The sequence below is a fragment of the Pseudomonas sp. PDM14 genome (assembly GCF_014851905.1).
Lineage (GTDB): Bacteria > Pseudomonadota > Gammaproteobacteria > Pseudomonadales > Pseudomonadaceae > Aquipseudomonas.
The window spans coordinates 840,263-896,406 of sequence record NZ_JACVAQ010000001.1 but is presented as its reverse complement, the minus strand read 5'-3'; the positions used below and the strand labels follow the sequence as shown (position 1 = coordinate 896,406).

Genomic DNA, 56,144 nt, shown 5'->3' with positions numbered 1-56,144 from the left:
ATATCCACCGTCTTGCTGTTCAGCGTTTCGATGTTGCGGCACGAGGCACTGATCTTGCCCGACAACTCGTTCATCGCCGAGATGGTCTTGGTCAGCACCTGGCTGCCGTCTTCGGCCAGACGGCGGGCGTCGGAGGCCTGGTGCGAGGCGTCGGCGGCATTGCGGGCGATCTCCTGGGCGGCGGCGCCGAGTTCGTTGATCGCTGCGGCAACGCTGTTGGTGCGCGCGGCCTGTTCGTCCGAGTTGACCATCGACGAGTTGGAGGCATTCACCACCAGCTTGGCCACTTCGTTGACCTGTTGTGTGGCCGAGGACACTTCGCGGATCGAGCCGTGGATGCGTTCGACGAACTGGTTGAACGAGCCGGCCAGCTCGCCGAATTCGTCCTGGCTGTGCACCGCCAGGCGGCGGGTCAGGTCGCCTTCACCCTGGGCGATGTCACGCATGGCACGGCCCATCACGTGCAGCGGTTGCATCAGCACGCGAATCAGCATGCCCAAGAGCAGCATGATGATCACCACGGCGATCACTGTGGCGATGATCGCCGAGGCGCGGAATTCGGTGAGCATGGAGTAGGCGTCAGCCTTGCTGACCGACAGGCCGATGTACCAGTTGACCGAAGGTAGGCCCTTGACCTGGGCGAAGGTGAGGATGCGTGTGTCGCCATCGAGCTCGGCCTCACTGAACTCGCTGCTGATGCGCGGGGTGTTCTTCGGGTAGACCTCGCTGAGGGTCTTCATCACCAGGTCCTTGTTCGGGTGAACGAGGATCTTGCCGTCGGCGCTGACCAGGAAGGCGTAGCCGATACCGTCGAAGTCCAGCGAGTTGATGATCTCGACCAGCGTGGTCAGGCTCAGGTCGCCGCCAACTACGCCGGCGTTGCTGGCCGGGGTGGCGATGGTAATGATCAGGTTGCCGGTGGCCGCGTCGACGTAGGGCTCGGTGAGGGTCGAGCCGCCGGCGCTGACGGCGTCCTTGTACCAGGGGCGCGTACGCGGGTCGTAGTCGGCCGGCATTTGGTCTTCCGGGCGCATGGTGAAGCTGCCGTCCTGGGCACCGAGGTAGGTGTAGGCGAAGGTCGACTTCAGCGCCGAGCGTTCGAGGTTGGCCGCCAGGTCTTCCGGCGTGGTGTCGCTGGAGATCGACTGCGCCACGCTTTCGACCAGCAGGATGCGTCCGGACAGCCAGTTCTGGATGTTGCTGGCGGTGACGTTACCCATTTCCTGCAGGTAGTTTTCCAGGTCATCGCGGATCGCGTTGCGCTGCAGATAGTCGTTGTACAGGGTGAAGAGGGAGAACGCGGCGATCACCACCAGCGAGGCGGCGATCAGGATTTTGTGGCTGAACTTGAGGTTCTGGGTCATGGTCGCTTGCGTCCGGTGAGTTCTGGCAGCAGTCTTCTAATTGTCCACGGCTGGGGTTGTCGCGCCCGCCATGCGTTATCACCATCTATAGCGACATAACTGCAGTAAAGCTTTAGCCCGAGGGATGGCAAGATGCCTGTAACGGATTCTTTTGTACTGGGAGCTGGCCCCGACGGGCAGCCCGTCGCCCAGGCGCTGCGCCTGAGCAACCGCCACGGCCTGGTAGCCGGTGCCACCGGAACCGGCAAGACGGTGACCCTGCAGCGACTCGCCGAAGCCTTCAGCGATGCCGGCGTGGCGGTGTTCGCCGCCGACATCAAGGGTGATCTCTGCGGCCTCGGCGCGCCGGGCAATCCGCAGGGCAAGATCGCCGAGCGCATCGCCGGCATGCCTTGGCTCAACCATCGCCCGCAGGGCTACCCGGTGACGCTGTGGGATGTCGCCGGCAAGAGCGGCCATCCGCTGCGCACCACCCTCAGCGAAATGGGCCCGCTGCTGCTGGGCAACCTGCTGGAGCTGACCGACAGCCAGCAGGCCGCGCTCTACGCCACGTTTCAGGTCGCCGACCGTGAAGGCCTGTTGCTGCTCGACCTGAAAGACCTCAAGGCGCTGCTCAATCACCTCAAGGATCACCCGGAGCTGCTCGGTGAGGATCGCGCGCTGTTCGCCGGCCCTTCCGCGCAGGCGCTGTTGCGCCGCCTGGCGACACTGGAGCAGCAGGGCGCCGAGGCGCTGTTCGGTGAGCCGGCCCTGCAGTTGGAAGACATTCTGCGTCCGGATGCCGATGGCCGTGGGCGTATCCACCTGATGGACGCCAGCCGCCTGGTGCACGAGGCGCCGAAGGTCTACGCGACCTTCCTGCTGTGGCTGTTGGCCGAGCTGTTCGAGCAGCTGCCGGAGCGTGGTGATGCCGACAAACCGGTGCTGGCGCTGTTCTTCGACGAGGCGCACCTGCTTTTCGCCGATACGCCGAAGGCGCTGCAGGATCGTCTGGAACAGGTGGTTCGCCTGATCCGTTCGAAAGGCGTCGGCGTGTACTTCGTCACCCAGTCGCCCAGCGACCTGCCGGACGACATCCTGGCCCAGCTGGGCCTGCGCATTCAGCATGGCCTGCGCGCGTTCACCGCCAAGGAGCAGAAATCGCTGCGGGCGGTGGCCGATGGCTTCCGCCCCAACCCGGCATTCGACTGCCTGAGCGTGCTCACCGAACTGGGTATCGGCGAAGCGCTGGTCGGCACCCTGGAAGATCGTGGCACGCCAGCGATGGTGCAGCGCGTGGCCATCGCGCCGCCGCAGTCGCGCATCGGGCCGCTGAACGAGGCGGAGCGGGCGCAGTTGCTGCGTGGTTCACCGCAGGCCGGGCGCTATGACCGCCCGGTGGACCGCGAGTCCGCCTACGAGATCCTGCAGGCACGTGCGGCGCAGAAGTCGGCCGACGATGCAGCGCAGAAAAATGCGCCAGGGCCGGTCAAGCAAGAGGGGCCGGGAATCGGCGGCATGGCCGGCGAGCTGCTCGGCAGCCTCGCCAGCCAGGTGATGAAGACTGCGGTGCGCCAGGCCGCGAACCAGATCGGCCGGCAACTGGTGCGTGGTCTGATGGGCTCGTTGCTCGGCGGCAAGCGCCGTTGAGGGTAGGCGTCAGGCATGAAAAAGGCGCCCGCAGGCGCCTTTTTCTTTGGCTGTGACCATCAGCCGAACAGGTAGCTCGCCAGGCAGAACAGGCCCGCGGCCAGACCCATCGAGGTTGGCAGGGTGAGGACCCAGGCCAGCAGGATGTTGCTGACGGTGCTGCGCTGCAGGCCGGTCTTGTTCGCCACCATGGTGCCGGCGACACCGGAAGACAACACGTGGGTGGTCGAGACCGGCAGGCTGAAGATATTGGCCATGCCGATGGCGCAGGCTGCGGTGATCTGCGCACTCATGCCCTGGGCGTAGGTCATGCCCTGCTTGCCGATCTTCTCACCGACGGTCAGGACCACGCGCTTCCAGCCGACCATGGTGCCGATACCCAGCGCCAGGGCCACGGCCAGGATCACCCAGAACGGCGAGTACTCGGTGGTGGCGGTGAGGTCCTTGCGCAGCTTGTCCAGGTCCGATTTCTCGCGTTGCGGCAGGTTCTGCAGCTTGCCGACCTTCTTCGCCGAATCGTCCAGGCAGAGCAGGTAGCGGCGCACGTCGATGCGCTTGTCTTCGCTGAGGTCGCGGTAGTCCTTGACGCCATCCAGGGTGCCGAGGAGGGCAGCGATGGTCGGCTCGGTCAGCTGCGGGTCGCAACGGAACTGCTTGGGCAGTTCGGTATTGCCCGGTTTGCCGAGGGCGAGGAACTCGGTCAGGGTCGGCGCGTTGCGCTGATAGAAGTCGCTGAGGTGGATGGCTGCATCACGGGTGCGGTCGATCTGGTAGGTGGTGCTGTTGAGGTCCAGCACGAATTTGGCCGGCACGATGCCGATCAGTACCAGCATGATCAGGCCGATGCCTTTCTGTCCGTCGTTGGAGCCGTGCACGAAGCTCACAGCCATAGCCGAAAGTACCAGTACCAGGCGATTCCAGAACGGCGGGTGCTTCTTGCCCTTGATCTCTTTGCGACTTTCCGGGGTGTTGTGCATCTTCGACTTCGGCAGCCAGCGCTTGAGCGCAAGCAGGATCAACGCTGCAACGAGGAAGCCCGCCAGCGGCGAGAGCACCAGGGAAATACCGATGTCGATGGCTTTCTGCCAGTTGACGCCGTCGCTCAGGGCGATGTCGGTCATCAGGGCATTGGCCAGGCCGACGCCGAGGATCGAGCCGATCAGGGTGTGTGAGCTGGAGGCCGGAATGCCGAAATACCAGGTGCCCAGGTTCCAGGTGATGGCTGCGGCGAGCAGCGAGAACACCATGATCAGGCCGTGAGCAGTATTCACGTTGATCAGCAGTTCCACCGGCAGCAGGTGGACGATGGCATACGCCACGCCGACGCCGCCCAGCAGTACGCCGAGGAAGTTGAAGATACCGGAGAGGACGACCGCCAGGTGCGGCGGCATGGCTTTGGTGTAAATCACCGTCGCCACGGCGTTGGCCGTGTCGTGGAAGCCGTTGATGAACTCGAAGAAAAGGACGAATGCCAGGGCGAGCACCAGGCTCACCACCAGCCAGGCATCAAGCCCGCTGAATAATTCGAACATGAAGGTTTAATGACCAGCTCATGAAGGGGCGGCGATTATGCCAGATAACACCAACCCTAGCATTGCCTTCACCGAGCACCCGGTCGGCCGTCGGCGAAACGCCTTCAATCGGCCTGTCGGGCCTGTTCGATCTTCTCCAGCTCGTGCTGGAAAGCTTGGTCGAGGAGGCTGGGTCTTTTGCGCCAAGGCTTGCGCTCAGGGTCCGGTTGAGCGGCGTAGGTAACGACTTCCCCGCCGTATACATCCTTGTAACGTTGTGCCTGGCGCTCCAATTCTGCGCGCAGTTCGTCTTTTGTCACGTGAGTACCTGTTATCGAAAATGGACTTTTGCAATGACCTGAAGCAAGCGCCGGCAAAAGTGTCGCGATTATATAGCCAGGTCGAATTGCGTGTACGACATCGTTTGAAATGTTTTTGCCCGCACAACTTATGACGTGTCGAAGACGCGGCGAGTTCAAGAAAAAGTTGTCTGCAGCGACAGACTTCCTGGCGCAGCACAAGGGCTACAGGCCAGGCGCGGCGCGAAGTGGGAAGTGTAGGAATTGGTACTTTTGTACCGGATTGCGGGTCGCGCTATTTATTGGTGACTAATGCGCTGATGTCGGGTGGGCAAATGCGGCGGGCGATTGGCTACTTCTAGAAGTATTCCGCCGGTAACAACTTCAACACAACGTTGCCTGGATAAACCCCGGGGAAATTCCCCGAGGTCGTTTATCCGAATAATCAGGCCGGCAATAGTTCTTTCAGGGGCTTGCTGTCATCGGCCAGTTGCTCGGCAGTGACCGGCAGGCTTTCGCCGATCAGGCGCTTGGCGGCGACGAAGTCCTGCGGGCGATTGACGGTATCGGCGGCCAGCACCTTTCCGTCCTTCAGGTAGAAGGCCGAGAAACTGTCGCTTTGCGGTTCGCCGCGCAGCACCAGCTGTTCGTAGCCCTGGGACAGGCCGACCATCTTCAGCTTCAGCTCGTACTGGTCGGACCAGAACCACGGCACCGAGGCGTAGGCCTTGAGGTTGCCGTTGATCGCCGCGGCCGCCGCGCGCGCCTGCTCCAGGGCGTTGGGTACGGACTCCAGGCGCAGGCGATAGCCGAGCAGCGCGTTGGGGTGGTTGGTGCAGTCACCGGCAGCGTAGATGTCCGGGTCGGACGTCTGCGCGTATTCGTTGACCAGGATGCCGTTGTCCACTTCCAGCCCGGCGGCTGCGGCCAGCTCGGTATTGGGGATCAGGCCGATGCCGACCACCACCAGGTCCGCCGGTACCCGCGTGCCGTCGTTGCACAGTACGGCGGTAACGGTGTTGTTCGCTGCATCCACCTCGAGATCGGCCACCTGCACGCCGGTGCGGATCTCCACGCCGGCTTCGCGGTGCTTGCGTTCGTAGTAGGCCGACAGCTCGGCGGCGGTCACCCGTTGCAGCACGCGCGGCAGCGCTTCCAGCACGGTGACCTGCATGCCCTGCTGGATCGCCGCGGCGGCGACTTCCAGGCCGATGTAGCCGCCACCGACCACCACCAGCTTGCGCCCGGCGGCGAACTGCGCGCGGATGCGTTCGCCGTGGTCGAGGGTGCGCATGTAGTGGAAGTTGTCGCAGCCCGCGGCTGCGCTGGCCTGCGGTACGTCCAGTGGGCGCGGGCGCCCGCCGGTAGCGATCACCAGCTTGGCGTATTCCAGTTCGCGACCATCGGCCAGCTGCACGCTGCGCCGGCTACGGTCGATGCTGGTGACGTGCACGCCGCTGAGGATTTCTACCTCGGCGCGGTCATAGGCGGCCTGCGGTTTGATCAGCATGGCGCCAGCGGCGGTGGTGCCGGCCAGGTAGGCCTTGGACAGCGGTGGGCGGTGGTAGGGCAGGTGCACCTCGTCGCCGATCAGCAGGATGCGCCCGCTCCAGCCTTCGTTGCGCAGGCTGGTGGCCAGTTCGCCGCCGGCATGGCCGGCGCCGATGATGATCGCGGTGGAGGATGCAGCGTCGGACATGTTCGCCTCGTGTCGGAGAAGAAGGAATGCCCGCTAGTGTATGCATCTGCGGCGTTGGCGTCCCGGCAGAAGATGCCATTCAGCATGCCGCAGAACACGCCGGCTCAGCTCTTCTTGCAGCTGGGCTTTTGCGTGAAGGTGCGCGAGACGTCGACCGGGCCTAGGTTTTCCAGGGTGCGCCGGCCGATCAGCACCGGGTAGATCATCTTGTCGCGGTCGTTGAGGGTGAACTCTTCCTTATAGAGGCGGTTGCCGATGCAGATCTGCATCTCCACCACCGGCCGGCGATCCGCGCCACCGGCGCCGCGTACCTTCACCGAGCGCTCGACCTTGCGCTCGAAGGTGCTGCTGACGCGCTTGCCGGAGTCGCTGTCCTTGAGCTCGACCTTGAAGCGCACCCACTTGTCGCCGTCCTTGTCGAAGCGCTCGATGTCTTCGGCATGCAGCGACGAGGTGCGCGCACCGGTATCCAGTTTCATCTTCACCGCGATGTTGTCCGGCTGGATCAGGCCTTCCTCGACCCAGCCGAAGACCTTCTTCTCGGCTGCCAGTAGGGGTGGCGCCGCGCACAGCAGGGCCAGGGACAGGGCGGATGTGAGGGCGGTGATCGGTTTCACGGTGAGGTCCTCTCGCGTGGGGAGCGGGCACTCTGTCCGCCGGGGTGTGAAGACTTTGTCAACGCAGGGCCGGCAATCGTTCGTCCTTTTGTGCGTGACCGCGCGCATCTCTGCTACCGTCGCAAAAGGCCGGACTGGCCCAAGGAACCATTGAGCCCGACGGATACTTCTCTATCATTCAGGCTTATCAGGACGAGGCGCAGGCTGCAGTAGCCCATGACCGAAAACAGGACCCAGGTGCCCGCGTGGCGCCGCTGGCTGCTCAAACCCACGGTATTGCCGCTGGCCCGTGCATTCGTGGTCCTGGTGTGCGTCTCGCTGGTCGCCACCGATGGCTGGCTGATGTGGAAGGCACGCAGCGTGCAACTGCGCGATGCCGAGGTGGAAACCACCAACCTGGCCTCGGCACTGGCGCGCCAGGCGTCCGACAGCCTGAAGAAGGCGGATACGGTGCTGATCGACATGGTCGAGCGCTTGCAGGTCGAGGGCCGTGGCCCGGTTCAGCTGAGGCGGTTGCAGGGTCTGATGAAGACTCACGTGTACGAGCAGTCCGAGCTGCATGGCTTGTTCGCCTACGACGCCGATGGCGAATGGATGGTGACCTCGTTCGACTCGATCCCGGCGGGCGCCAACAACGCCGACCGCGAGTACTTCATCTACCACCGCACCCATCCTGACGACCACGGCCCGCACATCGGCCTGCCGGTGCGCAGCCGCAGCACCAACGAGTGGATCATCCCGGTGTCGCGGCGCCTGGAGGATGCCCAGGGCAACTTCACCGGGGTGGCCCTGGCGACCCTGTCGATCGACTACTTCCGCCAGTTCTATTCCAGCTTCAACATTCGCCGCAACGGCACCATCAACCTGGTGCTCAACTCCGGCCAGGTGCTGGTGCACAGCCCGTTCGACGAACGCCTGATCGGCGCCAGCCTGAACCGCGGGGTGATCTTCGGCCAACTGCTGCCGCGCAGCCCGACCGGCACCATGATGCTGCCGTCGATCGTCGACGGCGTGCAGCGCCTGTACAGCTACCGCCAGGTGCAGCACTACCCGCTGGTGGTGATTGCCGCACTGGCCAAGGACGACATCCTCGCCGACTGGCGCAAGGACACCGCCGTGCAGTTGCTGGTGGTGTCCATGCTGGCGCTGCTGCTCGGCCTGTTCGGCTTCTACCTGATCCGCCTGATCAAGCGCGGCCAGCGTACCGAGTTCGAGCTGATCGCCACGCGCGACGCCCTGCGGGCCTTCAACCAGCGCCTGGAAAAACAGGCGCTGGAAGACGAGCTGACCCACCTGGCCAACCGCCGGCGCTTCATGCGCGCCCTGGAAGACGAGTTCGGCCGCTCGGTGCGCTACCAGCGGCCATTGGCGTTGATCCTCTTCGATGTCGACTACTTCAAGCAGTACAACGACATCTACGGCCATTCCGCCGGTGACCAGTGCCTGCGCGAGGTGGCGCGGGTGATTCGCGATGGCCAGCAGCGCTCGGCCGATCTGGCTGCGCGTTATGGCGGCGAGGAGTTCTGCCTGTTGCTGCCGGAAACCGACATCGCCGGCGCGCTGCAAGTGGCCGAGCAGGTGCGCGCGGCGGTGGAGGCGCTGAACATTCCCCACAGCGGTTGCCCCTGGCAGCGGGTCAGCCTCAGCGCCGGGGTGCGCGTGTGCGACCCGAGCGAGTGTGCCGGGCCGGAAGCGCTGGTGCAGGGTGCGGACAAGGCGCTCTACGCGGCCAAGGCGGCCGGGCGCAACCGCGTGCTGCTGTATGACGCCAAGGTCGATCAGTTGATCGGCTAGCCGGTCGCTGAACGCCTGGCGACGTTGCCAGCGCTGCGTTGCACCAGGTCGGCTACGAGGCTTCGGACTCGCCCAGCGCCCACTGCGCCGCGCTCAGCGCGTGCAGGTAGGTGGTGTCGAACAGCGGCACGCTGGCATCCTCGTCGCCCACCAGCAGGCCGATCTCGGTGCAGCCGAGGATCACCGCCTGCGCACCGCGCGCCACCAGGCTGGCGATGATCTCGCGGTAGACCGCTCGCGAACCGTCGAGCACCTGACCCAGACACAACTCTTCGTAGATGATCCGGTGCACGTCGGCGCGTTGTCTCTCGTCCGGGGTCAGCACCTCGATGCCGTGGCGCTGCTCCAGGCGCTCGCGGTAGAACGCCTGCTCCATGGTGAAGCGCGTGCCGAGCAGGGCGACGCGCTGCAGCCCCGCGGCCTTGATCGCCTGCGCCGTTGGGTCGGCGATGTGCAGCAGGGGAATCTGCACCGCTGCCTCGATGGCTGGTGCCACCTTGTGCATGGTGTTCGTGCACAGCACCAGGCAATCCGCGCCGGCCCGCTCCAGAGCCACGGCGGCTTTGGCCAGCTCGACCCCGGCGGAGTCCCAGGCGCCGGCCTGCTGCAGGCATTCGATCTCGTGGAAGTCCACGCTGAACAGCACCACCTTCGCCGAATGCAGCCCGCCCAGGCGTGCCTTCACCACCTCATTGAGGTGCCGGTAGTAGGGAATGGTCGACTCCCAGCTCATGCCGCCGATCAGGCCGATGGTTTTCACGTGATTCTCCGTTCAGACACCGTACAGCTCCTGCTGCAGGCGGCGAAATTCGTTCTGGAATTGTTGTTCTGCCGCGACCGGAAAGGGAAAGCCGCGTGCACCGGCGAAGACGAACTCCGTGTCGCTGGCCTGTTCGCTGTCGCCGCGCACCCGGTCGAACTCTTCCAGCCAGGCATCGTAATGCTCTACCAGCAGGCCGGCGGCGTCCATCAGTGCGGGCGGAATCAGGTGGCCCTGGTTGAGCAGCAGGTCGCGAATGGTCTGGTTGCCTTCGCGCACCACCTTGGCCTCCAGGTAGAGGTTGCGCGCCTTCCAGCGATGAAAGGCGCGGCGGGTGCGCTCGAGCTGCATGTGCGCCGGGCCGAACAGTTGCGCCAGGGCCTGCTGCTTCCAGAGGCGAGTCGACTCGAACACGCGCAGGCGCTCGTCGAAGTAGGCGGTGATCTCCGATTCGATGCGCCGGTTGCGGCGCAGGAACAGCGCACTGACGATGGCGCCGATCAGCGCAGTGGCCAGCGCACTGCCGAGGAAGCCGCCTGCCGAGTCGTGAAGGAAATCGAGAAAATCCATGAGCTGCGCTCCATGCCGTGGAAAGGCGAGCTCGACCGCTGCACTGATTCGCCGGTAGCGGCAAGCCTAGCGCGGATCGGCCAGCGCGCTTTGACGGCACGCCGACCGCTGCGGCCTAATACCCGCCCGCGCCATTCGACCCGAGCCACCCATGCCAGCCCCGTCCCCGAACGTTCGCCCGAGCATCCTGCACCTGCCGGCCGGCCCCTGGGCCACGGTGCTCGACTGCCTGTGCGCGCACTTCCCGGCGATCAGCCGCGATACCTGGCTCGACCGCATGGCCCGCAGCCGCGTGCTGGATGCCGCTGGCGCCGCCATCGGCCCGGCGCATGCCTATCGCGAAGGCTTGCGCGTGCAGTATTTCCGCGAGGTTGCGGTGGAAACGCCGATCCCCTTCGCGGAGCAGGTGCTGCACGCCGACGCCGACCTGGTGGTGGCAGACAAGCCGCACTTCCTCTCGGTGATGCCGGCCGGCGAGTACGTTGAGGAAACCCTGCAGGCGCGTCTGACCCGGCGCCTGGGCAATCCGCATCTGGTGCCGCTGCACCGCATCGACCGGCACACCGCCGGCCTGGTGCTGTTCTCCGCCAACCCGCAAACGCGTGGGCGCTACCAGGCGCTGTTCCGCGAGCGGCAGATCGACAAACGCTACGAGGCAATTGCCCCGGCGCTGCCCGAGCTGGAGTTTCCCTTACAGCGCGCCACACGTCTGGTCGCCAGTGAGCCGTTCTTTCGCATGCAGGAAGGGCCAGGCGAGCCGAACACCGAAACCCGAATCGAGGTCATCGAACGCAATGGCGCGCTATGGCGCTACCGGCTGTTCCCGGTCACCGGCAAGAAACACCAGCTGCGCGTGCACATGGCGGCGCTGGGTGCCGGCATCTGCAACGACACCTTCTACCCATCCCTGCGCGATGAGCGCGACGAGGCCGACGACTACAGCCGCCCGCTGAAGCTGCTGGCCCAAGCGCTGGACTTCGTCGACCCGCTGAGCGGCGAGCCGCGCCACTTCGAGAGCGGCCTGACACTGGACTGGCCGACGCTTTGAAAGCCAGAAACGGAGTGCCGCGAGCCCGCCTGCCCGCTAAATGAGTGACCGCCCAACCGATGCCCGTTGCCATGACCGACGCCTATCAGCAAGCCATCTACCACCTGAGCGCCGCCGACCCTGACCTGGCGCGGCTGATCGAACAGGTCGGCCCCTGCCTGCACGAGACCAAGGCTGCCCGCGAGCCCTACGAGGCACTGGTACGCGCGGTGGCCTATCAGCAGCTGCACGTGCGCGCCGGCGACGCGATGATCGCCCGGCTGCTGGCACTGTTTCCCGAGGCGGCGTTCCCGAGTGCCGAACAACTGTTGCTGACCGCGCCGGAAACCCTGCGCGCCTGCGGCTTCTCCGGGCGCAAGATCGAGACCATCCACGGCATCGCTGCCGGTGTGGCGAGCGGCCTGGTGCCGTCGTTGCAGGAGGCGATGACACTGAGCGACGCCGAGCTGATCGCGCGGCTGGTTTCGCTGCGCGGCATCGGCCGTTGGACCGTGGAGATGCTGCTGATCTACACCCTGGAGCGCATGGACATCCTGCCGGTGGATGACTTCGGCGTGCGCGAGGGCTACCGCTTCATCAAGGCGCTGCCCCGCGCACCGACCCCGCGCGAGCTGCTCGCCGCCACGCAGAGCTGGGGCCCGCACCGTACGGTCGCGGCCTGGTACCTGTGGCGCGTGCCGGCACTGCCCGACTACCGCAAGCTGGGGCGCTGAGTGGCCTGAAATCGCGCCCTACGGGAGGTCAGCCGCGGGTCTGATGCTCGTCAGCCCGCATTGCGCAACCGCGCCAGATCGCGCAGGGGGGGGGCGCCGAACAGGCGGCTGTACTCGCGGCTGAACTGCGACGGGCTTTCATACCCGACCCGGTAGCCGGCCGCTGCCACCTCAAGGTTCTCACAGACCATCAGGCGTCGTGCTTCCTGCAGGCGCAGCTGCTTCTGGTACTGCAGCGGGCTCATCGCCGTCATCGCCTTGAAGCGATGGTGCAGGGTCGACTGGCTGAGGTTGGCGACCTTGGCCAGGTCCTCGATGCGCAGCGGCTCGTTGAAGTTGCGGTTGAGCCAGTCGATGGCGCGGGTCACTCGGTGGGTCTGGCTGTCCGCGTTGGCGATGTCCCGCAGGATCTGCCCCTGCGGGCTGCACAGCAGGCGGTAGAGAATCTCGCGCTGGATCAGCGGTGCCAGCATGGGAATGTCACGCGGGTTGTCGAGCAGGCGGATCAGACGCATCACCGCGTCCTGCAGCGTGCCGTCCAGCTGCGCCACATACAATCCGCGACCACTGCCGGCTGCCGGCACACCGATGGGCCCGGCTTCGGCGATCAGCGTGCTGATGTCGTTGGGGTCGATGTCCAGGCGCAGGCTCAGGTATGGCTGCTCGGGCGAGGCCTGGGTCACCTGACCGGTGACGGGCAGGGTCACCGAGGCCACCAGGTAGTTCAGCGGGTCATAGATGTAGCGCTCGTCATCCAGCCCCACCACCTTCTGCCCCTGGGCAATGATGCACAGCGCCGGCAGATACAGGGCATGCACCATCGCCGACGGCGCCTCACAGCGGGCCAGGGCCAGGGCACTGATGGCCGTCTGGTGAATGCCTTCTTCCGGCGCGAATCGGGCAATTAGCTGCGCCAGCTCGTTGCTCTGCAGATCATCGTCTGACGTTTCGGGGGCAAGCTCGGAAGTGGCGTGCTGCATGGCATACGCGCTCCATGATGGACTTGGCGCAGCTTACCCCGCACGCGCGGGCAAATCCCGCCCGGTCAGCCAGGTCGGCAGGATTAGGCAAGAATTGCGTAGTTTTGTGCAGTGGAAGGATGGGGCGGAGTGATGAAGGGATAGGTTTGGGGAGGCGATTAAGCGAAAGGGCCGGCTTCGTCGGTCCCAGCGAACGAAGTGAGCGCTTGGAGTGCATTGTTAGCCGATTTTCTCAAAGTAATACCGACCTCTAGAGAGATGAGCCTCCAGATACCCTACGCCAATAAGTGTTATAGCGCCTAATGGGCCTAAAGATAGCAGAAGTATGACATATAAAGTTGGCTGATCTGGCTTTAAACCAAGAGTCATTATTTTGCTGGCTATTATGTAGCACCCTGGAACCACTATCAGTAGCGAGATTGCGTTGATTAAGACAAACATCCAAGCTGGGTATTTATATTTAATTTTACATTTGCAAAGGTTGCAGGTTATTCGATTGGGGATCATGGTGGGTTTTGCTACTGCCCACAGGGAAACTCTGCCATTGCAATTAGGGCAGTGACCAGGGTTTAGGTTTTCGGCTTGCACAGGGGTTTCCATAAATTGGCTAACGATTAAGCTAAGGGGCCGCGGAACGCGGTCCCGGCGAACGAAGTGAGCGTTTTGAGCGCATTGTTAGGGGACGCTTTTGGTGATGCCCTGAAGTCGCTCTAATTTATTAAGTTTATGAACTAGCAGTCTGGCCCCACTATCATCGATAAAGTTCTCATATAGGACAGTGTTGTCTCGGAAGTGATTGTCGAGGCGGTTCATTACGTCTCTTAGCGAGGCGAGCATATTCTCTACTGCGACTCTGCTGATGCCGCTGAGTGGATTAGAGTTTCGGTCGCTGAGGTAGTTGTGATCTTGATGTGCTATGCGTTTGTTGCGATGCTCGCGGGCAAACTCTGCTGCCGTTACTGCTTTGGTGCAGAGATCTTGAATCTCCGCTTTTAGCGAGGAATCAGTGATGAGTGGTGGAAGCGACTGCAGGGTGAGATTCTTGTTTTTCCTGTAACTGCTGGGTCCGTCATTCTTGAAATACCTAAGAGTACGCTATCCCAAAGCTCGTCCTGCACGATTTTAAAAAATAAACCAGCCGTTCTATTGAGTAGTTGAACTGTATCTGTCGTATCTCCGAAGAGCTGCCGATACTGCTGCCAAAGCACATGAAGCCCTACGAGCTCTCTATAGAGTTCGTAGAAATTAGCACCGAGCTCTTGTCCCATTGCGGAAATATAATCGGCACGTATTTCGTCCATGGATCGCGTGACCATCGAGTGTTCCCTAACGTTTGGTTAAGGGGCCGGCTATGCCGGTCCCGAGTGAGCGTAGCGAACGACTTGAACCAGTTGTTAGCAGGCAGCTGACTGTATGAGTTGAAATTAAAGCAGATGCTTTGATATGTGTTTTGATATTTCTACCATGGATGTTTTCCCGGTGAACTCGAACTTCACCTTGCCAACAGAAGATAGATATATTTCTAATTCTGAATCAAGGTCAAACGTACCTGACGTTTCCACCGAGTAAGCAACAATGTTTTTATAAGGAATTGACGTGAAGTCTTTTTTGCTACCGGTTAGACCTTGAACGTTTACGGCAATAATTCTCTTGTTGGTGAAAACCACGCCATCACGCATGGATTTATATGAATCAATGATTTCTTCATTATCTAGCAACAATGCAGTAATTTTCTCTGCATACTCACTATTCTGCTTGAGCTTAAAAAAGCCTTTATTGTTAAAGTCGATCATGACTATTCCTTGTTCTGCTAACGTTTGGTTAAGGGGCGGGCTTTAGCCCGTCCCAGTGAGCGAAGCGAACGGTTTGAACCACATGTTAGGAAACAACACTGCGTTTACTTTTGTAGCTAAGTACGCAGTAGATCAGGCACAAGCATAGCGCTGACAAAGGAAAGTAGAATATCCATGCTAAGCCGGATTCTCTCGGTGGCACAGCAAACCAAACCCATGCTTGGAAGAGAGAGAGCACTATGTTTAGTGCCACTAATGAAAGAATTAAGGTGTTGCGCTTTAGCGGGATAGCAAAAAAGGATACAAGAGTTAAGTAGTGTGGTGCGGCCATGTACATGAAATTGCCAACTAGCCATTTTTCTAGATAGGCAAGTGTAAGGTCGCCATGGCGAAAAATACTTATGCAATAAATGAGCGCAGGAAAAAGCATCAGCGCTGCGGTTTTGATTGTGAAGCTGACGGTGCCCATTCCTTGGTTCCTAACGATTAAGCTAAGGGGCGGGCTTTAGCCCGTCCCAGCGAACGAAGTGAGCGATTTGAGCGCATAGTTAGCCGCCAGTTGCACGTACCGCAGCAACCGTCGCAGTTGCAACACCGCCGCCACCAAAACCATCAATTACCAGAGCTGCAATTCCAGAAAGTTCGGAAGCTCTTGTTAGTGATTTACCCAGAGTCGATTCCTGTTTGTCTCCAGCCCGATATGCCTCAAACCGCTCGGGGCCGATGATTTCATTTCTTATTCTGCGGTATATGGCTTTGATCGGGGCATTTGCCTCTGCCTGCTTATCTTGGAGAATGCTCTCGTATGTGCGGTTAAGCATTTTATTGAATGTATCAAACTGCATAACAACTTGTTCTGATGAAGGAGAGTAAGTTGCTGTGCTTTCAAGTAAGCGAACTTGCTTTTGAAGGTATCTGAAGTGTGCGGGGTTCTCTAGCTTGAACCGGATTTGACCTTTTTCCAAACTCTCAAGCTCGACAGAGACTCGGGATAGAGAATTTATTATTTCTAGCCAAACCTCAGGTTCATCTTTGCCGGAGAATTTTAGCCAGCCGGTTTCAACAAGAGACTTTACACGGCTCTCTTTTATTTTGAATTTTTCAGAAAGCGAGAATACATCAACTTTTTGTGAGCCAGAGTATTTTAAGTATAGATGTATGATTAGCGCATCAAGGTCTGACTTAGGCATAGCCCCCAGACCTTGCTGGCCAACATAATTATCTATTAGTTCTTTGAGGAACTCTGCTTTGTTTGCTTCGTTAATATTGTCGAGCATGTTCTTCCTCTGGAGGCTAACGATTAAGCTAACGGGCGGCCAAAAGCGCAGCTTTTGGACGTCCAGCGAACGAAGTGAGCGATAGTTGAGCGCATTGTTAGCGCCCTACACCATAGCTTGCATTACACACTGGGCACTCCCACTTTCCTGCAAACAGAAAATCTCTTGGCATGTCTTTAAGGCGAATTTTCTTGTCTTTTGAGTCGAAGCAAGCTGTGCAGAATAAACCCTCTTCATGCTCAAACTCGTAAGCACCCTCTTTAACCTTCGGCTTTGACTCGCTTTTAGTGGAAAGCTGAGAGGAAAGCCTCGTGGATTTTTCTGTTTCCTGCGCTAGTGCGATTTTGAGATTTGCCATTTCAAGCTTGGCGTCGGCTAGCTCATTTGAAAGATCCGCAAGAAGCATTTTTATTTCTGCATCTTCGATTTTCTTTGACAGATTGCGGAGCTTGGTGGCGATTTCTATTGCGCTTTGAATTGCTGATAGGACTTCACTCATAAAGCCTCCATTGCGCTAACGTTTGGTTAAGGGGCCGGCTTTAGCCGGTCCCGAGTGAGCAGAGCGAACGGCTTGAACCAGTAGTTAGAGGTTTCTTGTGCGGACGTTTTACTGGCTTTTATTTGCTTTTAGTTTTGCATATTTTAGGGCGTCGCTACGCTTGGAAAATTGATGTTCAAGAAAAATATATTTCTCACCATCAAAGGTAATTCCATTAATTTTCATTATTTCTTGATCCGGATCTAACCCGCAATATCGGCAGACCTCGGCTTCAGATTTAATCGTTTCCGCGCAGTGGCAGCATTTTTTAACCTCATCCGTTTTGCTTTGCGCTGGGATTAATGAATTGCTGGCAAGGGTTTCATTATTGTTTGTTTTGATTTTTGGCAATAAATTTAGTATGTATTTTGAAATGAAGTACGACACGGTTAGCATTGCGATGAAGGCGAATGTCCCGTAATTGTGCATTCCGCCTTGTGTGACTATTGCAAACAGAGGAAGGAAAACTGCAAGAAAAATTAAAGTATGTTTCATTTGGTATCCTCTGTTTTTGTTAGGTGGCTATGCCCGGCGCAGCTCATGGAAACCTCTAACGTTTGGTTAAGGGGCCGGCTTTAGCCGGTCCCGAGTGAGCGAAGCGAACGACTTGAACCACTAGTTAGGTGATTATTGCGAGTGATAAGTATCCAAAACCTCACCAGTTGTAGCACATACTTTGCTTTCTGGCGTTCCTCCGAGCGTATCTGGCGGGAGGCTGCCATAAACATGCCAAATATTATTAGATTGTTCTGCCATAAATGGCTCAAAGCCCGCCAAGTAGTCGGCTTGGCTTATTTCAAGCATTGATATCTTGGCAATTTTAATAGCTTGAGAGGCTGATGTTACAAGCATTGTTTGATGGGGCTCAGTTTCAGGGCATGTACTGTCTGCATTTGCAGTCCCGATCATGGCAAGAATAATGAGCAGCGCTGACTTCGACATAATTACCTAACGTTTGGTTAAGGGGCCGGCTTTAGCCGGTCCCGCAGTGAGCGAAGCGAACGACTTGAACCAGATGTTATGTTTCACTGCCTCGTTTCCAAAGCTGGCCTTCGCGCACGACCTTGCAGTGGTAGCAACCACTCTCTTTGCCGTTGATGTTGTACCACTCATGGCTACCTCCTGCCTGCTCGCAGTCGAGCCCTTTGGTAGCAATGCCCATATCAATAAGGAGCCAGGGCAGATGGCCTCTGAGCCAGGTTCTAAAGCGATATGGCCCGCCGGAATGCTGGGGCATTGGCACACTTTCCTTGTGATACATAACGATTAAGCTAACGGGCAGACAAAAGCGTAGCTTTTGACTGTCCAGCGAACGAAGTGAGCGGCAGTTGAGCGCATTGTTAGCGGTTAATTGCAGGGGAAAAGCTTTTAATGTGAACCCCTAGCTGCGTTTGTTTGGTATGCAGTATGTACTCGCCAGTTCGTGGGAGGGTGTTGAACTCTTTTTCAGATATGCATATGTGGTCCGGTTGCGCCTTTTCGATGGCATAGCCTTCAAGACGGTAATTACAGCTTTTTCTGCTTTGACGCTGTTCTTTAGAAAGCTCAACCGTTAGCTCTGCTTCGTGACCAAATATTTGCGTTGCAATGTCGCCAAGGCCGTGGGTTATGGCAAGTAAGGGAAATATAAAAATTAAGGCAGGTAGTAAGAAGACTGCCAAGATCTTTACTGGTGTTGATGTTTTTGGTTGGAATTTTGTGCGGCCGGTTAAAAGTGCCAGGTAGTATATGGGCGTGAGTATTGCGGTTGCTGCGAGTGCCAGGTTAAAGCCGATTTCGGACCACTCTGACGATGGAACGAAGTCAGCCCACCAGCCGTAGCCTCCGAGGAGCATAGTCACGAAGATAGCGTTAATTACAATTATTTTAATCTTTGGTGCTTCTTCAGCGCCATATAAAGCAATCTTCCATGACACGACAGAACTCCTTTAACTGCTAACGATTAAGCTAACGGGCGGACAAAAGCGTAGCTTTTGGATGTCCAGCGAACGAAGTGAGCGAAGTTGAGCGTGTTGTTAGGGGCACAACACGCTCAACTTTATTTTCTTACCCTTTAGAGGGGGCATTGCCTCGGCCGACGCCCGACTGATTGCCTGTTGTGCTTGGCCAGTTACCGCCTGGGCCTGGGTGGCTGGACGGCCCGCGACCGCTTGAGTTACTACTGCTTTTGCCACCGGAGCTATTACCTTTGCCGCCACCGGAGCTACCACTGCTACCTTTTGCCATAACTATCTCCTTGTTTTTGCAGTGCCGTGATTAGGTATTGATATAGGGGCTATCACGGCGTTTATTTGAGCCCCTAACGTTTGGCTAAGGGGCCGGCTATGCCGGTCCCGAGTGAGCGAAGCGAACGACTTGAGCCAATTGTTAGATTGCCCCGACGAACGCCGGAAATGGTGCCAGCACCGAGCTTAACCGGCGGTGCGCACGGCGTGTCGGTTTTGGCCCGGAAGGTTATTTGTGCTGTGCACATTCTTTGAAAGCAACTCCTTTGCTGGCCACAAATAACGGCCTCTACTACCAGGCGCCCATTCGATTCAGGAACACCGCGCAGATGCGGTGATTGTGTTTCCTGGCTCGGTGTTGAAAACCAATAATGCCTTTGCGCCTAACGTTCAAGTTAAGGGGCTGCGGAACGCAGTCCCAACGAGCGAAGCGAGTGACTTGAACTTGTTGTTAGGCAGAGAGGCCAAGCCAAACGCTGATGTGTGTTGCGGCACGATGGCTGAGCCAGCGCGAACATTCAAGCCCGTACTGCGCAGCAGGAAAACGCCTGTGCACGGCGTGTGTGCGCCAGCCAGGGCGGCGATGGGGCGATAGCCAGCACGGACACCACGGCGAGTTTGCAGGCTGCGAAGTGGTGGCGGAATAGATACTGAGAGTGTGGTGACTAACCCAACTTCCATATTTTGCACCGAGTCCAAAAATTAATACCGCCTAACTATAAATAGACACCAAGTGGTGTCGTAATGCTTTTTCAGCCGTGGTGGATAACATTCCTTGTCCTCTTTGCTGTCCCTGTCTAGGCTGGAGCGGGTAGCGGTTAGGATGACCGCATAAGGGAGTTATGCACCATGGACGGAAAGCCCCGGTTGCTCGATCAAGTTCGCGAGCAGATTCGTTTGAAACACTACTCGATTCGCACTGAACGCGTCTATTGCGAATGGGTTCGTCGGTTTATTCGTTTCCATGCCTATCGTCACCCCGCAGAAATGGGGGCGGCCGAGGTAGAGGCGTTTTTATCTGATCTTGCAGTACGACGGGATGTATCGGCATCCACGCAGAATCAGGCGCTGGCCGCATTGCTGTTTCTTTATAAGCAGGTACTGAAGTTGGACTTGCCCTGGTTGGGTGAGGTGGTGCGCGCGAAGAAGCCGGTGCGTTTGCCGGTGGTACTAAGTGTGGAAGAAGTGCAGGCCGTACTGGCGAAGCTGGAAGGTGAGTTATGGCTGATTGCCAGTCTGCTGTACGGCTCGGGTATGCGCTTGATGGAGGTGATGCGCTTACGGGTAAAGGATGTGGATTTCACGGCGCAGCAGATAGTGGTGCGTGATGGTAAGGGCATGAAGGACCGCGTCACGGTGTTGCCGCAGCGGTTGCGTGAGCCTCTGCGTAAACACATGCAGGCGGTTAAGGCTGCGCATAACGCCGAACTGCTGGCCGAGCGTGGTGATGTGTATCTGCCGGACGCGCTGGCGCGCAAGTATCCGCGGGCGCCATGGGAATGGGCGTGGCAGTACGTGTTTCCGGCGCAGTCGTTGTCGACCGATCCACGCAGTGGCAAGCGTCGGCGTCATCACGTCGACGAGAAGCGCTTGCAGCGTGCGTTCAAGGTGGCGGTGCGCAGCGCAGGCATCGTGAAGCTGGCAACGCCGCACACGTTGCGCCATTCCTTTGCCACGCACCTATTGGAGGGTGGTCAGGACATTCGCACGGTGCAGGAGCTGCTCGGGCATGCGGATGTAAAGACCACACAGATCTATACGCATGTGCTCAATCGAGGCGGCCTTGTGGTGCTTAGTCCGTTGGACCGGCTGTGAGTATCCGGTCTGCGCTCGAGTGCAATTTGCCAACGGTGAAGCGGGGCGCAGGGCGCGCCCTAGGCTGAGTGCATATTCCCGATGGCAATAAAAAGCCCCGCATTGGCGGGGCTTTTAATTGCGGGGATCAGACCACTTCGGCCCAGAGGTCGTATTCGTCGGCATCTACCACGCGCACGCGGACCTTGTCGCCCGGTTTTACGGCGGTGCTGTCGATGAACACGCTGCCGTCGATTTCCGGGGCGTCGGCGTAGGAGCGGCCGACCGCGCCCTGGTCGTCGACTTCGTCGATCAGCACCTCGATTTCCTGGCCGATCTTCAGTTGCAGGCGCGCGGCACTGATCGCCTGCTGGTGGGCCATGAAGCGGTCCCAACGGTCTTGTTTGACGTCGTCGGGGACGATGTCCAGGTTCAGGTCATTGGCCGGTGCGCCGTCTACCGGGGAGTACTGGAAGCAGCCCACGCGGTCGAGTTGGGCTTCGGTCAGCCAGTTAAGCAGGTACTGGAAGTCTTCCTCGGTTTCGCCGGGGAAGCCGACGATGAAGGTGGAGCGGATGGTCAGCTCCGGGCAGATCTCGCGCCACTGCTTGATGCGCGCCAGGGTCTTGTCTTCGAAGGCCGGGCGTTTCATCGCCTTGAGCACGTTGGGGCTGGCGTGCTGGAAGGGGATGTCGAGGTACGGCAGCAGTTTGCCCTGGGCCATCAGCGGGATGACGTGGTCGACGTTGGGGTAGGGGTAGACGTAGTGCAGGCGCACCCACACGCCCATCGCCGACAGCGCTTCGCACAGCTCGAGCATGCGCGTCTTCACCGGCTGGCCGTTCCAGAAGTCGAGCTTGTACTTGAGGTCGACGCCGTAGGCGCTGGTGTCCTGGCTGATCACCAGCAGTTCCTTGACCCCGGCCTTGACCAGGCGCTCGGCCTCGCTGAGCACGTCGCCCACCGGGCGGCTGACCAGCTTGCCGCGCATCGAGGGGATGATGCAGAAGCTGCAGGTGTGGTTGCAGCCTTCGGAAATCTTCAGGTAGGCGTAGTGGCGCGGGGTGAGCTTGATGCCCTGCGGCGGCACCAGGTCGATCAGCGGGTTGTGCTCTTTCTTCGGCGGCACGACTTCGTGCACGGCATTGACCACCTGCTCGTACTGCTGCGGGCCGGTGACGGCGAGCACGCTCGGGTGCACGTCGCGAATGCTGTTCTCGGCCACGCCCATGCAGCCGGTGACGATGACCTTGCCGTTCTCGGCGATGGCTTCACCGATCACGTCCAACGATTCGGCCTTGGCGCTGTCGATGAAGCCACAGGTGTTGACCACCACGACGTCGGCATCCTCGTAGGTGGGCACGATCTGGTACCCCTCCATGCGCAGCTGGGTGAGGATGCGCTCGGAGTCGACAGTCGCTTTCGGGCAACCAAGACTGACGAAACCGACTTTGGGGGCGGCGGTGGACATGGGGGCTAACCTCGGAACGGGCGCTCAAGGGGCGCCTCTGATCAAAAAGTGCGCAATTCTAGCGGCAGGTCACGGGCTTTACCAGCCCGGAACGATGACCGCCAGGCAAGCCCTGGAAAACGGCTGCGCTCGGTTATGCCACATGTTTACGCACACCCCGTGCATGACGCGTTTCCGGCGGATTTCGCTCCCTCGCCAGCTTTTGCAGAGGTTCTTCAGGCGCTCTTCTACGCTTGTTTCGATGCCACTTCCGGCGCAGCATCTGCGCCACTTTCCGTTCGGAGTCAGGTATGAGTGAAGTCAGCGTAGACCGGCACGCGCCAGCCCAGGGGCTTTCGGCTTCGGTGGGCCTGCTGGTGGCGGCTGCCGGGGTGGTCTACGGCGATATCGGTACCAGCCCGTTGTACACGCTCAAGGAGGTGTTCTCCGGGCGCTACGGTGTGCAGACCAACCCCGAGGGCGTGCTCGGCGTGTTGTCGTTGATCTTCTGGTCGCTGATCTGGGTGGTGTCGATCAAGTACGTGTCGTTCATCCTGCGCGCCGACAACCAGGGCGAGGGCGGGGCGATGGCGGTGCTGGCGTTGGCGCGGCGGGCCACGACGGCCTACCCGCGGCTGAGCAAGGCGCTGGTGTTCTGCGGGTTGTTCGGCGCGGCGCTGTTCTACGGAGACAGCATGATCACCCCGGCGATCTCGGTGCTCTCGGCGGTCGAGGGGCTGCAGGTGGCGTTCGACGGCGTCGATCACTGGGTGGTGCCGCTGTCGCTGATCCTGCTGATCGGCCTGTTCCTGATCCAGAAGCACGGCACGGCGCGCATCGGCACGCTGTTCGGCCCGGTGATGGTGCTGTGGTTCGTGGTGCTCGGTGCGCTGGGCGTGCATGGCATCGTGCAGCGGCCGGAGGTGTTGCAGGCGCTCAATCCGTACTGGTGCGTACATTTCTTCATCGCCCATCCGGGCATTGGCGTGGCGATTCTCGGTGCGGTGGTGCTGGCGCTGACCGGTGCCGAGGCGTTGTACGCGGACATGGGCCACTTCGGCCGCAAGCCGATTGCCCGCGCCTGGTTCTTCCTAGTGCTGCCGGGGCTGGTGCTCAACTACTTCGGCCAGGGCGCGCTGCTGCTGGAAAACCCCGACGCGGCGCGCAACCCCTTCTATCTATTGGCGCCGTCCTGGGCGCTGCTGCCGCTGGTCGGGCTGGCAGCACTGGCGACCATCATCGCCTCGCAGGCGGTGATTTCCGGCGCCTTCTCGCTGACGCGTCAGGCCATCCAGCTCGGCTACATCCCGCGCATGCACATTCAGCACACCTCCAGCGAGGAGCAGGGGCAGATCTACATCGGCGCGGTGAACTGGGCACTGATGATCGCCGTGGTGCTGCTGGTGCTCGGCTTCGAGTCGTCCGGGGCGCTGGCCTCGGCCTACGGCGTGGCGGTTACCGGAACCATGCTGATCACCACCATCCTGGTCTCGGCGGTGATGCTGCTGCTGTGGAAAACCCCGCGCTGGCTGGCCATTCCGGTGCTGCTTGGCTTCCTTCTGGTGGACAGCCTGTTCTTCGCCGCCAACGTGCCGAAGATCTTCCAGGGCGGCGCCTTTCCGGTGATCGCCGGGATCGCGTTATTCATCCTCATGACCACCTGGAAGCGCGGTCGCCAGCTGTTGGTCGACCACCTCGACGAGCAGGCGCTGCCGTTGCCACTGTTCATCGCCAGCATCCGCAGCCAGCCGCCGCATCGGGTGCAGGGCACGGCGATCTTCCTCACCGCGCGCTCGGATGCGGTGCCGCATGCGCTGCTGCACAACCTGCTGCACAATCAGGTGCTGCACGAGCAGGTGGTGCTGCTCACGGTGGTCAGCGAGGACGAGCCGCGCGTCGACCCCGAGCGGCGTTTCGAGGTCGAGTCCTATGGCGACGGTTTCTTCCGCGTGGTCCTGCATTTCGGCTTCATCGACGAGCCGGACGTGCCGGCGGCGCTGCGCCTGTGCCACCTCAACGACCTGGATTTCAGCCCGATGCGCACCACCTGGTTCCTCAGCCGGGAAACGGTGATCAGCACCCGGCGCTTTGGCATGGCGCGCTGGCGCGAGTTGCTGTTCGCCCTGATGCTGCGCAACGCCAACGGCAACCTGCGTTTCTTCAAGCTGCCGCTGAACCGGGTGATCGAGCTGGGTACCCAGGTGGAAATCTAGGGGCTCGCCGAGCAACTTTACGATCGTAGTGGGGGCAGGTCGGCGGGCTTTTTCGTAGGGTGCGCCGTGCGCACCAGCGGTCATCGACGGGCTGCCGGTGCGCACGGCGCACCCTACGGAAAGCCGGCGCAGCGCGTCACTGTGCCTGGCGCTTGAGTATTCCTGCCTTGAGGCGTTCGGCCAGGGCCGGGTAGTCGCCGTCGTAATGGTGCCCGCCGGGCAGGCGGACGATTTCACCAGGCGCGCCGGGAAGGGTGCAGCCGCTTTCCGGGCCTTCTTCCTCGCCATAGATGCACAGCACCTTGGCTGCTGGCAGCTTGAGCAGTTCGGGGCCGATGGGCGCTTCCGCTCCCGCCTTGCCGAGCCAGCCTTGCACCTCGATCTCGAAACTGCCGCTGCGCGCCAGGGCCAGCAGGATGATGCTGTCGACCTGTTGCTGGTCGGAGGCCTGCAAGCGGTTGTAGAAGGCCGGCAGGGTATCGGCGCCGAACGAGAAGCCGATCAGCACGAAACGCTTGGCGCCCCATTTCTGCCGATAGCTCTGCATCAGGCGGCTGAGGTCGGCGGCGCCTTGCTCCGGGCTCTTGTGCTGCCAGAAGTAGCGCAGCGCATCGATGCCCACCACTGGCAGGCCGCGCTGGGCCAACTGCGCCGCTACGTCGCGGTCGAGATCGCGCCAGCCACCGTCGCCGGAATAGAACAGGGTGACGGTGTCGGCTGGCTGCGCGGCCGGTACTTCGATCAGCGGCATGGCGTCGTGCTCGCCCTGTAGCAGCCGTTGCAGCTGCTCGCTCAATAGCTGCTTGAGGCTCAGGTCGTAATCGCCGATACGGGTTTCGGCATTGGCCTGGCTGCGGGCGAAGCGCGCGCTGGCGTCGTCCGGGTTGTTGTTCCAGGCAGCGGTCCAGTGACCGTGCGGGGCCTGCGCCGGCAGTGCGTCGGGGCAGTCGAGCTGGTTCAGGTTGAAGCCGATCGACAGGGCTCTGGCTTGGTCATTCCCCTGCGTGGCCAGCCAGCGCCAGGCCAGTGCTGCGCCGGGACCGATGCCCGCAACTACGCCGGGCTCGCCGTCGAGGTAGCGGCTGGCGGCCTGCAGGCGTTGTTGCTGCGTCGCGCAATCGGTTGCGCTGATCACGATCTGCAGGATGCGCGCGTCACCGTGTTCGGCCAGCCCGAGCAGCTCGGTGCCGCTCAGGGCTTGATCTGCCGGCACCAGCAGTGCCACCCGCGTTGTTGCCTTGGCTGCTGGAATGGCCAGGATCACCGGACTGCCGTCGGCCAGCGCGGCCTGCTCCAGGCGCGGTTGCGCCGAGGAGCGGCTCCACAGCAGCAGGCCGATGCCGACCGCAGCCAGGACAATGAGCAGGAGCAGATGCCGCCAGGGATGTGTGCGCATGTCGACCTCAGCGTTTGACCAGGCCGGTCAGCCCGCCGGCAATCAGGGTGGCGGTATCGGCCAGCGCCACCAGCGGGTCCAGCCCGGCGGGCACCGCCATGTAACGCGGCTCCCAGTGAGGCTGGAACTTGTCCTTGAAGCGGCGCAGGCCCTGGAAGTTGTACAGCGCCTCGCCGCGCTGGAACACCAGGGCACCGAGGCGCTGGGTCAGCGGCGCGCCACGGCGTGGCTGCAGGCCGGACAACGGCACCATGCCCAGGCTGAAGTGATTGAAGCCGCGCTCCTTGAAGTGCAGCAGCAGGCCGAGCATGAGGAATTCCATGGTCAGCTTCGGCGCGTCGGGGCGCATGCGCATCAGGTCAAGGCTGGCCAGTTCAGCGCTGTCGGTTTCCAGCAGGTTGGCGAAGGCCACGGCGCGGCCTTCGACACGCACCACCACGATACGGAAATGGCGCAGGTAGGCTGGGTCGAAACGGCCGAGGGAGAAGCCTTTCTCGCGCACGTTCTTGCCGCTCAGCCAGCTATCGGAAATTTCCTGCAGCTCTGTCAGCGGCGCTTCGCCGGGGGCATGGAACTCCAGGCTGAGGCCGTCGCGCTGGCCGCGGTTCCAGGTGTAGCGCAGGTCCTTCATGGCCTTGCCGGTGCTATCGAGATCGAAACGTTGCAGGTCGACGCGGGCTTCTTCACCGAGTTTCACCGCGCTCAGGCCGATGTCCATGTAGAAGGGCAGGTTCTCCGCGCGCACTTGATAGAACACCGGGCGCGCATGGTGCAGGTCGCAGAGGTCACGGAACTGCCAGATCAGCTCGGCGCGCTGCTGCGCCGGGCCGATGGGGTCGAACAGGGCGATCATGCTGCGCGAGCGGCGTGCGTACATGAGGAAGGCGCTGCCGTCGGCGTGGAACAGCAGGGCCTTGTCGCCGGTCAGGGCGAGGCCGCCATCGGCCTGGTCGGAGCGCTGGATGATCTGCGCCGCCTGGTTCAGCTCCTGCTCGGTGGGCAGGTGGATCGCCGGTGGCGTGGCGCGCAGCAGCCAGGCCAGTACCGTACCGGCCAGCAGCGCGGCGCTGCCGAGTGCGGCACGCAGGCCGCGCGGGGCGTTGCCATCCAGGGCGAACTGCCACCAGAGCTCATGCTCGTAGGGCACATCCTGATAGGCGAACAGCAGCAGCCAGACCGAAGCGGCCAGCACGCAGAGGCTGGCGACCATGTACAGCGGCGAAACAGGCAGGTCGAGCAGGCGGCTGCGGCGGTAGAACGACGGCCGGAACAACGCCAGCAGCCCGGCGACCAGGCTCAGCAGGATGGCCTGTTCCCAGTCGAAGCCCTTGAGCAGCGACAGCACCACGCCGGCCAGCAGCAGGGTCAGGGTCAGCACCCAGGCGGCGGACAGGCGCCGACGCAGGCCCTGGGCCAGCAACAGGCAGAGCATGCCAATCAGGCTGGCGCCGAAGTGCGAGGCGTCGATCAGGCGGTGCGGGATCAGAAAGCCGAGGTGCGCCAGGCGCTGGTCGATCACCGGCGTCACCCCGGAGAACAGCAGCACCACGCCAGAGAAAAACACCAGCAGGGCCAGCACTGGCGCGGCCATGCCCGACGCCGTGCGCAAGGCCTGGCTACTCGGCAGCAGGCGCCGGGCCTCGATCAGCAACAGCAGCACGCATGCCAGCAGTAACGGCAGGACGATATAGATGAGGCGATAGAGCAGCAGTGCGGCGGCCAGGGGCGCGGCGCCGAGCGTGTCGGCAAAGGCGGCGAGCAGCACCGCTTCGAACACGCCGACCCCGCCAGGCACATGGCTGAGCACACCCGCGGCGAGGGCCAGCAGGTACACCAGCAGGAAGATGCCGAACGGCGGCGCTTCGGGCAGCAGCAGGTAGAGCACGCCGGCTGCGGCGCTGACATCCAGGGCGGTGATGAACAGCTGCAGCAGGGAGAGCCGCGCGCCGGGCAGGCGCAGGATGCGTTTGTGCACGCTGACCAGCAGGCTGTCCCGGTAGGGCTGCTCGGCCAGTCGGGCGCGCTGCAGGGTGAATGCCAGGGCGGCGGCGCCCAGCAGAACCAGGCCCGACAGCGTGGCCAGCACGGTTTCGGAGAGCCCCAGCGCTGTGGCGGCGCCCGGCAGGTCGCTGAGGCTGGCGAGCGCGGCGAGGATCGGCAGCGTGCAGCCCAGCGACAGGCTGGCGAACAGGGTCATCCGTGCGACTTCGGCGTAGCCGCTGCCGTGACGGGCGTAGAGGCGGTAGCGCACCGAGCCGCCGGAGAGCATCGACAGCCCCACCGCATTGCCGATGGCGAAGGCGCAGAAACCGCCGAGGGCGAGGATGCGACCGGGCAGTTGCACGTCGGCATAGCGGCTGGCCGACCATTCGTAGCCGAGCAGGGCGACGAAGCCGAGCGCCGTCAGCGCCAGTGCGCCGAACAGATCGACGCTCGGCACGGCCAGCAGCGACTGACGCAGGGCAGCGGGGTCGAGTTCATCGAGCAGGTGGTGGCAGGCGATCAGGGCGATGCCGAACAGCAGCAGGGCCAGCAGCAGGCCGAGCGGTTGGCGGTACTGGCTGATGCGTTGGCGCCAGAGCAGGAGTCTGGGGTTGAGGGCGGAGGCGGGCGGGTTGTGCGGTTGATCGGGGCTGGCGCGCATTGATCACCTCATGGGGCAGTGCGGCTCAGAGTATGGCGCAGGGGGCAAGTTCCAGCCTGGCCGATAAATCTTCGGCAGGCAGAAACGAAAAAGGCCACTCGTTTGAGTGGCCTTTCATCGAAACTGGTTGCGGGAGCAGGATTTGAACCTACGACCTTCGGGTTATGAGCCCGACGAGCTACCAGACTGCTCCATCCCGCGCCGGCAATTCTACAGCGGGAGAAGCTTCTGTCAATCGATTTATGCTTTTTAATCAATTACTTAAATAAAAAGCCGGAAACGAAAAAGGCCACTCGTTTGAGTGGCCTTTCATCGAAACTGGTTGCGGGAGCAGGATTTGAACCTACGACCTTCGGGTTATGAGCCCGACGAGCTACCAGACTGCTCCATCCCGCGGCGGCCATTCTACTGGCGAAAGCTCGGGTGTCAACCTCTAACCGCGAAAAACTGTTGTTCGCTCAGGTGCTTAGCGACGTACGGGTGTAGAATCCGAGCCTTCAGAGCATGCCCGGTGGGGCTTTCCGGACTTTCGTGCGCAAGATCATTCACGTCGACTGCGACTGCTTCTACGCCGCCATCGAGATGCGCGACGACCCCAGCCTGGCGGGCAAACCGCTGGCGGTGGGCGGCGCGGCGGACCGGCGTGGCGTGGTCGCGACCTGCAATTATGAGGCGCGGGCCTGGGGCATCCGTTCGGCGATGCCCATGGGGCAGGCGGTGAAGTTGTGCCCGGATCTGAAGATCGTGCGGCCGCGCATGGACGTGTACAAGGCGGTTTCGCGGGAGATCCACGGGATTTTCCGCGACTTCACCGAGGTCATCGAGCCGTTGTCGCTGGACGAAGCCTATCTGGACGTCACCGACAGCCCGCACTTTTCCGGCAGCGGCACGCGCATCGCCCAGGAAATCCGCCGCCGCGTCTGGCAGGACCTGCACATCACCGTGTCCGCCGGGGTGGCGCCGAACAAGTTTCTGGCCAAGATCGCCAGTGACTGGCGCAAGCCCGACGGGCTGTTCGTGATCACCCCGGATCAGGTCGATGCGTTCGTCGCCGCGCTGCCGGTGAGCAAACTACACGGCGTGGGCAAGGTCACCGCCGACAAGCTCGGACGGTTGGGCGTGCGCACCTGCGCCGATCTGCGCGAATGGGAGCGGCGTTCGCTGCTGCGCGAGTTCGGCAGTTTCGGCGAGCGCCTGTGGAACCTGTCGCGGGGCATCGACGAGCGTGCGCTGCAGGTGGACAGCCGCCGCCAGTCGGTGAGCGTGGAAAACACCTTTGATCAGGACCTGCCCGATCTCGCGGCCTGCCTGGCGCGTTTGCCCGAGCTGATCGAGCAGTTGAATACGCGGATGGCGCGCCTGGATGCCAGCTACAAGGCGGACAAACCGTTCGTGAAGATCAAGTTCCATGACTTCACTCAGACCACCCTGGAGCAGGCCGGTGCACGGCGCGATCTGGACAGCTACCAGCTGTTGCTCAGCGCGGCCTATGCCCGCGGCAACAAGCCGGTGCGGCTACTCGGGGTCGGGGTGCGCTTGCAGGATCTGCGCGGCAGGCTCGAGCAGTTGGAGCTGTTCGGGCCTTAGGTTGCGTCGCAAGGCGCTTCACCGGCTCGCGAATGGACGCCGGAGCGTCGAAGGCGGTATTCCCACGCGGAGCGTGGGAACGATCAGGCGCGCCGCCTATCCGTGGCGTGGCTCTCAGCCTTCTTCCGGCCACAGGCGAATGGGCTTGCCGCTGGCGGGCCACAGGCGCAGTTGCTCGATGCTCGAGACATCCCAGCGCTGCACCTCGGTCAGGGCCTCGAGGAAGCGCTGTTCCTGTTCCATCAGCGCCGGTGCGCAGAGCTTGCGTGTGCTGCCGGGGCGCTCGAAGGTCAGGTTGTCGCCTTCCAGCGTGTAACTGGCGAACCAGTGGTTGCAGCCGGCGTTGCCGTAGGCGCGACCGTCCTCGCCGAGGGTGATGGTCAGGTGGCTGCGGTCGATCAGCGGGCGCTCGCCGATCCACTCGACTTGGTAGGTCTTCTCGTGCTGCAGCTGCAGGGGTTCTGCGGCGCAACCCATGAGGGTCGCGGTGACCAGGCCGAGGGCGAGGGCTGATTTCATGCGGCTTTCTCCACGCAGCGCGGGCAGAAGTGCTGACCGTTGCGGCTCTGCCAGCCAAGTTCCTGAATGCGCGCACTGGCGGCGGCCGGGCGCGCTTTTTCGCCAAGGGCGGCGTCCACGGCGAACTCGAAATCGAGCTGGGTGCCGCAGCCGTCGCAGTTGACCTGCCAGTTGAGGATAGCCAGTTCGCGGAACGCCGGCCCGCTGGCGACCGCCTGCCACTGGCCGGGCGGGTTGATCAGGTGGCGGACCTTCTCCACGACCAGGCGCAAGGTCAGCTCGCGGCTGCCTTTCATGGTCACCAGCAGGGTGTCGCCGCTCTGGATCGCGCCGCCGTTGCCGATCACCTGGTAGCGGCCGGGCGCCAGGGCGCGGCATTCGGTGAGGGTGTGGGCGGGGGTGAGCAGGGAGTATCGGAAATCGTGTTCGGCCATGGGTCCTCCAAAATCGCTGCGCATGCTATCACGCGCTCTGTGTCACCTGATTCACCGGTTCGCCGGCAACCCAGGCGGCGATGTTGTCCAGGGTGGTCTGGGCAATTGCGGCCAGCGCCTCGCGGGTAAGGAAGGCCTGGTGGGCGGTGACGATCACATTGGGAAAGCTCAGCAGGCGCGCCAGCACGTCGTCCTGCAGGGGCAGGTCGGAGCGGTCCTCGAAGAACAGCTCGGCTTCCTCTTCATAGACATCCAGGCCCAGGTAGCCGAGCTGGCCGCTCTTCAGTGCCTCGACCAGCGCCGGCGTGTCGACCAGGGCGCCGCGCCCGGTGTTGATCAACATGGCGCCGCGCTTCATCCGCGCCAAGCGTGAGGTGTCGATCAGGTGGTAGCTGTCTTCGCTCAGCGGGCAGTGCAGGCTGATGATGTCGCTGCTGGCGATCAGCTCGTCGAGCGTCACCTGGCGTGCGCCCAGTTCGGCGAGGCCGGCCACCGGGTACGGGTCCTGCAGCAGCACCTGGCAGCCGAAGCCGGCCATGATGCGGGCGAAGCACAGGCCGATCTTGCCTGCGCCGATCACGCCGACGGTCTTGCCATGCAGGTCGAAGCCGGTCAGCCCGCGCAGGGAGAAATCGCCTTCGCGGGTGCGGTTGAAGGCGCGTGGCAGGCAGCGGTTCAGGGCCAGCACCAGCGCCGCAGCGTGCTCGGCCACCGCGTGCGGCGAGTAGGCGGGCACGCGCACCACGGCCAGGCCCAGGCGCTGCGCGGCCTTGAGGTCGACATGGTTGTAGCCGGCCGAGCGCAGGGCGATCAGTCGCGTGCCGCCGGCGGCCAGACGCTCCAGTACAGCCGCGCAGAGGTCGTCGTTGATGAAGGCGCAGACCGCCACGCAGCCGTCGGCCAGCGCCGCGGTCTGCAGGTTCAGGCGGGCTTCCTGGAATTCCGGTTGCCAGTCGGCGCCTTCTGCGGCGGCAAGAAAGCTGTCGCGGTCATAGGCCTTGCTGCTGAACAGGATGATGCGCATCTGGGCTCCGCTTTCGGTACGTTCACTGGTGAGGAACACGCGGGTGCTGGTCGCCAGCACCCTGGCTCCGCCATGCCTGCGCTAGGCGCCGATCACGGCTTCCTGGGCCAGCTTGGCAATGGCGGCGTCGAGTTCGTCCAGCGCGTGCTGGGCATTCGGGTCGTCCTGCTTGAGCAAGGTTTCGCTGCGCTGGCAGGCGGCCCGCAGCTGCGGCACGCCGCAGTAGCGAGTGGCGCCGTGCAGGCGGTGCACGCGTTCGATCAGCGCGCTGCGCTCGTTGTTCTCGCGTGCCTGGCGGATGGCCTGACGGTCGGCGTCGAGCGAGGCCAGCAACATGCTCAGCATATCCGTGGCCAGGTCCGCCTTGCCGGCGGCCAGGCGCAGGCCTTCCTCGGGGTCGAGCACGCGCAGGGTGCTGGCCGCCGGCGCGCTGTCGAGCGGGCTGGCCGCGGCGTAGCTGCGCAGGGCCAGGCCGGTCCACTTGAGCACCACCTGGCCCAGCTGGCGCTCGTTGATCGGTTTGGTCAGGTAGTCGTCCATGCCGCTCTGCAGCAGGGCGCGCTTCTCGTTGGCCAGGGCGTGGGCGGTGAGCGCGACGATCGGCATCGGGCTGCGCTCGCGCTCCTGTTCCCACTGGCGGATCGCCTCGGTGGCCTGGCGCCCGTCCATGCCGGGCATCTGCACGTCCATGAACACCAGGTCGAAGCTGGTGTGCTGGACGGCGTCGACCGCGGCGTAGCCACTGTCCACGGCGGTCACCTCGGCACCCATGTCGCTGAGCAGGGTCTGTACCAGCAGCAGGTTGGCCGGGTTGTCGTCGACGCAGAGCAGGCGCGGTGCGCGGCTGGTCAACGGGGCGCGGTTGTCGAAACGGTGCTGGCGCGGGTTGACCAGGTCGCCCAGGGCGCGCAGCAGCTTGCGCGTGCAGGCCGGCTTGGCGTGCAGCTGGCTGTGCGCATCCGGCAGCGCCTCGTGGTACAGCGCCTGCTCGGTGGTCGGGCACAGCACCAGGGTCTTGCAGCCGAGCTGGTCAAGGTCCCAGATGCGCTCGCCGAGGCGCTCGGGCGGCAGCTCGCGCAGACGCACGCCGAGCACGGCGAGGTCGACCGGCTCGCCGTTCTGCTGGCCCTGGCTGACGCGCTCCAGCAGGCTGTCGAGCGAGGTGAAGGGCAGCACCTGCAGGCCACAGTCTTCGAGCTGGTGATGCAGCGCCTGGCTGACCAGCTCGTGACTCTCCAGCATGGCCACGCGGCGGCCGCGCAGCGGTGCGCTGGGCAGGTCGTCGCTGTCGTCGCGGGCCTTGGGCAGGCTCAGGCTGATCCAGAATTCCGAGCCGCTGCCCGGGTTGCTTTCGACGCCGATCTCGCCGCCCATCTGTTCGACCAGGCGTTTGGAAATCACCAGACCCAGGCCGGTGCCGCCGGCCTGGCGGCTCAGCGAATTGTCGGCCTGGCTGAAGGCCTGGAATAGCGCGCGCAGGTCTTCGTCGGAAAGACCGACGCCGGTGTCCTGCACGCTGATGCGCAGCTGCGCGCGGTCGTCGCTTTCGTCCTCGACCATGGCGCGCACGGCGATGGTGCCTTCGCGGGTGAACTTGATGGCGTTGCTCACCAGGTTGGTCAGCACCTGCTTGAGACGCTGCGGGTCGCCCTGCAGCGACAGCGGCGTGTCGCGGTAGACCAGGCTGACCAGCTCCAGCTGCTTCTGGTGGGCGGCAGGGGCGAGGATGGTCAGGGTGTCCTGCAGCAGGTCGCGCAGGTTGAACGGGATGCTTTCGAGGACCAGCTTGCCGGCCTCGATCTTGGAGAAGTCGAGGATCTCGTTGATGATCCCCAGCAGGCTTTCCGCGGATTTCTCGATGGTGCCCAGGTAGTCCTGCTGGCGTGGGTTGAGGTCGCTTTTCTGCAGCAGGTTGGTGAAACCGAGGATGCCGTTGAGCGGGGTGCGGATCTCGTGGCTCATGTTGGCGAGGAACTCGGACTTGATCCGGCTGGCCTCCAAGGCTTCCTTGCGCGCGAAATCCAGCTCGATGTTCTGGATCTCGATGGTTTCCAGGTTCTGCCGCACGTCCTCGGTGGCCTGGTCGATGCTGTGCTGCAGCTCCTCCTGGGCGTTCTGCAGCGACTCGGCCATGCGGTTGATGCCCGAGGCCAGCTCGTCCAGCTCATGGTTGCCGGAGGTCGGCAGGCGGGTTTGCAGGTGGCCTTCCTTGAGCTGGCCGACACCGTGGGCGATGCGCCGCAGCGGTTCGTTGATGGTGCGGCTCATGCGCAGGGCGAGCAGGGCGGTGATGGTCAGCCCGGTGATGATCAGCAGCAGGCTGGCGAGCAGGCTGCGGTAGCCCTGCAGCAGGGTGCGGTGGTGCGAAAGCTCCAGCTCGACCCAGCCGATCAGGCGGTTGGCTTCTTCGTCGGTCTGCGCGCCGGCGAGGCTGTGGTGGCGGCCGTAGACCGGCAGCAGGAAGCGCGTGGCGTCCTGGCTGCGGTTCTGCATCATCGGGCTGCCGTCGCTGGGCGGCGCGGCGTTGAGCATCTTCGGCCCGGCCTGGGCCAGTGGCTGGCGTTCGCTGGAGAGGAAGCTGACGGCGCGCACATCCGGCTGGTTGAGGGTTTCCTTGGCCAGGCGCTCGAGCAGCACACCGTCGTTGCGGGCCAGGGCGGGTGCGGCGAGTGGCGCGAGTTGCTGCACCACCAGTTCGCCACGCTGCTGCAGCTGCGCGCGCAGTTCGGCCAGTTGCATCCAGGTGAAGTAGCCGCCGAGTACCAGGGCCAGCAGGCTGGTGGGCAACAGGGTGAGCAGCAGCACGCGCCCCTTGATACCGAGATCCTTGAACACGACGTTCTCCAGCGGAAGGTTGCAGGCAGTTTAGCGATTCGTCGGGTGGGAATCTGTAGGCGTATTTGCCAGAATGCGCGGAGAAAGAAATATTCGCATCTGCAGGCCATTCCCATGCAACCTGAAAACACGCCTCCGGCCCGCATCCTGGCCATCGAGGACGACCCCATCCTGGCCGCCCACCTGGGTGAGCACCTCGGGCGTCGCGGTTTCGACGTGTCGTTGCGCCACGATGGCGACGATGGCCTGAACCTGGCCCGCGAGCAGGACTTCGACCTGATCCTGATGGACATCATGCTGCCCAGCCGCAGTGGCCTGGAGGTGCTCGCCGAGCTGCGCCGCCAGCGCCGGGTGCCGGTGATCCTGATGTCCGCCCTGGGCGGCGAGCAGGATCGCATCGCCGGTTTCAGCCAGGGTGCCGACGATTACCTGCCCAAGCCGTTCAGCATGAGCGAGATGATCGTGCGCATCGAGGCGATCCTGCGCCGCGTGGCCTACGAGCGTAGCGAGCGGGTGCAGGTCGAGAGCGCGCCGCAGCTGCGCCTGGACGAGTCCCGCCTGGATGTCCGCCATGCCGGGCAATGGGCACAGCTGACGGTCACCGAGTTCCGCCTGCTGGAGACCTTCGTGCGCCACACCGGCGAGGTGCTGAGCAAGGCCTTCCTCTATCAGCAGGTGCTGCACCGCCCGTACTCCCAGCATGATCGCAGCCTGGACATGCACGTCAGCCATATCCGCCGCAAGCTGCAGGCCATCGGCTACCAGGCCGGCCGCCTGGATACCGCCTGGGGCAAGGGCTACCTGTTCCAGTGCGACGAGGGTTGAGGTCGTGCTCACCCGTCATTCGCTGTTCTGGAAGCTGACCGGCGCCCTCGCGCTGTTCTGCCTGCTGCTGGTCAGCCTCAACCTGGACGTGGGCCGGCTGGTCCATGAAGCGACGTCACGCCTGTCCGACTCATCCAAGGCGGTCATGCGCGGTTATGCGCAGGAAGCCGAGAACGCCTGGCGCGAGCGCGGCGTTGCGGGTGTTGATGCGTACCTGCAGGCGCTGCGCGAGCGCGAGCACGTCTGGGCCGTGGTGGTCAGCGACCACAATGATGCGTTGTCGCCGCCGGTGCTCAGCGCTGAGGAAAGCAAGCGTCTGCTGTTCATCCGTTCGCTGGAAGGCGCCTTGGGCAATCCCAACGGCTGGCCCACGTTCTATATCCCGTTCAACGATGGCCAGCACCGCCTGGTGATGGAGTTGCCGCGGGAGCTGAGCCCGCGTCAGCACCGCCAAATCTGGGAACTGTTGCTGCAACGGGTGCTGCCGGGCGTGCTCGCCGTGCTGCTCGGGATGTTGCTCTACCGTGCACTGATTTCCCCGCTGGGCGCGCTGCATCGCCAGGCCCTGGCGCTCAGTGCCGGCAACCTCGGTGCGCGCGTGGGCACGGACGTCAGCCGCCGGCGCGACGAGCTGGGTGAACTGGGGCGAGCCTTCGACCACATGGCCGAGCGCCTGGAGCACACCGTCGGCTACCAGCGCCAGCTGCTGCGCGACCTGTCCCACGAACTGCGCACGCCGTTGTCGCGGTTGCGCGTGGCCAGCGAGTGCGCCACCGATGTCGAGACGCTGCGCCAGCGTCTGGAACGTGAGGTCGACGGCATGCAGCAACTGGTGGACAACACCCTGGAACTGGTCTGGCTGGATACCGAACGGCCGCGGCTGCCCATGGAAGACATCGATGTCCGCGCGCTGTGGGGCGTGCTGGCCGAGAACGCCTGCTTCGAGAGCGGCTGGCCGGCGCAGCAGCTGGTCTGCGAGCTACCGGCGGACTGCCGCGTGCATGGCCACCTCAATGGCCTGGCCCAGGCGCTGGAAAACATCCTGCGCAATGCCATCCGCCATTCGCCTGCCGGTGGCGTGATCCGCTTCGGCGGCCGTCGCCTGGAGCGGCGCTGGCACCTGTGGCTGGAGGATGAAGGCAAGGGCGTGGCCGATAACGAGCTGGAAACCATCTTCCGCCCGTTTACCCGCCTGTGCGCGGCACGGCCCGGTGGCGAAGGTTTCGGCCTGGGTTTGGCCATCGCGCGCAGCACGGTGCGCCTGCAGGGCGGCCAGCTGTGGGCGGAAAATGGCGCCCAGGGTTTGCGCCTGAATCTGTTTTTACCAAATGTATAGTTTGTAAATGATCTTTACTCACAAATAGGAATTCATATCATCCGCGCCGATCCCCGCGCACAGACCGTGGGCGAATCGGAAAGTTCTGGATGACCGCCGCTTATTTCCTGGCCACCGCCCACTTGCCGTTCTGCCCGTCTCCTGTGCCCTCTGTCATTGCAACAGGAGCGTTGTCCATGCAGTCTCGATTCAAGCTCAGCCATCTGTCCCTGGCCCTTCTCGCCGCCTCTGCCCCCTCCATGCTACTGGCCGCGCCGCTGGAAATCGGCCTGGACGACGTGCCGGTGGAAAGCACCGATCTGCCGGTGGATGGCACCGACCAGGCGCTGCAGCTGCAGGAGACCCGCGTACTGGGCACCGCCGAGCAGGAGCTGAAGCAGGCGCCGGGTGTGTCGATCATCACCGCCGACGACATCAAGAAGCGCCCGCCGGCCAACGACCTGTCCGATGTCATTCGCCGCGAGCCCGGCGTCAACCTGACCGGCAACAGCCCCAGCGGTTCGCGTGGCAACAACCGCCAGATCGACCTGCGCGGCATGGGCCCGGAAAACACCCTGATCCTCATCGACGGCAAACCTTCTACCTCGCGCAACGCCGTGCGCTATGGCTGGAACGGTGACCGCGACACCCGTGGCGAAACCAACTGGGTGCCGGCTGAAGAAGTCGAGCGCATCGAGATCCTGCGTGGCCCGGCTGCTGCGCGTTATGGCTCCGGGGCTATGGGCGGTGTGGTGAACATCATCACCAAGCGCCCGACCAAAGAGCTGCGTGGCTCGATGACCCTGTACACCATCCTTCCCGAAGACGACGCCGAAGGCGCCGGCAAGCGTGCGAACTTCAACCTCAGCGGCCCGCTGACCGACAACCTGGCGTTCCGCCTGTACGGCGGTGCGAACAAGACCGATGCCGACGATTCCGACATCAATGCCAGCCACCAGGCGGATGCGGGCGGCCTGGTCGCCGGCCGTGAAGGCGTGCGCAACAAGGACATCAATGGCCTGCTCAGCTGGCAGCTGACCCCCGAGCAGACCCTCGATCTGGAAGCCAGCTACAGCCGCCAGGGCAACATCTACACCGGCGATACCATGAACAGCAACGGTGGCGGCAACCTGCCGTTCATCAACAGCCTGACCGGTACGGAAACCAACGTCATCCAGCGCACCAGCTACTCGCTGACGCACAACGGTGATTTCGACTGGGGCAGCAGCAAGGCCTCGCTGAGCTACGACTACACCCGCAACGAGCGCCTCAACGAAGGCCTGGCGGGCGGCCCGGAAGGGGCCCCGGCCCAAGGTGCCGGCGTGTTCATGTCGCGTCTGCGCAACACCCGCGCCGCCGCCGAGGTCAACCTGCCGCTGAGCCTTGGCTTCGAGCAGGTGCTGACGCTGGGTGGCGAGTATCTCTACGAGTCGATGAACGACCCAGGCTCGATGCGCGCGCAGAGCTTCGACCCGGGTGTCGGTGCGATCCCGGCGATCCCCGGTTTCGACCGCAGCCAGACCAAGACCACGGCAGACAGCTACGCGCTGTTCGTCGAGGACAACATCGAAGTGGGTGCCAACACCATCGTCACCCCCGGCCTGCGCTACGACGAGCATGAGGAGTTTGGCGGCAACTGGAGCCCGAGCCTCAACGCCTCCCATGAGCTGACCGACGAACTGACCCTCAAAGGCGGCATCGCCCGCGCCTACAAGACGCCGAACCTGTACCAGTCCAACCCCAACTACCTGCTGTACAGCATGGGCAACGGCTGTAACGCCAACGAAGCCAACGCCGGTGGCTGCTACCTGATCGGTAACCCGGACCTGGAGCCGGAAACCAGCATCAACAAGGAAATCGGCCTGTCCTTCGACAAGGGCACCTGGCACACCAGCGCCACCTACTTCCGCAACGACTACAAGAACAAGATCATCGGCAGCAACGATTACGCCTTCGCCCTGAGCAACGGCCGTCGCGTGCAGCAGTGGGTCAACGCCAACAAGGCGGTGGTCGAAGGCGTCGAGGGCAACCTGTTCATCGCCCTGGCCAGCAACCTGGAGTGGAACACCAACCTCACCTACATGATCGAGTCCGAGGACAAGGACACCGGCGAGCCGCTCAGCGTGATCCCCGAGTACACCCTCAACTCGACCCTCGACTGGTACGTCACCGAGCAGCTCTCTCTGCAGGTCAATGGCACCTACTACGGTAAGCAGGAAGCGCCGAGCTACAACCCGCGTACCGACCAGGCGTATGACGCAGATGCGCAGAAGGATGTCGATCCCTACGGCATGATGGGGCTCAGCGCCGGCTACGAGTTCAACGAGAACTACAGCGTGCGCCTGGGTATCAACAACCTCTTCGACAAGCGCATCTACCGCGAAGGCAACGCCTCCAGCGCCGGTGCCGTGACCTACAACGAACCGGGCCGTGCCTACTTCGCGTCGGTGACCGCTTCGTTCTGATGCAACCGTGCTCCTTCCCTGCCCACCGCGGCAGGGCTCCAACTCCGCCAGGCTTGCCTGGCGGAGTATTTTCATCCTGAGAGGTCTGCAATGCCGCTGTGGAACGAGGGCTACCTGGCCGAGTCGGTCTATCCCCACCATGTCCAGGGCGAAATGTCGCCGTCGTGGCTGAGCGCCGTGCTCACCGCCCTGGGCCAGCGTGCGCCGGATGTGGCGCAGCCGTTTCGTTACTGCGAGCTTGGCTGCGGCCAGGGCCTGAACGCCCTGTTGCTGGCAGCGAGCAACCCGTGCGGGCAGTTTGTCGCGGTGGACTTCAACGCCCAGCACATCGCCCACGGCAGGCGTCAGGCACAGGCCGCCGGGTTGAGCAACCTGGAATTTCTCCAGGCCGATTTCGCTTCACTGGCCGCCCAGCCGCCCGGCGAAGGCTTCGACTTCATCGTTCTGCACGGCGTGTACTCCTGGGTGTCGCCGGCCAACCGCCAGGCCCTGCGTCGCTTCATCGCGCTGACGCTGAAGCCGGGCGGGGTGGTCTACCTCGGCTACATGAGCCATCCCGGGTTGTCCGCCTTCGCCAGTGCCCAGCGCCTGATCTGGCAGACCGCACAGGCCGCCAGCGGCAACGAACAGCAGCGCCTGCGTGCCGGCCTCGATGCTTTGGCGCAGTGGCAAGCCGCCGGTGCCGGCTACTTCGTCGACCACCCGGATGTGGCCCGGCGCCTGGCGCGGCAGTCGAGCGAGGACCTCGGCTACCTGGCCCACGAACTGCTTTGCGAACACTGGGCGCCGCAGCATGCGGCCGAGGTGATCGCTGATTTCGCCGCCATCGACTGCCGCTTCGTCGGCAGTGCCACGCCGCTGGAGAACATCGACGAGCTGTCGCTGCCGGCCGGTTGTCTGTCGCTGCTGCAGGGCCTGGATGATCCGGCTCAGCGCGAAACCGCCAAGGACATCGCCCGTAACCAGGCGCAGCGCCGCGACCTCTACCTGCGCCAGGCGCAGGCGCTCACGGCGAGTGAGCACCGCCAGGCATTGCTGGGCAGTTGCTGGGCCGTGCTGCCCGGCGCGCCTGCTGATGGGCCGGTGCTGTTCGATACGCGCATTGGCCCGGTTGAAGGCGATGTCAGCCTCTATGGCCCGCTGCTGCAAGCACTGGGCGAGGGGCCGCAGAGCTTTGCCGAGCTGGCGCGGCGCCCGCAACTAAGCGGGCAGATCGGCCTGCTCAGTGGCGCCCTGCAACTGCTGACCTGGGCCGGTCATGCCCATCCGCTGCGGGCTGGTGCGGTGGATGTCGCGTGCTGCCAGCGCGTCAACCGCGTGCTGGCCGAAGGGGCGCTGCATGGCAGCGGCTACACCCACCTGGCCGCGCCGAGCCTGGGCGCGGGTATCGCCGCGAACACGCTGGAGATGGCCTCCGCCCGCGTGCTGCTGGAGCACCCGGCGCTGCGCGGCAGCTTGCTGCACGAAACCGTGCTGGCGCTGCTACGGCGCACGGGGCACGGGTTCGATAGTGATGTGGCAACTCACCTGCAGCGTTTCGAAGCCGTCACGCTGCCGGTCTGGCAACGACTCGGGGTGGTCTGATGACGCGCACGATACTTCTGGCTCTTATCTGCCTGCCGCTGCTGGCGCTGGCCAAGCCTGACCTCAGCGAAAAGCTGGGGCCGAACATCGCCGAGCGCGGGTCGACGTTCTATCGCTTCGAGCAGCTCGAGCTGGGCTCGGCCGATGGCCAGCGTCAGTACCGCATCTGGATCGGCGTGCCGCAGCGCCCGGCGCCGCAGGGTGGTTATCCGGCGCTGTACATGCTCGATGGCAACGCGGCGATGGACACCCTCGACGAGGCGCAGCTGGCAGCGCTGGACCGGCGCGATCCGCCGGTGCTGGTAGCCATCGGCTACGCCACCGACCTGCGTTTCGACGTGGTCGCTCGCGCCTACGACTACACGCCGCCGCTGCCCGGCGCAGAGCCGGTGATCGACGATCTGGTGCGCGAGCGCCGCGGTGGTGGTGCGGATGTATTCCTGCAGCTGATCGAACAGCGGATCAAACCGGCCGTGGCCGCCCGAGCCCCCATCGACGGGCAGCGGCAGACGCTGTGGGGGCATTCCTATGCGGGCCTGTTCGCCCTGCACACGCTGTTCACCCGGCCGCAGAGTTTCCAGGCCTACGCCATCGCCGACCCCTCACTGTGGTGGCAGAAGGGCTTCATCCTCAGCGAGGAACAGACCTTTCTTGCCTCCAAGCCAGCGCTTCCCGGAGGGCGCCTGCTGCTGATGCGTGGTATCGGCAATGCCGGGGATCGTCCGCCGCGTGCCGGGATGGATGCCAAGGTGGTGGCCGCCCGCCGCGAGGCGATGGCCAGCGTGCCGGCCGATGCCGCGCTGCAGATGACCCGGCGCCTGGCTCAGGTGCCGGGCCTGCAGGTGCATTACCGGGAATTCCCCGGCCTCGGCCACGGGCCACTGTTGCCTGCCTCGTTGCCACCGGCGCTGCAACTGGCCAGCGAGCCCGGAAACCCCTTATCAGGAGACCGCCATGAGCAGTAAGGCCGCCGATGGCCAGCGCTGGCTGGAGATGCTTTCGCGCACAGGCGCCGCCATTTTCGGTGGTTACGCCTTCACCTATGCCGCCACGGCCGCCATTGCCCGGGCACTGCCGCTGGCCAATGTCGACGCGGTGGTGGTGGCGACGCTGCTGTCGTTCACCTTCTACACCCTGGTCGTACTCTGGGCCTTCGCCGCTCGTACGGCGTGGCGTGCCTGGTATGTGCTACTGCTGGCGGTGCCGCTGGCGCTCGTCGGCTTCTGGCCGCAGGTGCTGGAGTTCCTGAAATGAAGCCGCAAACCCTGACGCAATCGATGTCCTGGCTGCATACCTGGGGTGGGCTGGTGCTCGGCTGGCTGCTGTTCGCCATCTTCCTCACCGGCACGCTGGCGGTGTTCGACAAGGAGATCGACCAGTGGATGCAGCCAGAGCTGCAGCCTGTAACCGTCGACCAGACGCAGGCGGCGCAGGCAGCCCTCGGCTATCTGCAGCGCATCGCGCCGGATGCCACGGCCTGGAACATCAGCCTGCCGACCGTGCGTTCGCCTGGCCTCAGCGCGTCGAGCGGGGAAGGGCGGCGCGGCGGTGGCCAGGACCTCGATCCGCAGACCGGCGAGCCGCTCAAGGCGCGCGCCACGGCGGGCGGGCAGTACTTTTTCCATTTCCACTACACCCTGCACCTGCCGCGCATGATCGGCATCTGGGTGGTCGGTTTCGCCGCCCTGGCCATGCTGGTGGCGCTGGTCAGCGGCATCATCATCCACAAGAAGTTCTTCAAGGAGTTCTTCACCTTTCGCCCGGCCAAGGGCCAGCGCTCGTGGCTGGATGCGCATAACGCCAGCGGCGTGCTGCTGCTGCCGTTCCACCTGATGATCACCTACACCGGCCTGGTGATTTTCTACCTCATCTATATGCCGGCGGGCGTGCAGGCGCTGTACGACGGTGACGCCCAGGCCATGTTCCGCGACATGCGCCCGGAAATGGCCGCACAGGGCGGCGGTGGTCGTGGCGAGCGCGAGCGTGGCCCGCGCGATGCACCGCGTGAGCGCGCGCCGGCCGCACCGATGCTGCCGATCGCAGGTTTCATCGCACAGGCCGAAGCGCATTACGGCGCCGGCATGCTCGGCGGCCTGAACATCAGCAATCCGGGGCGGGCCAATGCCCAGGTCGCGATCAGCCCACTGCTCGGCAGCCGCATGGAGCTGACCAAGGGCGAGCGCATGCTGTTCGACGGCGTGACCGGCAAGGTGTTGCAGGCGCCACCCGTCTCGCGGCCGAGCGTGCTGACCCAGCGCGTCATGTCCGGCCTGCACTTCGCCCAGTTCGGCGGCTACCCGATGCGCTGGCTGTACTTCGTCTGCGGCCTGGTCAGCAGCGCGATGATCGCCACCGGGCTGGTGCTGTTCACCGTCAAGCGGCGGCGCCGGCCGGATGCCGATGGCCCGGTGGCGGCGCGTATGTATGCGCTGGCCGAGCCGATCAACATCGCCGTGATCGCCGGCCTGTGCATCGCCTGCGTCGGCATGCTCTGGGCCAATCGCCTGCTGCCGGTGGAGCTGGCGCAGCGCGGCGACTGGGAGATACGCGTGTTCTTCGCCCTCTGGCTGCTCAGCCTGGCGCATGCCTGGCTGCGCCCCTACAAGGCGGCGTGGCGTGAGCAGCTCGGCTTGGGCGCCGCGCTGTGCATCGGACTGCCAGTGCTCGGCGCGGTCACCGGGGGAGAAGGGCAAACGCGCCTGTTGCTGGAACTGACCAGCGTGGCGCTGGGCGCCTGCCTGGCCTGGGCCTGCTGGAAGGTCAGCCGGCCGGTGGTCGAGAAGGTGCCACGGCGGGCACCACGTGCGGCCGCAGCGGAGGTGGCGTGATGCTCAGTGCATTCTTCGGCGGCGTGCTGTTGGCTTATAGCGGCATGCTCGCCCTGTGCCAGGGCCTGGAACGGCATTACAAACAGGTGTGGGGCAAGGTGCCGAGCCTGGCCGTGCGCCGGGGGCTGCGTGCTGCCGGTTGGCTGGCGCTGGCACTGAGCTTCGCTGCCTGCGTGGCGAGCTGGGGCTGGGCGATGGGGCCGGTGGGCTGGTTCGGGCAGATTTCCCTGGCCGGCTTCGCCCTGGTCATGTTGTTGCCCTATGCGCCGCGTCTGAGTGTCTGGCTGCCGGCGGCCGGCGCGCTGCTGTGGGGCGGCTGTTGGTTACTGACTTATAGCGTTCAGCTCTAAGGTGCGCGCGTTCCGCAATAGGGTCCGCGCAGGTTTGCCGCTATCATAGGCGCCCCTTCCCGTGTCTGGATTGCGAACACCGCCATGACCGTGCAGTACCCCACCATCGCCGATTGCATCGGCAACACCCCGCTGGTCCGCTTGCAACGTCTGCCCGGCCACACCTCGAATACCCTGCTGGTGAAGCTCGAGGGCAACAACCCAGCTGGATCGGTGAAAGACCGTCCGGCCCTGTCGATGATCAGCCGCGCCGAACTGCGCGGCGATATCCAGCCCGGCGACGTGCTGATCGAAGCCACCTCCGGCAACACCGGCATCGCCCTGGCGATGGCGGCGGCGATCAAGGGCTACAAGATGGTCCTGATCATGCCCGACAACTCCACCGCCGAGCGCAAGGCGGCGATGACCGCCTATGGCGCCGAGCTGATCCTGGTCGAAACCATGGAGGGCGCGCGCGACCTGGCGCTGCAGATGCAGGCCGACGGCCGCGGCAAAGTGCTCGACCAGTTCGCCAACGGCGACAACCCGATCGCGCACTACACCAGCACCGGCCCGGAAATCTGGCAGCAGACTCAGGGCCAGATCACCCATTTCGTCAGCTCCATGGGTACCACCGGCACCATCATGGGCGTGTCGCGTTACCTCAAGGAACAGAACCCCGCGGTCGAGATCGTCGGCCTGCAGCCGCAGGAAGGCTCGTCGATTCCGGGTATCCGCCGCTGGCCCGAGGAATACCTGCCGAAGATCTTCGACGCCACGCGGGTCGACCGTGTGGTCGACATGAGCCAGCTGGAAGCGGAGCAGACCATGCGCCGCCTGGCCCGTGAAGAAGGCATCTTCTGCGGCGTTTCGTCGGGTGGTTCGGTGGCGGCCATGCTGCGCCTGTCGCAACAGGTGGAGAATGCCGTGATCGTGGCGATCGTCTGCGACCGTGGCGACCGCTACCTGTCCGCCGGGATCTACGACGATCCACAATGAGCCGCTGCGCGATGTCGTGCGCGCCCGCTTGCCGTTTCCCCCTTTGTTGATTTGCAGGTACCGATAGATGGCCAAACGCAGTCCTGGCCTGCGCTTCCAACCCAGTGGCGGCGAGCGCAAGGCCCAGGTGCCGGTGGGCAAGAAGCAGGTGCTCGCCATTGAGCGCCTGGCCCACGATGGCCGGGGTATCGCCTTCCTCGATGGCAGCAGCTGGTTCGTCGCCGGCGCGTTGCCCGGCGAGCAGGTCGAGGCGCGCGTGCTCGGCGCGCGCAGCCAGGTAGTCGAGGCACGTACCGAGCGTGTGCTGCGCGCCGTCGATACACGGCGCCCGGCGCCCTGCGTGCATGCCGGCAGCTGTGGCGGCTGCACGCTGCAACATCTGCCGCATGCCGAACAACTTGCGCTGAAACAGCGCAGCCTGGCCGAACAGCTGCAACGCGTTGCCGGCCTCGAACCCGAGGAATGGGCCGCGCCGCTGGTCGGTGCCGAGTTCGGCTACCGTCGCCGCGCGCGCATCGCCGTGCGCTGGGACGTCAAGCGCAAGGCACTGGATGTCGGCTTCCGCGCCGCGGCCAGCCAGGACATCGTCGCCATCGACGAATGCCCGGTGCTGGTACAGCCCTTGCAGCCGATCTTCAACGCGCTGCCGGTGTTACTGCGCAGCCTGGACAAACCCCAGGCGGTCGGTCACGTCGAACTGTTCCATGGCTCGGCCAGCGCGTTGTTGCTGCGCCATACCGCGCCGCTGGGCGACGAGGATCTTGAGCGTCTGCGCGCGTTCAGCGCCGCGCACCAGGCGCAGCTGTGGCTGCATGGTGTCGGCGAGCCGCAGGCGGATGTGCCCGGTCAGGAGCTGGGGTACGACCTGGCGACCTGGGGCCTGCACCTGCAGTACCGCCCGGGCGATTTCGTCCAGGTCAACGCCGCCGTCAACGAGGCGATGGTCGCACAGGCACTCGAGTGGCTGGCGCCGCATACTCAGGCGCGGGTGCTGGATCTGTTCTGCGGCCTGGGCAACTTCGCCCTGCCGTTGGCGCAGCGGGTGGCCGAGGTGGTGGCCGTGGAAGGCGTGGAGGTGATGGTCGAGCGCGCGCGTGGCAATGCCGTGGCCAATGGCCTGGGCAATCTGCACTTTTTCCGCGCCGACCTGTCGAAGCCGCTGGCCGACGCGGCCTGGGCACGCAAGGGCTTCGATGCGGTACTGCTCGATCCGCCGCGTGACGGCGCCTTCGAGGTGGTGAAACAGATGAAGAAGCTGGGCGCGCAGCGCCTGGTGTATGTGTCCTGTAACCCGGCCACGCTGGCGCGCGATGCGGGTGAACTGGTCAAGCAGGGGTATCGGCTCAAACGTGCCGGCATCCTCGACATGTTTCCGCAGACGGCGCATGTCGAAGCCATGGCGCTGTTCGAGAAGGGCTAGATCGGCCTGGCCGACAGAGAGACATTTGGTAACGCCAAGTGGACGACGATCGAAGTCGGCCTGCGGCAGAATCGGTCCGTCAGCATGACGGCCGTGCGACGAAGAATAGGGCCATGGCAGGCCTCAAACATCCGACCGGCCCAGAGAAGGCTGGCGACAATCCGGCGAGTTGCGTGCTTGCCGTAGGGAAGGTAACGAGATGGTACAGGTCAGGGCCCATCAGCCCATCAACGATGATGGCAGCATCAACCTGGACGCATGGCTGGACCATGCCCTGAGCGCTGACCCGGCGCTGGATCGCGAGGCACTGAAAGCCGCCTGCGAGTTCGCCCGTGACGCCGAGCAGCAGGCCAACGCCGCGCAGAACCTGTGGGCCGAAGGCAACTCCAGCTTCCAGACCGGCCTGGAAATCGCCGAGATTCTCGCCGACCTCAAACTCGATCAGGACTCGCTCGTCGCCGCGGTGATCTACCGCGCCGTGCGCGAGGGCAAGACCACGCTCAAGGCGGTGCAGGAGCGCTTCGGCTCGGTGGTCGCCAAGCTCATCGAAGGTGTGCTGCGCATGGCCGCGATCAGCGCTTCGCTGAACCCGCGTGACTCCCTGGTGCTCGGCTCCCAGGCGCAGGTGGAGAACCTGCGCAAGATGCTCGTGGCCATGGTCGACGACGTGCGCGTGGCGCTGATCAAGCTGGCCGAGCGCACCTGCGCGATCCGTGCGGTGAAGAACGCCGACGACGAGAAGCGCCACCGCGTCGCCCGCGAAGTCTTCGACATCTATGCGCCGCTGGCTCACCGTCTGGGCATCGGCCATATCAAGTGGGAGCTGGAAGACCTGTCCTTCCGCTACCTCGAGCCCGAGCAGTACAAGCAGATCGCCAAGTTGCTGCACGAGCGCCGCCTGGACCGCGAGCAGTACATCGCCGAAGTGATGCGCCAGCTGCGCGACGAGCTGACCGCCACCGGCATCAAGCCGGACATCAGCGGGCGGGCCAAACACATCTATTCCATCTGGCGGAAGATGCAGCGCAAGGGCCTGCAGTTCAGCCAGATCTACGACGTGCGCGCGGTGCGCGTGCTGGTGCCGGAAATGCGCGACTGCTACACCGCGCTGGGCATCGTGCACAGCCTGTGGCGGCACATCCCCAAGGAGTTCGACGACTACATCGCCAACCCCAAGGAGAACGGCTACCGCTCGCTGCACACCGCGGTGATCGGCCCGGACGGCAAGGTGCTGGAGGTGCAGATCCGCACCACGGCCATGCACGAGGAGGCCGAGCTGGGCGTGTGTGCGCACTGGAAATACAAGGGCACCGACGTCAAGGGCAACTCCGACCACTACGAGGAGAAGATCTCCTGGCTGCGCCAGGTGCTCGAGTGGCATGAGGAGCTGGGCGACATCGGTGGCCTGGCCGAGCAGCTGCGCGTCGACATCGAGCCGGACCGCGTCTACGTGTTCACCCCCGACGGCCATGCCATCGACCTGCCGAAGAATTCCACGCCGCTGGACTTCGCCTACCGCGTGCACACCGAGATCGGCCACAACTGCCGGGGCGCCAAGATCAACGGGCGCATCGTGCCGCTCAACTACAGCCTGCAGACTGGCGAGCAGGTCGAGATCATCACCGGCAAGCAAGGCTCGCCGAGCCGTGACTGGCTCAACCCGAACCTTGGCTACATCACTACCTCGCGGGCGCGGGCGAAGATCGTCCACTGGTTCAAGCTGCAGGCGCGTGACCAGAACGTCGCCGCCGGCAAGGCCATGCTCGAACGCGAGCTGAGCCGCCTGGCGCTGCCGCCGGTGGACTTCGAGAAACTCGCCGAGAAGTGCAACCTGCGCGCCGCCGAAGACATGCACGCGGCCCTCGGTGCCGGCGACCTGCGCCTGGCCCATGCAGTCAACCTGGCGCAGCAGATGGTCGAGCCCGAGCGCGGCACCGAGCAGCTGGAGCTGATCCCGCGTCGTGGCGGCGCCGGTTTGCACAAGCCGGGCAAGCGCGGCGACGTGCAGATCCAGGGCGTCGGCAACCTGCTCACGCAGATGGCCGGCTGCTGCCAGCCGCTGCCGGGTGACCCGATCGTCGGCTACATCACCCTTGGCCGCGGCGTCAGCATCCACCGTCAGGATTGCGCCTCAGTGCTGCAACTGGCCGGGCGCGAGCCGGAGCGGATCATCCAGGTCAGCTGGGGCCCGGTGCCGGTGCAGACCTACCCGGTCGACATCGTGATCAAGGCCTACGACCGTTCCGGCCTGTTGCGCGACGTGTCGCAGATGCTGCTCAACGAGCGCCTCAACGTGCTGGCGGTGAACACCCGCTCGAACAAGGAAGACAACACCGCGACCATGCACCTGACTATCGAGATTCCCGGGCTGGACGCTCTGGGTCGCCTGCTCGGGCGTATCTCGCAGCTGCCCAACATCATCGAGGCGCGGCGCAGCCGAAGCGGTTGAGTGGTTGCGCCCGCTCGTGACGCTCAGTGCTCAGCGCTGCGCGCCGAGCTGGCGCCGCGATACCCATCGCGGCCTGTGCATAGCGTTGCGTTCAGCCTTGATAGCACCACTCCTTCTCCCAATGCGTGAAGCAGGTTTATGACAGACAGCCCCTATACCCTCGACGACCTGCTCTACCTGATGGCGCGCCTGCGTGATCCGCAGCACGGCTGCCCGTGGGACCTCAAGCAGACCTACGCGAGCATCGTGCCCTACACCCTGGAAGAGGCTTACGAGGTGGCCGACGCCATCGAGCGCGCAGACTTCGAGAACCTGCCCGGCGAACTGGGCGACCTGCTGTTCCAGGTCGTCTACTACAGCCAACTGGCGCAGGAGGAGGGGCGTTTCGAATTCGCCTCCGTGGTCGACGCCATCACCCGCAAGCTGGTGCGCCGTCATCCGCACGTGTTCGTCGACGGTGACCTGTACGGCACGCCGGATGCGGCGAAGCTCGAAGAGGCTGCGGTCAAGCAGCGCTGGGAAGAACTCAAGGCCGAGGAGCGCGCCGAGAAGGCGGCGGAGCCTGCGCAGTTGTCGCTGCTCGACGATGTGCCCACGGCACTGCCGGCATTGACTCGCGCTGCCAAGCTGCAGAAGCGCGCGGCGCAGGTTGGCTTCGACTGGCCCGACGCGCTGCCGGTGGTGGACAAGGTGCGCGAGGAGCTGGACGAAGTGCTCGAGGCGATGAGCGAGAATGACTCCGCGGCAGTGGCTGAGGAGATCGGTGACCTGCTGTTCGTCGTCACCAACCTTGCCCGTCATCTCAAGGTCGATCCGGAAACCGCATTGCGCAGTGCCAATCAGAAATTCGAACGGCGTTTCCGTTTCATCGAAGAAACCTTGCGTGCGGCGGGCCAGGCCATCGAAAATTGCACGCTGGAGCAACTGGACGCCCTCTGGGGTGAAGCCAAGAAGCAGGAGAAGCAGTCAGGCGGTTGCTGACCGGCCGCTGTTCCGCCGCGCTGCCGGGTGTGCCCGGCGCTTTTGCTCACCTCATTCTTCGAACGCCATGAACACGACTTTCGCCAACGCTTCCAGCACCCCATTCGCCATCGAGGCCGTGGTCGACCAGCCCGCCAGCGTCGGTACGCCGATCGACTGGGCGCACGTCGAACTGCCCGATGCCTGGGCTGATCGCGTGGACTGGACGCACCTGCCCGACGTGCGCCGCGTGCTGCGCACCATCCTCGGCCGCGAGCGTCAGCGCGTGCAGCTGCCGGATGACCTGCCGGGGCGCGCGCTGATCCCCAAGTACGTGCTGCAGGAATTCCACAACCTGCCCAACGGCAACTACTCCAAGTCGTTCAGCCGTGGTTACTCGCAGGGCTTCGACCGCTTCATGCTCGGCAGCCTGCGTGGCGGCCGGCAGCGCGTGGCCGAAGCCTTGCGCGGCGCCGACTGTGCGCTCGACCTGGGTTGCGGTGCCGGGCGCCAGGCCGCCGCCCTGCGTGACGTCGGGATCGGCGAGGTGTGGGGCCTGGACCCGTCGCCCTACCTGTTGCAGAACGCAGCGCGGGCGCATTCGGGGATCACCTGGGTGCAGGGTGTGGCCGAGCGCACCGGGCTGGCCGATGGGCAGTTCGATGCGGTGGCGGTGTGTTTCGTCTTCCACGAAATCCCGCCGCACTACCTGCGCCAGGCCCTGGCCGAGCTGGCGCGGGTCACCCGTCCCGGTGCCCGTCTGGCGGTACTCGAACCCTCGCCGCTGCAATGGACCGCCAGTTACCAGTGGCTCTGGCGCCAGTACGGCTGGCGCGGCATGTACTACCGGGCGCTGGCCAAGCGCGCCTACGAACCCTTTGCCGATGCCTGGCACCGCCAGGATTTCGCTATGCTGCTGGCCGAAGCGGGATTCACCCTGCTGGAAGAGGAGACCGGGTGTCCGTTCCGTTTCTTCCTGGCCCAGCGCGACCCGAACGCCACAGCCGTTCACTCACCTTCCACGAGCATGGACAAGTCATGAGTCTTTCCCTCCGCGACCAGTTGCTGAAAGCGGGTCTGGTCAATGAAAAGCAGGCCAAGCAGGCCGACAAGCAGAAGCAGAAACAGCAGCGCCTGGAGAAGAAGGGCCAGGTCGAGGTCGACGACGAGCAGAAGCGCATCGCCCAGGCGGCCATGGCCGAGAAGGTCGCGCGCGACCAGGAGCTGAACCGTCAGCAGCAGGAAAAGGCCGAGCAGAAGGCCCGCTCCGCGCAGATCAAGCAGTTGATCGAGACCTCGCGCCTGCCCAAGCTGACCACCGAGGACTACTACAACTTCGTCGACGACAAGAAGGTCAAGCGCCTGTCGGTGAACAACCTGATGCGCGACAAGCTCAGCCGCGGTTCGCTGGCCATCGTCCGTCATGGCGGTGGCTATGAGGTGATTCCGCGTGAGGCGGCGCTGAAGATCCAGGAGCGCGACCCACAGCGCGTGGTGCAGCTCAACGTACAGACCGAAGCGCCGGACGCCGACGATCCGTACGCCGCCTACCAGATCCCCGATGACCTGATGTGGTGATCGATGGGCCACGAAAAAGCCGGGCAGTGCCCGGCTTTTTCTTGCCTGCGATTCAGCAGGGCCGGTTGGCCAACAGCACACGAGCGAAACGCGCGCCGGCATCCAGCGGGGTGATCGCCAGCAGGTGATCCAGGCGCAGCACCTGTTCGCCGTCGACGCTGCTTACGCGCAGGTACTCGGCCTTGTCCGCATGGGTTTCGGTGGTGATGGCCCGGGCCTGCAGTTCGTGGCCATCGAGCAATTCGATGCGCAGCTGGTAGCCGTGCAGGCAGGCCACTTCGAGGCGATCGTAAAGCTCGCAGGCCAGTGGCTGGTAAGGCTCGGTCATGGCATTAGCTCGCGCAAGACAGTGGGGCGGTCGGGTTGCAGTGTAGGTGCGCAACGCGCTGCACCTGGCAGTCGATGCGAAACAGCAGGCATGAAAAAGCCGGGCGCTGCCCGGCTTTTGTCGAACGGAGGGATTTACTCCTTGATGCCTTCGACGGCACGGCCGTTGACCGTCGCGTCCTTGAGCATGATCTGGTACTCCTTGCCGTCCTTCTCCACCTGATGCAGGCGCACCAGCAGGAAATCCCAGTTCTTGGCGAACCACAGCACGGTCTTGCGGCTGCTCTGGGTCGGGTCGCGCACGCGCTCGACCTTGATCGCGTCGATCAGGCCGGCCTTGGTGCGTACGCGCTCCTCGCCCAGCACGCGGAAGTCGTAGACCTCGACTTCGTTACCGTCGACCACCTGGTAGCTCATGCTCTTCTTGCCGGCAGCGACGTCGTGCTGCAGCACCAGCTGATAGGTCGACTTGTCCTGCAGGCCACGGTTGAGCACCAGGCGGATGGGCTCGCCGCGGTCGTTGCCGAGGATCTGCTTCTCGGTCCAGTCGAAGTCCTGCTCGATCTGCTTGGCCTTGCCCAGGCCGCTGCGGTCGAAGCGGTAGGTGAGCGGCAGGAATGTGCCGTTCTCGACGCGGAAGGTGCTGACTTCGCTGAGGCTGGCGACCAGCATGGCGGCCTCGAAGGTCAGCTCCCAGCGGCCGTTGTCCAGTTGCTTGAGGCTGCGCCCGGCGGTGCCACTGATCGGCAGCTGCTTCCAGTCGGCGGTGTAGCTGGCGGTGAACGGGCTCAGCTCGGCGGCGCTGAGGGGCAGGGTGAACAGAGCGAGGAGCAACAACAAGGCGCGACGCATTGGTACATCTCCTAAAGCAGTGAAGTCCTAGTTACGTAGCTGCTGCCCGGTGGGCGGCAGCGTCTGGCCATCCAGTTCCGCGCCGTTGTCGCCCAGGCGCAGACGGCCTTCGGCGAACCAGCGCACGGCCAGCGGGTAGATCCGGTGTTCCTGCACGTGAACGCGCTGGGCCAGGGTCTCCGGCGTGTCGTCCGACTGTACCGGGATCGGCGCCTGCACGGCCAGCGGGCCGCCATCCAGCTCTTCGGTGACGAAGTGCACGCTGCAGCCATGTTCGCTGTCACCGGCTTCCAGCGCGCGCTGGTGGGTGTGCAAACCCTTGTACTTGGGCAGCAGCGAGGGATGAATGTTCAGCAAACGGCCGGCGTAGTGGCGCACGAAGCCGGGTGTGAGGATACGCATGAAGCCCGCCAGCACCACCAGGTGTGGCTCGAAGGCGTCGATGGCTTCCACCAGAGCGGCGTCGAAGGCCTCGCGGCCGTCGAACTGCTTGTGGTCGAGCACGCGGGTGTCGATGCCGGCGGCCTTCGCGCGTTGCAGGCCGTAGGCGTCGGCGCGGTTGGAAATCACCGCGCGGATGTGCGCCGGGTTATCGCCGCTGGCAGTGCTGTCGATCAGGGCCTGCAGGTTGCTGCCAGACCCGGAAATCAGCACCACGACATTGCAGTCGGCCATCAGTGGCTTTTCAGGTTGTTCAGCACGACCTGCGCAGCGCCTTCGGCGGCAGTGCCGATCTGGCCGATGACCCACGGCTGCTCGCCGCTGGCCTTGAGGTTGCTCAGCGCGGCTTCGACATGCTCCTGGGCGACGCAGATGACCATGCCGACGCCGCAGTTGAGTACGCGATGCATCTCGTGCTCGTCGACGTTGCCCTGCTGTTGCAGCCAGTCGAATACCGCCGGACGGGTCCAGCTGGCCACATCGACCACTGCCTGAGCGCCTTCCGGCAGCACGCGCGGGATATTGTCGAGCAGGCCGCCGCCGGTGATGTGGGCCATGGCCTTGACCGCGCCGGTGTCCTTGATCAGCTTGAGCAGCGGTTTGACGTAGATGCGCGTCGGTGCCATCAGCAGGTCCTTCAGGGCCTTGCCGTCGAGCTGGATGCTGGTGATGTCGGCATCGGCGACTTCGATGATCTTGCGGATCAGCGAGTAACCGTTGGAGTGCGGGCCGGAGGACGGCAGGGCGATCAGGGCGTCACCGCTGGCGACTTTCGAGCCGTCGATGATTTCGGCCTTTTCCACCACGCCGACGCAGAAGCCGGCCAGGTCGTAATCTTCGCCTTCGTACATGCCCGGCATCTCGGCGGTTTCACCACCGACCAGGGAGCAGCCAGCCAGCTCGCAGCCGGCGCCGATGCCGGTAACCACGGTGGCGGCCACGTCGACGTTGAGCTTGCCGGTGGCGTAGTAGTCGAGGAAGAACAGCGGCTCGGCGCCACACACGACCAAGTCATTGACGCACATGGCGACCAGGTCCTGGCCGATGCTGTCGTGCTGGTTGAGGTTCAGTGCCAGGCGCAGTTTGGTGCCGACGCCGTCGGTGCCGGAGACCAGTACAGGCTGCTTGTAGCCGGCGGGAATCTCGCAGAGCGCGCCGAAACCGCCCAGGCCACCCATGACTTCCGGGCGCGCGGTGCGCTTGGCCACGCCTTTGATGCGTTCGACCAGGGCTTCACCGGCGTCGATGTCTACACCGGCGTCCTTGTAGCTGATGGAGGGTTGCTTGCTCATGGATTCAGGCCTTTAAGGGGGGAATTCGGGGGTCGACCGGGCTTGGCGGGTATGCACGCACGTGCCGGTCTGCGAAGGCGCGCGATTTTATCAGGCTTGCCCGCCAGCGGCCACCGGCCGCGACGGTTGCCGGGTGGCTGGCGGCTGTTTAAGGTATAGCCCTTCATGCGCGGCCCACGCGCGATCCTTCAGCCTTCGAGACTCCCCATGCGCCTGTCCGTCCGTCTGCTAGCCCTGTGCTGTTCGCTGCTCAGCCTGCCGTCCTTCGCCGAGCCGGTCAGCGGCCTCTACCAGGTGCGTCAGGCAGTGGCCAGCCAACAGCCGGAAGAGCGCACGGCGGCGCTGAACCAGGCCCTGGAAACCCTGGTGTTGCGCCTCACCGGCGACCCCAAGGCGGTGCAGAACCCGGGGCTCGACGGCGTGCGCAAGGACCCGCAGCAACTGGTCAGCCAGTTCGTCTACGAAGGCGAGAGCCTGGTCGTCGACTTCGATCCGGTGACCACCGACAACCGCCTGCGCCAGGCCGGCCTAGCCCTGTGGAGCGCCAACCGCCCGGCGATCCTGACCTGGTGGCTGAACACCACGACCGATGGCGCCAGCCTGCTCGGCGATGGCCAGGAAGCCGCTGCGCCACTGCGTGACGCGGCCCAGCATCGCGGTCTGCCGCTGTACCTGCCGCTGGCGGACCTGCAGGAGCAACTCATCGCCACCCCGGAAAACCTCGGTGCCGGTCAACCGGATGCCCTCAAGCCCGCGTCCGAACGCTACGCCGCCGATGCCTTGCTGGCCGTACACGCCAAGCAGGACGATGCGGGCCAGTGGCAGGCGCAATGGCGCCTGTGGCTGGGCGACTCGCGCGAGCAGGGCAGTGCCAAGGGCGCCGACCAGGCCGCACTGGCGGATGCCGTGCTGCTGGATGTCAGCCAGCGCCTGGCGCCGCGGTTCGTGGTCAAACCGGGCGCGGCCAGTACGCTGCTGGTCGAGGTGCAGGGCGCCGGCCTGGCGCGCTATGCCGAGCTGGAGCGCCTGCTCGAACCCTTCGGTGCGCGCCTGAACAAGGTCAAGGGCGACCAGCTGACCTGGCAGGTCAACGCCAGTGCCGAGCAACTGCGCGCGCAGTTGGCTCTGGCCGGCTTGCAGGAAGTGCCGGCCGACGCTGCGCCGCTTGACGCCGCCACGCCAGTCGAGCCGGGTGCTCAGCCAGGTGCCGCGCCGGTGGCACCGCCTCCTGCGCCAGCGGCCAATCTGCTGCGGTTCCGCTGGTAACACGCCGCTGCGGCGTTGCTGCGAGGGTAGTGCCGCGAACCTTCTGATCCTGCCCATCGGCGCCTGCGTTGAAGGGGCTGCACGTTGACCCCATCGATGACCAAGGCGGAGAGCCTGACAAATGACTGATTCACGCCGCTGGATGTGGCTCGCGGGCCTGGTGCTGTGTGGTTGGCTGCTGTACCTGCTGACGCCGATTCTTTCGCCGTTTCTGGTCGCCATGCTGCTCGCCTACCTCGGCGATCCGCTGGTGGATCGGCTGGAGCGCTGGAAGCTGTCGCGCACCTGGGGCGTGGTGGTGGTATTCACCCTGTTCAGCCTGGTGTTGCTGATCCTGTTGCTGGTTCTGGTGCCGATGCTCGGTCGTCAGCTGGTACGCCTCTATGAACTGGCGCCGCAGATGCTCGACCGCCTGCAGCACGAGGCCTTGCCCTGGGCTCAGGCGCAGTTCGGGCTGCCGGATGGCTTCTGGCGCTTCGAGCAGGTCAAGGCCGCGCTCGG

The 56,144-nt window shown here is 63.8% G+C and carries 52 protein-coding genes and 2 tRNA genes (2 of these 54 running past the window's edge); 23 read left to right on the top strand and 31 right to left on the bottom strand.

All coding sequences use genetic code 11. From position 1 onward, the window contains the following. A protein-coding gene (locus IB229_RS04200; protein WP_192325259.1) for a methyl-accepting chemotaxis protein crosses the window boundary here: on the bottom strand, nt 1-1,364 show its 5' portion. Its footprint begins 514 nt before the window's first position; 1,364 of the gene's 1,878 nt are visible here — the first part of the coding sequence; it begins with the start codon at nt 1,362-1,364; the stop codon falls past the left edge of the window. A gap of 132 nt (nt 1,365-1,496) precedes the next feature. Between IB229_RS04200 and IB229_RS04195 the strand changes: the two genes are divergently transcribed. Continuing rightward, nucleotides 1,497-2,993 carry a helicase HerA-like domain-containing protein gene (locus IB229_RS04195; RefSeq protein WP_192325257.1) on the top strand — a complete coding sequence of 499 codons (1,497 nt, stop codon included), beginning with the start codon at nt 1,497-1,499 and terminating at the stop codon, nt 2,991-2,993. Between the two features lie 59 nt (nt 2,994-3,052). On the opposite strand, the gene IB229_RS04190 is transcribed toward IB229_RS04195, so the two are convergent. From IB229_RS04190 to IB229_RS04175, 4 genes are all read right to left on the bottom strand, one after another. Beyond that, complete coding sequence (locus IB229_RS04190; RefSeq protein WP_192325255.1) at nt 3,053-4,525, bottom strand: inorganic phosphate transporter; 1,473 nt, start codon at nt 4,523-4,525, stop codon at nt 3,053-3,055. Nucleotides 4,526-4,629: 104 nt separating this feature from the next. Further along, a complete protein-coding gene (locus IB229_RS04185) occupies nt 4,630-4,824 on the bottom strand; it encodes a hypothetical protein (protein WP_192325253.1) in 195 nt (64 codons plus the stop codon). A 424-nt stretch (nt 4,825-5,248) separates the two neighbouring features. Continuing rightward, nucleotides 5,249-6,502, bottom strand: a complete 1,254-nt coding sequence (locus IB229_RS04180) for an NAD(P)/FAD-dependent oxidoreductase (protein ID WP_192325251.1) — start codon at nt 6,500-6,502, stop codon at nt 5,249-5,251. Between the two features lie 104 nt (nt 6,503-6,606). Beyond that, nucleotides 6,607-7,119, bottom strand: coding sequence for an ATP-dependent zinc protease (locus IB229_RS04175; RefSeq protein ID WP_412547769.1), 513 nt, complete (start codon nt 7,117-7,119; stop codon nt 6,607-6,609). Between the two features lie 216 nt (nt 7,120-7,335). Between IB229_RS04175 and IB229_RS04170 the strand changes: the two genes are divergently transcribed. Then, nucleotides 7,336-8,913 carry a sensor domain-containing diguanylate cyclase gene (locus tag IB229_RS04170; protein ID WP_192325247.1) on the top strand — a complete coding sequence of 526 codons (1,578 nt, stop codon included), beginning with the start codon at nt 7,336-7,338 and terminating at the stop codon, nt 8,911-8,913. A 52-nt stretch (nt 8,914-8,965) separates the two neighbouring features. On the opposite strand, the gene IB229_RS04165 is transcribed toward IB229_RS04170, so the two are convergent. Both IB229_RS04165 and IB229_RS04160 read right to left on the bottom strand, forming a co-directional pair. Continuing rightward, nucleotides 8,966-9,673, bottom strand: coding sequence for an aspartate/glutamate racemase family protein (locus tag IB229_RS04165; RefSeq protein ID WP_192325244.1), 708 nt, complete (start codon nt 9,671-9,673; stop codon nt 8,966-8,968). Nucleotides 9,674-9,685: 12 nt separating this feature from the next. Continuing rightward, the gene (locus IB229_RS04160) at nt 9,686-10,243 is read right to left on the bottom strand and encodes a hypothetical protein (protein WP_192325242.1); all 558 of its coding nucleotides are present in this window, start codon (nt 10,241-10,243) and stop codon (nt 9,686-9,688) included. A 151-nt stretch (nt 10,244-10,394) separates the two neighbouring features. On the opposite strand from IB229_RS04160, the gene IB229_RS04155 reads away from it, so the two are divergent. Beyond that, entirely contained in the window at nt 10,395-11,291 is an 897-nt protein-coding gene (locus IB229_RS04155) for a pseudouridine synthase (RefSeq protein WP_192325240.1), read from the top strand. Between the two features lie 71 nt (nt 11,292-11,362). After that, nucleotides 11,363-12,004, top strand: coding sequence for a DNA-3-methyladenine glycosylase family protein (locus IB229_RS04150; RefSeq protein ID WP_412547768.1), 642 nt, complete (start codon nt 11,363-11,365; stop codon nt 12,002-12,004). A gap of 50 nt (nt 12,005-12,054) precedes the next feature. Here IB229_RS04150 and IB229_RS04145 read toward each other — a convergent pair whose 3' ends face one another. The 11 genes from IB229_RS04145 to IB229_RS04100 all read right to left on the bottom strand — a co-directional run bounded on the left by IB229_RS04145 (nt 12,055) and on the right by IB229_RS04100 (nt 18,508). Beyond that, nucleotides 12,055-12,984, bottom strand: coding sequence for an AraC family transcriptional regulator (locus tag IB229_RS04145; RefSeq protein WP_192325236.1), 930 nt, complete (start codon nt 12,982-12,984; stop codon nt 12,055-12,057). Nucleotides 12,985-13,659: 675 nt separating this feature from the next. Next, nucleotides 13,660-13,968 (bottom strand): hypothetical protein, encoded by a 309-nt coding sequence (locus IB229_RS22175; RefSeq protein ID WP_412547783.1) that lies wholly within the window; start codon nt 13,966-13,968, stop codon nt 13,660-13,662. Between the two features lie 8 nt (nt 13,969-13,976). Next, nucleotides 13,977-14,285: a hypothetical protein gene (locus IB229_RS21820; protein WP_225578908.1), complete on the bottom strand. Its 309-nt coding sequence runs from the start codon at nt 14,283-14,285 to the stop codon at nt 13,977-13,979. Nucleotides 14,286-14,408: 123 nt separating this feature from the next. After that, entirely contained in the window at nt 14,409-14,777 is a 369-nt protein-coding gene (locus tag IB229_RS04135; RefSeq protein ID WP_192325234.1) for a PH domain-containing protein, read from the bottom strand. Between the two features lie 85 nt (nt 14,778-14,862). Further along, nucleotides 14,863-15,246, bottom strand: a complete 384-nt coding sequence (locus IB229_RS04130; protein WP_192325232.1) for a hypothetical protein — start codon at nt 15,244-15,246, stop codon at nt 14,863-14,865. 79 nt (nt 15,247-15,325) lie between these two features. Further along, nucleotides 15,326-16,054: a hypothetical protein gene (locus tag IB229_RS04125; RefSeq protein ID WP_192325230.1), complete on the bottom strand. Its 729-nt coding sequence runs from the start codon at nt 16,052-16,054 to the stop codon at nt 15,326-15,328. Between the two features lie 97 nt (nt 16,055-16,151). After that, a complete protein-coding gene (locus tag IB229_RS04120) occupies nt 16,152-16,553 on the bottom strand; it encodes a hypothetical protein (RefSeq protein ID WP_192325228.1) in 402 nt (133 codons plus the stop codon). Between the two features lie 108 nt (nt 16,554-16,661). Further along, complete coding sequence (locus IB229_RS04115; RefSeq protein ID WP_192325226.1) at nt 16,662-17,087, bottom strand: hypothetical protein; 426 nt, start codon at nt 17,085-17,087, stop codon at nt 16,662-16,664. A 132-nt stretch (nt 17,088-17,219) separates the two neighbouring features. Next, a complete protein-coding gene (locus tag IB229_RS04110) occupies nt 17,220-17,534 on the bottom strand; it encodes an NTF2 fold immunity protein (protein WP_192325224.1) in 315 nt (104 codons plus the stop codon). Nucleotides 17,535-17,610: 76 nt separating this feature from the next. Continuing rightward, nucleotides 17,611-17,829 (bottom strand): hypothetical protein, encoded by a 219-nt coding sequence (locus IB229_RS04105; RefSeq protein ID WP_192325222.1) that lies wholly within the window; start codon nt 17,827-17,829, stop codon nt 17,611-17,613. Between the two features lie 103 nt (nt 17,830-17,932). Next, on the bottom strand, nt 17,933-18,508 hold the full coding sequence (locus IB229_RS04100; protein WP_192325220.1) for a hypothetical protein: 576 nt from the start codon (nt 18,506-18,508) through the stop codon (nt 17,933-17,935). 1,158 nt (nt 18,509-19,666) lie between these two features. Between IB229_RS04100 and IB229_RS04095 the strand changes: the two genes are divergently transcribed. Continuing rightward, nucleotides 19,667-20,632 (top strand): integron integrase, encoded by a 966-nt coding sequence (locus tag IB229_RS04095; protein ID WP_192325218.1) that lies wholly within the window; start codon nt 19,667-19,669, stop codon nt 20,630-20,632. A gap of 127 nt (nt 20,633-20,759) precedes the next feature. Here IB229_RS04095 and rimO read toward each other — a convergent pair whose 3' ends face one another. Continuing rightward, on the bottom strand, nt 20,760-22,082 hold the full coding sequence (gene rimO, locus IB229_RS04090) for a 30S ribosomal protein S12 methylthiotransferase RimO (protein ID WP_192325216.1): 1,323 nt from the start codon (nt 22,080-22,082) through the stop codon (nt 20,760-20,762). Nucleotides 22,083-22,372: 290 nt separating this feature from the next. Between rimO and IB229_RS04085 the strand changes: the two genes are divergently transcribed. Beyond that, nucleotides 22,373-24,274, top strand: coding sequence for a potassium transporter Kup (locus IB229_RS04085; protein WP_192325214.1), 1,902 nt, complete (start codon nt 22,373-22,375; stop codon nt 24,272-24,274). 136 nt (nt 24,275-24,410) lie between these two features. Here IB229_RS04085 and IB229_RS04080 read toward each other — a convergent pair whose 3' ends face one another. From IB229_RS04080 to IB229_RS04065, 4 genes are all read right to left on the bottom strand, one after another. Further along, nucleotides 24,411-25,670, bottom strand: coding sequence for a virulence factor family protein (locus tag IB229_RS04080; RefSeq protein ID WP_192325212.1), 1,260 nt, complete (start codon nt 25,668-25,670; stop codon nt 24,411-24,413). 7 nt (nt 25,671-25,677) lie between these two features. Further along, on the bottom strand, nt 25,678-28,314 hold the full coding sequence (mprF, locus tag IB229_RS04075; RefSeq protein ID WP_192325210.1) for a bifunctional lysylphosphatidylglycerol flippase/synthetase MprF: 2,637 nt from the start codon (nt 28,312-28,314) through the stop codon (nt 25,678-25,680). Nucleotides 28,315-28,438: 124 nt separating this feature from the next. Continuing rightward, nucleotides 28,439-28,515: transfer RNA gene (locus tag IB229_RS04070), tRNA-Met, on the bottom strand. A 118-nt stretch (nt 28,516-28,633) separates the two neighbouring features. Next, nucleotides 28,634-28,710, bottom strand: a tRNA-Met gene (locus tag IB229_RS04065). 135 nt (nt 28,711-28,845) lie between these two features. Between IB229_RS04065 and dinB the strand changes: the two genes are divergently transcribed. Next, nucleotides 28,846-29,901 carry a DNA polymerase IV gene (dinB, locus tag IB229_RS04060; protein ID WP_192325208.1) on the top strand — a complete coding sequence of 352 codons (1,056 nt, stop codon included), beginning with the start codon at nt 28,846-28,848 and terminating at the stop codon, nt 29,899-29,901. A gap of 114 nt (nt 29,902-30,015) precedes the next feature. Here dinB and IB229_RS04055 read toward each other — a convergent pair whose 3' ends face one another. The 4 genes from IB229_RS04055 to IB229_RS04040 form a co-directional block, all read right to left on the bottom strand. Then, nucleotides 30,016-30,420, bottom strand: a complete 405-nt coding sequence (locus IB229_RS04055; RefSeq protein WP_192325206.1) for an META domain-containing protein — start codon at nt 30,418-30,420, stop codon at nt 30,016-30,018. Continuing rightward, complete coding sequence (locus IB229_RS04050; RefSeq protein ID WP_192325204.1) at nt 30,417-30,854, bottom strand: hypothetical protein; 438 nt, start codon at nt 30,852-30,854, stop codon at nt 30,417-30,419. The genes IB229_RS04055 and IB229_RS04050 overlap by 4 nt, the downstream gene beginning before the upstream one ends. 28 nt (nt 30,855-30,882) lie before the next feature. Beyond that, nucleotides 30,883-31,878, bottom strand: a complete 996-nt coding sequence (locus IB229_RS04045) for a 2-hydroxyacid dehydrogenase (protein ID WP_192325202.1) — start codon at nt 31,876-31,878, stop codon at nt 30,883-30,885. A gap of 81 nt (nt 31,879-31,959) precedes the next feature. Continuing rightward, nucleotides 31,960-34,713 carry a response regulator gene (locus IB229_RS04040; protein ID WP_192325200.1) on the bottom strand — a complete coding sequence of 918 codons (2,754 nt, stop codon included), beginning with the start codon at nt 34,711-34,713 and terminating at the stop codon, nt 31,960-31,962. Nucleotides 34,714-34,827: 114 nt separating this feature from the next. On the opposite strand from IB229_RS04040, the gene IB229_RS04035 reads away from it, so the two are divergent. The 14 genes from IB229_RS04035 to IB229_RS03970 all read left to right on the top strand — a co-directional run bounded on the left by IB229_RS04035 (nt 34,828) and on the right by IB229_RS03970 (nt 51,465). Next, on the top strand, nt 34,828-35,538 hold the full coding sequence (locus tag IB229_RS04035; RefSeq protein WP_192325198.1) for a response regulator transcription factor: 711 nt from the start codon (nt 34,828-34,830) through the stop codon (nt 35,536-35,538). Between the two features lie 4 nt (nt 35,539-35,542). After that, nucleotides 35,543-36,874, top strand: coding sequence for a histidine kinase sensor domain-containing protein (locus IB229_RS04030; RefSeq protein ID WP_192325196.1), 1,332 nt, complete (start codon nt 35,543-35,545; stop codon nt 36,872-36,874). 176 nt (nt 36,875-37,050) lie between these two features. Then, nucleotides 37,051-39,318 carry a FepA family TonB-dependent siderophore receptor gene (locus tag IB229_RS04025; protein WP_192325194.1) on the top strand — a complete coding sequence of 756 codons (2,268 nt, stop codon included), beginning with the start codon at nt 37,051-37,053 and terminating at the stop codon, nt 39,316-39,318. Between the two features lie 90 nt (nt 39,319-39,408). Continuing rightward, nucleotides 39,409-40,902 carry a class I SAM-dependent methyltransferase gene (locus IB229_RS04020; protein ID WP_192325191.1) on the top strand — a complete coding sequence of 498 codons (1,494 nt, stop codon included), beginning with the start codon at nt 39,409-39,411 and terminating at the stop codon, nt 40,900-40,902. Next, on the top strand, nt 40,902-41,867 hold the full coding sequence (locus tag IB229_RS04015) for an alpha/beta hydrolase (protein WP_192325189.1): 966 nt from the start codon (nt 40,902-40,904) through the stop codon (nt 41,865-41,867). Before IB229_RS04020 ends, IB229_RS04015 begins: the two co-directional genes overlap by 1 nt. Next, the gene (locus IB229_RS04010) at nt 41,857-42,156 is read left to right on the top strand and encodes an iron transporter (protein WP_192325187.1); all 300 of its coding nucleotides are present in this window, start codon (nt 41,857-41,859) and stop codon (nt 42,154-42,156) included. Before IB229_RS04015 ends, IB229_RS04010 begins: the two co-directional genes overlap by 11 nt. Further along, nucleotides 42,153-43,730 carry a PepSY-associated TM helix domain-containing protein gene (locus IB229_RS04005; protein ID WP_192325185.1) on the top strand — a complete coding sequence of 526 codons (1,578 nt, stop codon included), beginning with the start codon at nt 42,153-42,155 and terminating at the stop codon, nt 43,728-43,730. Before IB229_RS04010 ends, IB229_RS04005 begins: the two co-directional genes overlap by 4 nt. Continuing rightward, the gene (locus IB229_RS04000) at nt 43,730-44,080 is read left to right on the top strand and encodes a DUF3325 domain-containing protein (RefSeq protein ID WP_192325184.1); all 351 of its coding nucleotides are present in this window, start codon (nt 43,730-43,732) and stop codon (nt 44,078-44,080) included. Before IB229_RS04005 ends, IB229_RS04000 begins: the two co-directional genes overlap by 1 nt. Before the next feature lie 84 nt (nt 44,081-44,164). Then, complete coding sequence (gene cysM, locus IB229_RS03995; RefSeq protein ID WP_192325182.1) at nt 44,165-45,058, top strand: cysteine synthase CysM; 894 nt, start codon at nt 44,165-44,167, stop codon at nt 45,056-45,058. Between the two features lie 67 nt (nt 45,059-45,125). After that, nucleotides 45,126-46,478, top strand: coding sequence for a 23S rRNA (uracil(1939)-C(5))-methyltransferase RlmD (gene rlmD, locus IB229_RS03990; RefSeq protein WP_192325180.1), 1,353 nt, complete (start codon nt 45,126-45,128; stop codon nt 46,476-46,478). Between the two features lie 199 nt (nt 46,479-46,677). Then, entirely contained in the window at nt 46,678-48,927 is a 2,250-nt protein-coding gene (gene relA / locus IB229_RS03985) for a GTP diphosphokinase (RefSeq protein ID WP_192325178.1), read from the top strand. A gap of 138 nt (nt 48,928-49,065) precedes the next feature. Continuing rightward, nucleotides 49,066-49,908, top strand: coding sequence for a nucleoside triphosphate pyrophosphohydrolase (gene mazG, locus IB229_RS03980; RefSeq protein WP_192325175.1), 843 nt, complete (start codon nt 49,066-49,068; stop codon nt 49,906-49,908). Between the two features lie 67 nt (nt 49,909-49,975). Next, a complete protein-coding gene (locus IB229_RS03975; protein WP_192325174.1) occupies nt 49,976-50,929 on the top strand; it encodes a class I SAM-dependent methyltransferase in 954 nt (317 codons plus the stop codon). Next, a complete protein-coding gene (locus tag IB229_RS03970) occupies nt 50,926-51,465 on the top strand; it encodes a DUF2058 domain-containing protein (protein ID WP_192325172.1) in 540 nt (179 codons plus the stop codon). Before IB229_RS03975 ends, IB229_RS03970 begins: the two co-directional genes overlap by 4 nt. 52 nt (nt 51,466-51,517) lie before the next feature. Here the strand turns inward: IB229_RS03970 and IB229_RS03965 are convergent, their stop codons facing one another. The 4 genes from IB229_RS03965 to purM form a co-directional block, all read right to left on the bottom strand. Then, a complete protein-coding gene (locus IB229_RS03965; protein WP_192325170.1) occupies nt 51,518-51,793 on the bottom strand; it encodes a Rho-binding antiterminator in 276 nt (91 codons plus the stop codon). A gap of 134 nt (nt 51,794-51,927) precedes the next feature. Continuing rightward, on the bottom strand, nt 51,928-52,644 hold the full coding sequence (locus tag IB229_RS03960; protein WP_192325168.1) for a DUF3108 domain-containing protein: 717 nt from the start codon (nt 52,642-52,644) through the stop codon (nt 51,928-51,930). Nucleotides 52,645-52,671: 27 nt separating this feature from the next. Beyond that, nucleotides 52,672-53,319: a phosphoribosylglycinamide formyltransferase gene (gene purN / locus IB229_RS03955; protein WP_412547767.1), complete on the bottom strand. Its 648-nt coding sequence runs from the start codon at nt 53,317-53,319 to the stop codon at nt 52,672-52,674. Beyond that, nucleotides 53,319-54,377 carry a phosphoribosylformylglycinamidine cyclo-ligase gene (purM, locus tag IB229_RS03950; RefSeq protein WP_192325166.1) on the bottom strand — a complete coding sequence of 353 codons (1,059 nt, stop codon included), beginning with the start codon at nt 54,375-54,377 and terminating at the stop codon, nt 53,319-53,321. The genes purN and purM overlap by 1 nt, the downstream gene beginning before the upstream one ends. A gap of 207 nt (nt 54,378-54,584) precedes the next feature. Here purM and IB229_RS03945 point away from each other — a divergent pair, with 207 nt between their 5' ends. Both IB229_RS03945 and IB229_RS03940 read left to right on the top strand, forming a co-directional pair. Continuing rightward, on the top strand, nt 54,585-55,643 hold the full coding sequence (locus IB229_RS03945) for a DUF2066 domain-containing protein (RefSeq protein ID WP_192325164.1): 1,059 nt from the start codon (nt 54,585-54,587) through the stop codon (nt 55,641-55,643). 121 nt (nt 55,644-55,764) lie between these two features. Next, nucleotides 55,765-56,144, top strand: the 5' portion of a protein-coding gene (locus tag IB229_RS03940; RefSeq protein WP_192325162.1) for an AI-2E family transporter. It continues 715 nt past the right edge of the window; 380 of the gene's 1,095 nt are visible here — the first part of the coding sequence; its start codon is at nt 55,765-55,767; its stop codon lies beyond the right edge, outside the window.

What these genes read in the sequence shown, in the direction of transcription:
- IB229_RS04195 (WP_192325257.1), top strand. Translation starts at nt 1,497, where the DNA reads ATGCCTGTAACGGATTCTTTTGTACTGGGAGCTGGCCCCGACGGGCAG.
- IB229_RS04190 (WP_192325255.1), bottom strand. Translation starts at nt 4,525, where the DNA reads ATGTTCGAATTATTCAGCGGGCTTGATGCCTGGCTGGTGGTGAGCCTG.
- IB229_RS04180 (WP_192325251.1), bottom strand. Translation starts at nt 6,502, where the DNA reads ATGTCCGACGCTGCATCCTCCACCGCGATCATCATCGGCGCCGGCCAT.
- IB229_RS04170 (WP_192325247.1), top strand. Translation starts at nt 7,336, where the DNA reads ATGACCGAAAACAGGACCCAGGTGCCCGCGTGGCGCCGCTGGCTGCTC.
- IB229_RS04160 (WP_192325242.1), bottom strand. Translation starts at nt 10,243, where the DNA reads ATGGATTTTCTCGATTTCCTTCACGACTCGGCAGGCGGCTTCCTCGGC.
- IB229_RS04155 (WP_192325240.1), top strand. Translation starts at nt 10,395, where the DNA reads ATGCCAGCCCCGTCCCCGAACGTTCGCCCGAGCATCCTGCACCTGCCG.
- IB229_RS04150 (WP_412547768.1), top strand. Translation starts at nt 11,363, where the DNA reads ATGACCGACGCCTATCAGCAAGCCATCTACCACCTGAGCGCCGCCGAC.
- IB229_RS04145 (WP_192325236.1), bottom strand. Translation starts at nt 12,984, where the DNA reads ATGCAGCACGCCACTTCCGAGCTTGCCCCCGAAACGTCAGACGATGAT.
- IB229_RS21820 (WP_225578908.1), bottom strand. Translation starts at nt 14,285, where the DNA reads ATGGACGAAATACGTGCCGATTATATTTCCGCAATGGGACAAGAGCTC.
- IB229_RS04135 (WP_192325234.1), bottom strand. Translation starts at nt 14,777, where the DNA reads ATGATCGACTTTAACAATAAAGGCTTTTTTAAGCTCAAGCAGAATAGT.
- IB229_RS04130 (WP_192325232.1), bottom strand. Translation starts at nt 15,246, where the DNA reads ATGGGCACCGTCAGCTTCACAATCAAAACCGCAGCGCTGATGCTTTTT.
- IB229_RS04125 (WP_192325230.1), bottom strand. Translation starts at nt 16,054, where the DNA reads ATGCTCGACAATATTAACGAAGCAAACAAAGCAGAGTTCCTCAAAGAA.
- IB229_RS04120 (WP_192325228.1), bottom strand. Translation starts at nt 16,553, where the DNA reads ATGAGTGAAGTCCTATCAGCAATTCAAAGCGCAATAGAAATCGCCACC.
- IB229_RS04115 (WP_192325226.1), bottom strand. Translation starts at nt 17,087, where the DNA reads ATGAAACATACTTTAATTTTTCTTGCAGTTTTCCTTCCTCTGTTTGCA.
- IB229_RS04110 (WP_192325224.1), bottom strand. Translation starts at nt 17,534, where the DNA reads ATGTCGAAGTCAGCGCTGCTCATTATTCTTGCCATGATCGGGACTGCA.
- IB229_RS04105 (WP_192325222.1), bottom strand. Translation starts at nt 17,829, where the DNA reads ATGCCCCAGCATTCCGGCGGGCCATATCGCTTTAGAACCTGGCTCAGA.
- IB229_RS04095 (WP_192325218.1), top strand. Translation starts at nt 19,667, where the DNA reads ATGGACGGAAAGCCCCGGTTGCTCGATCAAGTTCGCGAGCAGATTCGT.
- rimO (WP_192325216.1), bottom strand. Translation starts at nt 22,082, where the DNA reads ATGTCCACCGCCGCCCCCAAAGTCGGTTTCGTCAGTCTTGGTTGCCCG.
- IB229_RS04085 (WP_192325214.1), top strand. Translation starts at nt 22,373, where the DNA reads ATGAGTGAAGTCAGCGTAGACCGGCACGCGCCAGCCCAGGGGCTTTCG.
- IB229_RS04080 (WP_192325212.1), bottom strand. Translation starts at nt 25,670, where the DNA reads ATGCGCACACATCCCTGGCGGCATCTGCTCCTGCTCATTGTCCTGGCT.
- mprF (WP_192325210.1), bottom strand. Translation starts at nt 28,314, where the DNA reads ATGCGCGCCAGCCCCGATCAACCGCACAACCCGCCCGCCTCCGCCCTC.
- IB229_RS04055 (WP_192325206.1), bottom strand. Translation starts at nt 30,420, where the DNA reads ATGAAATCAGCCCTCGCCCTCGGCCTGGTCACCGCGACCCTCATGGGT.
- IB229_RS04050 (WP_192325204.1), bottom strand. Translation starts at nt 30,854, where the DNA reads ATGGCCGAACACGATTTCCGATACTCCCTGCTCACCCCCGCCCACACC.
- IB229_RS04045 (WP_192325202.1), bottom strand. Translation starts at nt 31,878, where the DNA reads ATGCGCATCATCCTGTTCAGCAGCAAGGCCTATGACCGCGACAGCTTT.
- IB229_RS04035 (WP_192325198.1), top strand. Translation starts at nt 34,828, where the DNA reads ATGCAACCTGAAAACACGCCTCCGGCCCGCATCCTGGCCATCGAGGAC.
- IB229_RS04025 (WP_192325194.1), top strand. Translation starts at nt 37,051, where the DNA reads ATGCAGTCTCGATTCAAGCTCAGCCATCTGTCCCTGGCCCTTCTCGCC.
- IB229_RS04020 (WP_192325191.1), top strand. Translation starts at nt 39,409, where the DNA reads ATGCCGCTGTGGAACGAGGGCTACCTGGCCGAGTCGGTCTATCCCCAC.
- IB229_RS04015 (WP_192325189.1), top strand. Translation starts at nt 40,902, where the DNA reads ATGACGCGCACGATACTTCTGGCTCTTATCTGCCTGCCGCTGCTGGCG.
- IB229_RS04010 (WP_192325187.1), top strand. Translation starts at nt 41,857, where the DNA reads ATGAGCAGTAAGGCCGCCGATGGCCAGCGCTGGCTGGAGATGCTTTCG.
- IB229_RS04005 (WP_192325185.1), top strand. Translation starts at nt 42,153, where the DNA reads ATGAAGCCGCAAACCCTGACGCAATCGATGTCCTGGCTGCATACCTGG.
- IB229_RS04000 (WP_192325184.1), top strand. Translation starts at nt 43,730, where the DNA reads ATGCTCAGTGCATTCTTCGGCGGCGTGCTGTTGGCTTATAGCGGCATG.
- cysM (WP_192325182.1), top strand. Translation starts at nt 44,165, where the DNA reads ATGACCGTGCAGTACCCCACCATCGCCGATTGCATCGGCAACACCCCG.
- rlmD (WP_192325180.1), top strand. Translation starts at nt 45,126, where the DNA reads ATGGCCAAACGCAGTCCTGGCCTGCGCTTCCAACCCAGTGGCGGCGAG.
- relA (WP_192325178.1), top strand. Translation starts at nt 46,678, where the DNA reads ATGGTACAGGTCAGGGCCCATCAGCCCATCAACGATGATGGCAGCATC.
- mazG (WP_192325175.1), top strand. Translation starts at nt 49,066, where the DNA reads ATGACAGACAGCCCCTATACCCTCGACGACCTGCTCTACCTGATGGCG.
- IB229_RS03975 (WP_192325174.1), top strand. Translation starts at nt 49,976, where the DNA reads ATGAACACGACTTTCGCCAACGCTTCCAGCACCCCATTCGCCATCGAG.
- IB229_RS03970 (WP_192325172.1), top strand. Translation starts at nt 50,926, where the DNA reads ATGAGTCTTTCCCTCCGCGACCAGTTGCTGAAAGCGGGTCTGGTCAAT.
- IB229_RS03965 (WP_192325170.1), bottom strand. Translation starts at nt 51,793, where the DNA reads ATGACCGAGCCTTACCAGCCACTGGCCTGCGAGCTTTACGATCGCCTC.
- IB229_RS03960 (WP_192325168.1), bottom strand. Translation starts at nt 52,644, where the DNA reads ATGCGTCGCGCCTTGTTGTTGCTCCTCGCTCTGTTCACCCTGCCCCTC.
- purN (WP_412547767.1), bottom strand. Translation starts at nt 53,319, where the DNA reads ATGGCCGACTGCAATGTCGTGGTGCTGATTTCCGGGTCTGGCAGCAAC.
- purM (WP_192325166.1), bottom strand. Translation starts at nt 54,377, where the DNA reads ATGAGCAAGCAACCCTCCATCAGCTACAAGGACGCCGGTGTAGACATC.
- IB229_RS03945 (WP_192325164.1), top strand. Translation starts at nt 54,585, where the DNA reads ATGCGCCTGTCCGTCCGTCTGCTAGCCCTGTGCTGTTCGCTGCTCAGC.